We start from the raw sequence: 57671 nt of genomic DNA, 5'->3' as shown, positions 1-57671 counted from the left end.
CCTTTGCTGGCGGCTCCGGCCGGCCAACAGACGCTATTCAACTTTGTCCGACCTGCGGACGTGGTGCAGATAGCCACCCAGGACGCCAGCCTGCCGCAATCCAATGCAGAGCAAACGCCTGAAGGCGAAGTATTGCGTCGTGTGACTTTCAACCCGGTCGCGCAACCAACGCTGCGCCTGACGCCGCAAACCGGAGCGTGGGATTGGTCACAGTCAGGCGTGATGTCCCTGCGGGTGCAGTGCGCGATGAACTGGGCTGTCACCCTGTACGTCAAAATACAGAGCAACGACGGCAAGACCCTGATCAGCCGCGTCGATTTACCGGCCGGCCCGGCACAAACGCTGCTGGTGCCGCTGCAACCGAGCACGCCGTTGAGCCAAGGCATGAAGGCCGGCCCGCCAATGCCGATGAACTTTGAAGGTCAGCGCGTCTTGTTGGCCAGCAGTGCCGGTGAACTTGACCGCAGCCAGGTGGTGTCGGTGAGCTTGTCGATGGATCAGCCTAAAGTGGCCCAGAGCATTTTGCTGGAGCGCTTTGGAGTGCAGGACGGTGAAGCCGTCACCAAAGCAGCTTATGGCGGCCTGGTAGACGCTTACGGCCAGTCGACCCGGGCCAAATGGCCGGAAAAGGTCAGCAGCGACGAGCAACTCAAAGCGGCGGCAAGCAAAGAACAGCAGCAACTGAAAGCCTGGCTCGCCGAGCGTGAGAAAACACCGCTGGACAAGTTTGGAGGCCTGAACAAAGGGCCAGCATTCAAGGCCAGCGGTTTTTTCCGCACCGAGAAACGTGACGGTCGCTGGTACCTGGTAACACCTGAAGGGCACCCGTTCTACTCGCTGGGTGTTAACACCGTCAGCCCGGACGTCAGCCAGACCTACATCGCCGGTCGCGAATGGATGTTCGAATCCTTGCCCAAAGCGGATGAGCCGCTGGCCAGCCACTACGGCGAGGGCGACAACCGTGGCGGTAACGGTGCCGATCAGGGACGAGGGTACAACGCCGGCCGTTGGTACGACTTCTATGGCGCCAATCTGCAGCGCCTCTACGGTGAGCCTTGTGTGCCGTCCAGCGAAACCAAAGCAGGTGTTGCCGAAGCGGCAAAAGCGGATGCGCAAACAGCCGGGCAACCTGCCGTGGCGCCCTGCACCGCACCAGCATTTGATGAAAAACGCTGGGCTACCCAGACCTTGGATCGACTGCAAGCCTGGGGCTTCAACACCATTGGCAACTGGAGCGCGCCGACCTTGGGCGACGCGGACCGTGTGCCTTATACCTTGCCTTTATCGATTGTCGGTGATTACACCAGCATCAGCACCGGCACCGATTGGTGGGGCGGCATGCCCGATCCGTTTGACCCGCGTTTTGCCATGGCCACCGAGCGTGCCGTAGCTATTGCAGCCCGTGATCATCGCGATGACCCTTGGCTTATCGGCTATTACGCCGACAACGAACTGGCGTGGGCCGGGCCGGGAGACGATCCAAAATCCCGCTACGCGCTTGCTTACGGCACCTTGAAAATGACCACCGATGTGCCGGCCAAACGAGCATTTCTCAAGCAGCTGCGGGACAAATATCGCAACCAGGCAGGCCTGTCCAAAGCCTGGGGCATTGATTTGCCAGCGTGGGAGTTGATGGAAGACCCGGGTTTCGTCCCGCCATTGCCGAATCCCGAACACCCCGAAATCGAAGCGGACTTCAAATACTTCCAAAAGGTGTTTGCCGACACTTATTTCAAAACCATTTCCGATTCGCTCAAGTGGCATGCACCGAACCAGTTGTTGCTGGGCGGCCGTTTTGCGATCAGTACCCCGGAAGCCGTTGAGTCCTGCGCCCAGTATTGCGATGTGTTGAGCTTCAACATGTACACGCTGCAACCTCAGGCCGGCTACGATTTCGCCAAGCTGCGCAGCCTCGACAAACCCGTATTGATTACCGAGTTCAATTTCGGCTCTGCAGACCGCGGACCGTTCTGGGGCGGCGTGACGCAACTGGCCAAAGAGGAAGATCGTGGCCCGGCGTACGCCAATTTTCTCAAGCAAGCGATGAACGAGCCGTCCATTGTCGGAGTGCACTGGTTCCAGTATCTGGACCAGCCTGTGACGGGGCGTTTGCTGGATGGTGAGAATGGTCACTTCGGCTTGGTGGGTATCACCGACCTGCCGTTCCAGGGTTTCGTGGACAGCGTGCGCAAGAGCAATCTGGCCGCCGTCGATCAACTCGGCAAAGAAACCGAGAAAGTCAGGACCGAGGCGGATAAAGCCGCTGGTCAGGAGCACGAAACCGAAGGTGGTAGAAAAGGCGACGCAGGCAAAGGCGCGGGGCAGGGCGCTGGCCATGCCGGCGGACACTCCGGTAACGGGCATTAACAGCCCCGATCCTTGAAGTCGAATTTTACCGCCCGGCCCGCACCTGTTCCCAAAACCGTCAATGGCTGGAACAATGCGGGCCACTTTGTAAAGCGTCAATCCGGGGGAGTTGCGGGTGCAGATTCAGGGTCATTACGAACTTAAATTCGAAGCGGTACGCGAGGCTTTCGCGGCGCTGTTCGACGATCCCCAAGAGCGCGGCGCTGCGTTGTGCATCCAGGTTGGCGGCGAAACCGTGGTCGATCTCTGGGCCGGGACTGCGGACAAGGATGGCAGCGAGGCCTGGCACAGCGACACCATCGCCAATCTTTTCTCCTGCACCAAGACCTTCACGGCCGTCACGGCGCTGCAGTTGGTGGCCGAAGGCAAGCTGCAACTGGACGCACCGGTTGCCCGCTACTGGCCCGAGTTCGCCGCTGCCGGTAAAGAATCCGTAACCCTGCGCCACTTGCTCTGCCATCAGGCAGGACTGCCAGCGCTGCGTGAGTTACTGCCGCCGCAAGCACTGTATGAATGGCAAACGATGGTCGATGCGCTTGCCGCCGAAGCACCGTGGTGGACGCCGGGCGAAGGGCACGGTTACGCGGCGATCACTTACGGCTGGCTGGTGGGCGAACTGCTGCGTCGCGCCGATGGTCGTGGGCCGGGCGAGTCGATCGTGGCGCGGGTGGCCAAACCCTTGGGCCTGGATTTTCACGTAGGTCTGGCCGATGAAGAGTTCTACCGCGTAGCACACATTGCGCGCGGCAAAGGCAATATTGGGGATGCTGCGGCCCAGCGGTTGTTGCAGGTCACTCTGCGCGAACCGACGGCCATGACCACTCGCGCTTTCACTAATCCGCCGTCGGTGCTCACCAGCACCAACAAGCCCGAATGGCGGCGCATGCAGCAGCCAGCCGCCAACGGCCACGGTAACGCGCGCAGCCTCGCCGGGTTCTACGCCGGTCTGCTGGATGGCAGCCTGCTGGAAAGCGAGATGCTCAATGAGCTGACCCGTGAACACAGCATTGGCGAAGACAAGACTTTATTGACCCGGACCCGTTTCGGTCTGGGGTGCATGCTCGATCAACCCGATGTCCCTAATGCGACGTATGGCCTCGGCCCACGAGCGTTTGGCCATCCCGGTGCCGGTGGCTCCATCGGTTTTGCTGACCCAGAACACGATGTTGCTTTCGGTTTTGTGACAAATACCTTAGGGCCGTACGTCTTGATGGATCCGCGCGCACAAAAGCTTGTGCGAGTACTGGCCGCTTGTCTGTAAATCTCGCTCGAGGGCTCCAGTGCCGGAACCCGATAGCCTTTTCAGTTTCAAATCGTCTGTTTATGCGGGCCAATCCGGTCATGTTTTTCATTACTTAATGTTGCGGATATCCAATGTCATCCAATAAAACCTTCGCTTTGGCCCTGTGCTTCGCTATTACCGGCTGCGCACAGACTCCTCAAAATGACGCAGATGGCGGCAGCTGGTGGCCGTTTGGTTCTTCTGACAAAGTCGCCGCGAAAGACCCAGCCCAAGCACCGGCACCATTGAAACCTGCTGTCGCCGCGCCAGTCGCCAAGACCGAGAGCGCCAGCCATTGGTATTGGCCGTTCGGCTCTGATGACGCCGCGGACAAAACCGCTGCCAAACCAGAAGTGAAGCCGGCCGCCAAACCGGTAGAAGTTGCGAAGGCTGAAGCCGATGCCGGGGGCAAGTGGTGGTGGCCGTTTGGTGGGAAAGAGCAAAGCACCGCTAAAGCTGTGCCGATGCCTGACCCTAAAGTCACTCAAGCCTGGCTCGACGATTATGAGCCTCGCCTGCGTACCGCAATCAAGGACAGCAACCTGCAACTCGAACGCCGTGACAATGTTTTGGTAGTGATCGCGCCGGTTGAGGGCTCGTTCAACCCGGATCGTCCTGCCATGCTGCTGCCGGTGACCCTGGGGCCGTTCAGCCGCGTTGCGAAAATCCTTGAAGTCGATCCATCGACTGCGGTGTTGGTGCTGGGTCACAGCGACACCTCGGGCGCCGCACCGGCCAACGTGAAACTGAGCCAGGAGCGCGCACAAGCCGTCGCGGCTATCTTCCGCCTCAGCGGTCTGCAACGTGATCGCCTGATGTTGCGCGGCATGGGTGGCGATGCGCCGCGTGCGGCAAATGACAGTGTTGAAGGCCGTGCCTTGAACCGTCGGGTCGAGCTGCTGGTAACCCCGCAAAACACCATGGTTGCGTTACTCAGCAAGTACAACATGCCAGCTCCGGCACCTGTGCGCATGTTGGCCGTGCAAGACGTCAAGCCAGCGGTCGCGCCAGTTACGCCTGCTCCAGCGGTCAAGAAAGCTGCTGCTCCGGCAGCGAAAAAAGCCCCTGTCAAAAAAGCTGCTGCCAAGGCACCCGCCAAAAAGACACCTGCCAAACCAGCAACTCCGGCGAAAAAGACCGTACCGGCCAAAGCGGCAACCCCCGACAAGAAAGTCGTTGCCGCGGACGCTACCAAGCAGTAATTCGTTAACCAAAAGGAATGCGCCATGACCCAGGGCCTGGCTGATATGCGTCGCGATTACACCCGTGATGGTTTGACCGAGGCGCAAGCTCCGGCCGAGCCGTTCGGACTGTTTCACCAGTGGTTTGCCGACGCGGTGAAAACCGAGCAACCGCCGGTGGAGGCTAATGCCATGACCCTGGCGACAGTCGATGACGAAGGTCGGCCGCATTGCCGCATTCTGCTGCTCAAGGGCCTGGACGAGCACGGCTTCACGTTCTTCACCAACTACGAGAGTGCTAAAGGCCAGCACTTGGCCGCGAATCCGTTCGCGGCCATGACCTTCTTCTGGCCAAGCCTGGAGCGTCAGGTGCGTATTGAAGGTCGGGTAGTGAAAGTGACGCCCGAAGAATCAGACGCCTATTATCAAGTGCGTCCGCTGGGCAGCCGCCTCGGTGCCTGGGCTTCACCGCAAAGCCGGGTGATCGCTGACCGTGCAGAACTGGAAGCGTTGTTGAAGGACACTGAGCAACGCTTCAGTGACACCCAACCGCACTGCCCCGATCATTGGGGCGGCTATCGCTTGCTGCCGGAGCGAATCGAGTTCTGGCAGGGCCGTCCGAGCCGGCTGCACGACCGCCTCAACTATCGTTTGCAGGGCGCCAACTGGATTCTTGAACGTCTGGCACCCTGAGTAGTCTACCGACCGGGATAACCTGCCGCAGCGGCTTCCAGCCATTGAGGCAGGTCCCGACGCCTGATTTTCTGTGCTTGAGCGTCGGCCAACTGCTGCAGCATGTAGGCTTTTTTAGGCTCGTCACCTGCCGCTAGTGCCAATGCCAAATCACGGTCCATCCAGCGTTTGATCCGCACGTACAACCACCAATGGAAGTACAAACCGGCGACAGTGGTAACGACAATGATGAAGTAATCCATGAAAATCCTTGGTTAACGGCGCACATCCGCTCATTTGCCGCTACTGTGTGGTGAGTTCGTATTTGCCCCTGTACCGGGCCTGAATCAAACCAATTTTATCCGGGCGATGCCGTGACAGGCGTCAAGCTGCGGAGTTAAATGAATACCTGTCCTTTGGAGTTGATGCTATGCGTAAGTCTGTTCTGCTGGTTGCTTCCTTTTCCACCATGGCGATGTTGCTCACTGGCTGCCAATCGAGTTTGACCGGTGATTCCTACTCCCGTGACGAAGCGCGTCGTGTGCAGACGATTCGCATGGGTACCATCGAATCTCTGCGCCCGGTCAAGATCGAAGGCACCAAAACCCCTATCGGCGGTATCGCCGGTGCTGCGGTTGGTGGTGTCGGCGGCAGCGCCATCGGCGGCGGTCGCGGCAGTATCGTCGCAGCGGTCATCGGCGCCGTTGCTGGCGGCTTGATCGGCTCGGCCACTGAAGAAGGCCTGACCCGTACCCAAGGCGTTGAAATCACCGTTCGCGAAGACGACGGCAGCATGCGCGCCTACGTGCAACAGGTTCAGGAAAACGAAGTATTCCGCGTCGGTGAGCGGGTTCGTATCTCCACCGTTGGTGGCACGAGCCGCGTTTCGCACTAAGCGGAAAAGCGCTTAAAAGAAAACCCCGATCAGGCGACTGGTCGGGGTTTTCTGGTTTTTACGGGCTGCTAAGGATGGGCACGGGCACCCATGAAGTTAGGCCGATTGCAGCACCGTTTTCTTGCGACTTGCCATCGCCGTCACCGCATACCCGATAAGTGCCGCGAATATAGAGCCGGTCAAAATACCCATACGGTCTTCACCGGCGTATTCGCTGACCCCTGGCTCGAAGGCCAGCGAGCCGACAAACAGGCTCATGGTGAAGCCGATGCCGCAGAGGATCGACACGCCCAATACTTGGGGCCAATTGGCGCCTTGTGGCAAAGCGGCGATGCCGGTTTTTACTGCGAGCCAAGTGAGGCCGAACACGCCGACGGTTTTACCCAACAGCAGACCTGCAGCGATTCCCATCGGAACATGGTGGGTGAAGTGTTCCGCAGTCACACCGGTCAGGGACAGGCCGGCGTTGGCGAAGGCAAACAGCGGCAAGATGCCGTAGGCCACCCACGGGTGCAGCGCATGTTCGAGGGTCAGCAGCGGCGAAGGCTCGGCGTTTTTTGTGCGCAAAGGAATGCAAAACGCCAGCGTCACACCGGCCAGTGTCGCGTGCACACCGCTCTTGAGTACGCACACCCAAAGGATCAAGCCGACGACCAGGTACGCCCCGAGCTTGACCACTCCGAGCCTGTTCATCGTGATCAGCGCCACGATACAGGCACCGGCCAGTGCCAGCGCCATGGTCGACAACGCGCCGGAGTAGAAGATGGCAATGACGATGATGGCGCCCAGGTCGTCGATGATCGCGAGGGTCATCAAAAACAGCTTCAGCGACACCGGCACGCGCTTACCTAGCAAAGCCAATACGCCAAGCGCGAAAGCGATGTCGGTAGCCATTGGAATGGCCCAGCCAGCCAATGCTGCGGTGTCATGGCGGTTGATGAACCAGTAGATAAACGCGGGCACCACCATGCCGCCAATCGCGGCTGCGCCTGGCAGAATAATCTGTGATGGTTTCGACAGCTGACCGTCGAGAACTTCGCGTTTCACTTCCAGGCCGATCAGCAGGAAGAATAACGCCATAAGGCCGTCGTTGATCCACAGGAGTGCCGGTTTGGCAATTTGCAGCGCACCTATCTGCGCCACGACGGGGGTCTCCAGGAACGCGTTGTAAAGCCATGAAAGGGGAGAGTTGTTGATAATCAAGGCCAGTACGGCAGCGGCAATCAACAGCAGGCCGCTAGCGGCTTCCAGCTGGAAGAAACGAGTGAAAGTGCTACGCAGAGGCAAGGTCGCTCTCCATCGGATTATCAAAAAGGTGGCACACCCTAACCCGTACCGTTAGTTGTTAAAACAAAAGTTATATTCTTTTTTGTTATATAGGGTTGCCGAGAATATGCCGTGGCTGGAATGCAGCCTAGCAGTTGGTGAGCTTATTGAACCGCAGCTGTACCTGTGCGGGATATAGGATATTTCCTAAGCTTGTGGGCTAAGGCTTTGTAACGAGGCCACACTTGTCCGATCCAACGGGAACATCATCATGAGCGACAACCGACAGTGGGCTCGCGAAGCCATCCGGATCATCGAAGCCGACTTTCAGCGCAGCGCTGATACCCACCTGATCCCCCTGCCTTTGCCGGGGTATCCGGGCGTCGAGTTGTATTTCAAGGATGAGTCCAGTCACCCCACTGGCAGCTTGAAACATCGACTGGCACGCTCGTTGTTTTTGTACGCGCTGTGTAACGGCTGGCTCAAGCCAGGTGCGCCGGTGATCGAGGCGTCCAGTGGTTCGACAGCGATTTCCGAGGCATATTTTGCGCGCCTATTGGGGTTGCCATTCATTGCGGTGATGCCGGCCAGCACCTCCCAGGAAAAGATCGCGCAGATCGCGTTTTACGGTGGCAGGAGTCATCTGGTTGACGATCCGACGCAGATTTACGCCGAGTCCGAGCGCTTGGCGCGTGAACACGACGGTCATTTTATCGACCAGTTCACCTATGCCGAGCGTGCGACCGATTGGCGAGCCAACAACAACATCGCTGAATCGATCTTCCAGCAAATGCGCTTCGAAAAGCACCCAGAGCCGAGTTGGCTGATTTCCAGCCCTGGTACCGGTGGCACGACCGCAACCCTTGGTCGCTACGTGCGTTATCGCCAACATTGCACTCGCGTGCTGTGCGCAGATGCCGAGCGTTCGGTGTTTTTCGACTATTACCAGACCGGCGATGCCAGCCTGCGCCTGAATCATGGTTCGCGCATCGAAGGGATTGGCCGGCCACGCGTTGAAGCGTCATTCCTGCCGAAGGTGATTGATGCGATGGTCAAGGTGCCAGACGCTTTGTCATTGGCGGCCATGCATTACCTGGCTCAGCATTTAGGGCGCAAGGTCGGAGGTTCGAGCGGGACTAATTTGATTGGCGCACTGATGGCTGCGCAGCAAATGGCGGCGCAGGGCGAGGCTGGTTCAATCGTGGCGATTCTGTGCGATGGCGGGGAACGTTACGAAACCAGTTATTACAATCAGGATTGGCTCAAGGCCCAAGGCTACGAATTAAGCGGATTGATGGCGGCCGTTGCTGCCAGCGCAGAACGGGGAGAGCCGCTGCCGACAACTGTACTGCGCGCCAATATCTGACGCAAAGAAGAGCAGATGTGAGAGCGGGCTTGCTCGCGAAAGCGGTAGATCAGTCAGCATTGCTATTGAATGTGACACCGTTTTCGCGAGCAAGCCCGCTACCACAGGCAACTCAGGTCAGGCCTCGAGGCCAAGAATGTCCCGAGCCACTGCCTCGGCAATGCGAATACCATCTACACCCGCCGACAGAATCCCGCCCGCGTAACCTGCGCCTTCACCCGCAGGGAACAAGCCTTTCACGTTCAAACTTTGCATCGACTCGTTGCGGGTAATCCGCAGCGGCGATGAGGTGCGGGTTTCAATTCCGGTCAATACCGCGTCGTGCAGCGAGTAGCCTCGAATCTGTTTCTCGAAGGCGGGCAGGGCTTCGCGAATGGCCTCGATGGCGAACGCTGGCAAGGCCAGCGCAAGATCACCCAATGCAACCCCCGGTTTGTAGGACGGTTCGACACTGCCCAGTTCGGTGGACGGTTTGCCGGCAATGAAATCGCCGACCAGTTGCGCCGGTGCTTCGTAGTTGCTGCCGCCCAGCACAAAGGCGTGGGACTCCAGGCGTTCCTGAAGTTCGATTCCGGCCAGTGGGCCGCCCGGATAATCAACTTCTGGCGTGATGCCAACGACGATGCCGGAGTTGGCGTTACGTTCGTTACGCGAGTACTGGCTCATGCCGTTGGTGACCACGCGGCCCGGTTCGGAAGTCGCCGCTACCACGGTACCGCCCGGGCACATGCAGAAGCTGTAGACCGAACGGCCGTTTTTGGCGTGGTGCACCAGTTTGTAGTCGGCCGCCCCGAGTTTCGGGTGGCCGGCATACTTGCCCAGGCGCGCGCGGTCGATCAGTGACTGCGGATGTTCAATCCGGAAGCCCACCGAGAATGGCTTGGCCTCCATGAACACACCGCGCCCGTGCAGCATGCGGAACGTGTCCCGAGCGCTGTGGCCCAAAGCAAGAATCACGTGCCTGGAATGAATCTGTTCGCCGCCATCGAGTTCGACACCGACCAATTGGCCGTCCTCGATCAACACATCAGTAACCCGCTGCTGGAAGCGCACTTCGCCGCCCAGCGCACTGATTTGCTCGCGCATGTTTTCCACGACGCCGGTCAGACGGAACGTACCGATGTGCGGTTTGCTGACGTAGAGGATTTCATCCGGCGCACCGGCCTTCACAAACTCGTGCAGTACTTTTCGACCGATGAATTTCGGGTCTTTGATCTGGCTGTAAAGCTTGCCGTCAGAGAACGTCCCCGCACCACCTTCGCCGAACTGCACGTTGGATTCCGGATTGAGTACGCTTTTGCGCCACAGGCCCCACGTGTCTTTGGTGCGCTGGCGCACTTCGGTGCCGCGCTCGAGGATGATCGGTTTGAACCCCATCTGCGCCAGCAACAATCCGGCGAAAATGCCGCACGGACCAAAACCGACTACAACCGGCCGTTGCGCCAAGTCGGCTGGCGCCTGGCCCACCACTTTGTAGCTGACGTCTGGTGCGACGTTGACGTTACGGTCATCGGCGAACTTGTGCAGCACCGACGGCTCATCGCGCAGCGCGAGGTCGATGGTGTAGATAAAGCACAATTCAGAGGATTTCTTGCGCGCATCGTAGCTGCGCTTGAACAAGGTGAAATCGAGCAGGTCATCACTGGCGATGCCCAAGCGCTGCACGATGGCAGGGCGCAGGTCTTCTTCGGGATGGTCGATCGGCAGCTTGAGTTCGGTGATTCGTAACATGACGGGATCCGGTTCGCGGGGCGCACAACTGCGCCAGGGCGTGTGTAACCGGTGATTATAAGCCCCAAAGAACGAATTCCGTGAGGCTAAAACGATCAGTCGTCGCGCGAGCCGCCGAAATACCCGCAACCGCGCTGAACCTGGCCGTTGATGCGTAACTCCGCGCTCATGTGCTGCACGCTGCCGTTGGAGCTGTCGACGCAACGTTGCGGCGCGACCCACAATTCAATGCGCTGATTATTAGCTTCGGTGCTGAGATTGAAGCGTCCGTCGCCCAGTTGCTCTTCAACATAAGGTACGGCGAGGGGCGGCTGACCGTCACGTTCGATGACCATGCCCTTGCCGCTGACTTTGACGTTCCACTCCGGGCCATGGCCGGCAGCACGCAGTATCAGCTGTTTGAAGTTTTGATCATCACAGGCTGTGCCCGAACGCTCGACTCGGTAAAGCTGTTCCAGATCGAGGCGGCTTTCGGCGCCACTGGTCACAATACGCCCGCGAACATCGGCAAACAGCTTGCCCTGATCGTCGGCAAGCGTGGCGGCCTCTTGCAGGACGCTGGTGCCCCCCGTGTCGTTGACGACGAAACTGCGCTGTTCATTGCATGGCTGAAACAGCAACTTGCCGTCTGCTGCGGTCAATTGGCCCTGCATGCGGGTTTGACCCACGTGCGAGGCGCTTTGACGTGGGCCATCGAGTAACTGGCAGGCGGCGAACAGCGGAAGCAGGGCAACAAGAATCAGGGAGCGGGCAGCACGCATCGTTGGGTCTCCAGACAAGTGCCGCCACGTTACGCAGCCTGACCGCTCATCACAAGGGCTCAGCCCACATGAAAGGTCTGGCCAGTTTGCAAGCCTTCGACACTTTTGGCGTAGGCCAATGCCACATCCGCTGCGGGAACTGGCTTGTAGCCACGGAAGTACGGCGCGTAGCTGCCCATGGCCTCGAGCAGCACGGTGGGGCTGATCGAGTTAACGCGCAGACCGCGAGGCAATTCGATAGCCGCTGCACGGACGAAGCTGTCCAGTGCGCCGTTAACCAGTGCCGCCGACGCACCGGTGCGAATCGGGTCGTGGCTGAGTACACCGGTGGTGAAGGTGAAAGACGCACCGTCGTTGGCAAACTCGCGGCCGATCAGCAGCAAATTGACCTGCCCCATCAGCTTGTCTTTCAAGCCTAGCGCGAAGCTGTCTTCGGTCATTTCCGGCAGCGGCGCGAAGGTCACGTTACCCGCAGCGCAGACCAGCGCATCGAATTTTCCGGTTTGCTCGAACAGCTTGCGAATCGATGCACTGTCGCTGATATCCACGTGAAAATCACCGCTGGTGCGGCCGATACGAATGACCTCGTGACGCTGGGATAGCTCTTTATCCACAGCCAAACCGATGGTGCCGCCTGCGCCTATCAACAGAATTTTCATGATGTTTGATCTCGAAGTGGTTTGAACGAGGCCTCAGTTTAAAGTGGTTTTTTCTGTTGATAAGCGCACTAATAGGCAACCTTTGGTTTTCAAATGGAAACAATCCATGAGCGAAATGGATGATCTGGCAGCGTTTGCGGTGTTGATCGAAGCCGGGAGTTTTACCTTGGCGGCGCAGCAACTGGGTTGCAGCAAGGGCCAGTTGTCCAAGCGCATCAGCCTCTTGGAATCGCGGTTTTCAGTGATCTTGCTGCAACGCACCACCCGCCGTTTGAGTTTGACGGCCGCGGGTGCGGCACTGCTGCCACAAGCACAGGCGCTTGTCGTCCAAGTGGAGAGGGCGCGTCAGGCGTTGGCGCGTCTGAAGGACGATATGGCTGGACCGATTCGTATGACGGTTCCGGTATCGCTGGGGGAAACCTTTTTCGATGGATTGCTGTTGGAGTTCTCCCAAAAGTACCCGCAGGTGCAGATCGAGTTAGACCTCAACAACAACTATCATGACTTGTCCCGCGATGGGTTCGACTTGGCGATTCGCTCTGACGCAGCCGTTGACCAACGACTGGTGGCCCGCCCGTTGTTGGCGTGGCATGAGATGACCTGCGCCAGTGCAGCGTATCTCGAGCAGTACGGTGAGCCGCTGACGCCGCACGCCTTGGCCGAGCACCGCTGCTTGCTGAACAGTCACTACAGTGGCCGTGAAGAATGGCTTTATCACCAGCAACACGAATTGATGCGAGTGCGGGTGTCGGGGCCGTTCGCCAGCAATCATTACAGCCTGCTGAAAAAAGCCGCATTGGCCGGCGCCGGTATTGCGCGTTTGCCGTCCTATTTGCTGCAGTCGGATTTGGCCGAGGGACGTTTGCGCTGGATATTGCGCGAATACCAGACACGCAGCATGCCGATGTACCTGGTGCATCCGTATCAGGGCGGCTTGCCCAAGCGCACGCAAGTGCTGGCGGATTATTTGATTGGCTGGTTCAAGCGCAGCGGCGAGGCGCTGGATCGCCTATAGGACGTTCACTTCTACACGCGGATTTTGTTGTCGAGAGGTTTATGGCGAGCATAAAAAAACGGCCCGAAGGCCGTTTTTCTTTACCGCAGCGTCTCAACCACCCAGATACGCTTCGCGCACTTTCGGGTCAGTCAGCAGCGCTTCACCGGTGCCTTGCATCACTACGCGGCCGTTCTCCAGCACGTAGGCACGGTCAGCGATTTTCAGCGCCTGGTTAGCGTTTTGCTCGACCAGGAACACCGTTACACCATCCTTGCGCAGCTGTTCGATGATGTCGAAAATCTGCTGGATGATGATCGGCGCCAAACCCAGCGACGGCTCATCGAGCAGCAGCAGCTTGGGTTTGCTCATCAGCGCACGACCGATGGCAAGCATTTGCTGTTCACCGCCAGACATGGTGCCGCCGCGCTGGGCGAAACGCTCTTTCAGGCGTGGGAAAAGTCCGAGAACCTTGTCCATCTGTTCCTGATAATCGCCCTTGTCAGTAAAGAACCCGCCCATGGCCAGGTTCTCTTCCACGGTCAGGCGGGCAAACACCCGGCGACCTTCCGGAACCACCGCGATGCTCTTGCGCATGATGTCGGCCGAGGACTGACCTACAAGCTCTTCACCCATGTAGCGGATGCTGCCGCTGTGGGCTTGCGGCGAACCGCAGAGCGTCATCAGCAGCGTGGATTTGCCTGCACCGTTGGCGCCGATCAGCGTCACGATTTCACCCTGACGGATTTCGACGTTGACGCTGTGCAGGGCCTGGATCTTGCCGTAGAAGGTGGAAACGTTTTCAAATTGCAGCATTTACGCTTCCCCCAGGTAGGCTTTGATCACTTCAGGATTGTCGCGGATCTGTTCCGGCGTACCGTCAGCCAGAGGCGTGCCCTGATTGATCACGACGATGTGGTCGGAAATGCTCATGACCAGTTTCATGTCATGTTCGATCAGCAGCACGGTGACGTTGTGCTCCTCGCGCAACATGCCGATCAGTGCCTTCAGGTCCTCGGTTTCCTTTGGGTTGAGGCCGGCGGCCGGTTCGTCGAGCATCAGGATCCGCGGGCGGGTCATCATGCAACGGGCGATTTCCAGACGACGTTGCTGACCGTACGCCAAGGTGCCGGCGGTACGGTTGGCGAACTCCTTGAGGTTGACCTTGTCCAGCCAGTATTCGGCGAACTCCATGGCTTCGCGCTCGCTTTTGCGGAACGCCGGGGTCTTGAACAAACCCGCCAGAAAGTTAGTGTTCAAGTGACGGTGCTGCGCAATCAGCAGGTTCTCAACGGCCGTCATGTCCTTGAACAACCGCACGTTCTGGAAGGTGCGAACCACGCCTTTGAGGGCGATCTTATGGCCGGGCAAGCCTTCGATCGGTTCGCCGTCCAGCAGGATGCTGCCGCCGCTCGGTTTATAGAAACCGGTGAGGCAGTTGAATACGGTGGTTTTGCCGGCACCGTTCGGGCCGATCAGCGCCACAACCTGTTTTTCCTTCACGGTCAGGGCCACGCCGTTGACCGCCAGCAAGCCGCCGAAGCGCATGCTCAGATTTTCGACTTTAAGGATCTCGCGGCTCATTTGCGCAGCTCCATGTGAGGACGTTGCATGGGCAGCAGGCCTTGTGGTCGCCAGATCATCATCAGCACCATCAAGGCGCCGAACATCAACATGCGGTACTCACTGAACTCACGCATCATTTCAGGCAACAGGATCATCACCACGGCCGCCAGGATGACGCCCAACTGCGAGCCCATGCCACCCAATACGACGATCGCAAGAATGATCGCCGACTCGATGAAGGTGAAGGACTCCGGTGTCACCAGACCCTGACGGGCGGCGAAGAAGCTGCCGGCGAAACCGGCGAAGCTGGCACCCAGGGTGAAGGCCGAAAGCTTGATCACCGTAGGATTAAGACCCAACGCCCGGCAGGCGATTTCGTCTTCACGCAGCGCTTCCCACGCACGGCCGATGGGCATGCGCAGCAAACGGTTGATGACGAACAGCGCGCCGAGGGCCAGCAGCAACGCAACCAGGTAGAGGAAAATCACCTTGTTGATCGAGTTGTATTCCAGGCCAAAATATTCGTGGAAGGTCTGCATGCCTTCGGCCGCTTTACGTTCGAAGGTCAGGCCGAAGAACGTTGGCTTCTCGATGTTGCTGATGCCGTTCGGACCCCCCGTGATACTGGTCAGGTTACGCAGGAACAGACGGATGATTTCACCGAAGCCCAAGGTCACGATCGCCAGGTAGTCACCGCGCAAGCGCAGGACCGGGAAGCCGAGCAGGAAGCCGAAAGTGGCCGCCATCAGACCAGCAATCGGCAGGCAAACCCAAAAGCTCCAGCCGAGGTAGTGCGACAACAGCGCATAGCTGTAGGCGCCGACGGCGTAGAAACCCACGTAACCCAGATCGAGCAAACCCGCCAGGCCGACCACGATGTTCAGGCCTAGACCGAGCATCACGTAGATCAGGATCAGGGTCGCGATGTCCACCGCGCCACGAGAGCCGAAGAACGGCCACACGAGCGCACCAACGATCAACGCGATGATGATCCAGCGTTGAGTGGTCGGCAGGGTCAGGAAGTTGGTGGCCTTGGCTGGAATCAACGGCATGTTTGGCGAGGATTTCCACGCCTTGCTGATCGGGTCGTTGAACAGTACCCGCAGGAACATCAGTACCGAGCAGATCGCAATGATCGCCAGGGTCATGTCGCTGGTGCCGTGAACTTCCAGATTGATGCCGACGATGGTCAGTTTCAGACCGAGTACCGGGAAGGCTACAGCCCATACCAGCAGGGCGCTGAACAGCGCCTGTTTAAGATTCCTAGTCATACTTTTTCAACCTCCGGACGGCCCAGAATGCCGGTCGGCCGGAACAACAGCACCAGAACCAACAAGCCGAAAGCCACGACGTCCTTGTACTGGTCACCGAAGATATCGGCACCAAAGGCTTCCGCCACCCCAAGCACCAGCCCGCCGAGCATCGCTCCGGGAATGCTGCCGATACCACCCAATACCGCAGCGGTGAAGGCCTTGAGGCCAACGAGGAAACCGGCGTTCGGGTTGATCACGCCGTATTGCATGCTCAACAGCACGGCCGCGACAGCCGCCAGAGCGGCACCGATGACGAAGGTCAGAGCAATGATGTTGTTGGTGTTGATACCCAGCAGGTTGGCCATCTTGATGTCTTCCGCACAGGCGCGGCAGGCGCGACCCAGGCGAGAGCGGGAGATGAACAGCGTAAGGCCGAGCATGGCGATCAGCGTCACCACGAACACCACGATTTGCATGTAGGAAATCAGCACTTCTTGTGCGCCACCTGGCCCGAAGGAAAGATTGCCGGGGATCAGGTTGGGAATGGACTTGTCCTTGGAGTCTTGCGCCAGCAGAACGGTGTTCTGCAGGAAAATCGACATGCCGATGGCCGAGATCAGCGGAATCAGACGGTTACTGCCACGCAATGGGCGGTATGCAATCCGTTCGATACTGTAGCCGTAGGCACTACAAACGACGATGCTCGCGATGAAACCTGCGGTCATCAAGAGTGGGACACTGTCGAGTCCCATCATTGTCAGGCCCGCGATGGCGATGAACGCCACGTAGGAGCCAATCATGTACACCTCGCCGTGGGCGAAGTTGATCATTCCAATGATGCCGTAAACCATCGTATAGCCGATGGCGATCAGGGCATATGTGCTGCCAACGGTCAGACCGTTAACCAGCTGCTGGAAGAAGTGATAGATGTCAGGCATTACAGCGCTCCTAAAAACCTGATACGCATTTCACTGGTGGAGTCATTTTCCCGCTCGAGCCCCATGGATCTTCATCCACTTCGAATTCGAGGTTTGCCAGCGAACCGCTGATGACGGTTTTGAGATTTTCAGGTGGGGAGACTTGCGGATCACGCAAGCGCGGCCCAGTACGTTCGTAAAACAAAGCCCACGGCACGCCGTGGGCTTTATTGTCAGCTCAGTCTGGCAATGCCTTACTGAGGCGAAGCTTCAGTTTTAGGCTTGCCGAAGTGCCACTCGTAAACCACAAATTTGAAGTCTTTCAGGTCGCCCTTGGCGTCGAAGCTCAGGTCGCCAGTCGGGGTTTTGAAAGTGCCTGCGTGGATGGCAGCGGCCACTTTTGCAGGGTCTTCGCTCTTGGCAGCAGTGATGGCGCCGGCGATGACTTCAACAGCGGAGTAGGACGGGAACACGAACGGACCGCTCGGATCTTCTTTCTTCGCTTTGAATGCGTCAGCCAGGGCGATGTTGGCTGGATCCTGGTCGAAAGATTTCGGCAGGGTGACCAACAGGCCTTCGGAAGCATCCTTGGCAATCTGGGAGATCGAGTCGTTACCCACGCCTTCTGGACCCATGAACTTGGCTTTCAGGCCTTTTTCCTGTGCTTGACGCAGGATCAGACCCAGTTCCGGGTGGTAGCCGCCGTAGTAGACGAAGTCGACGTTGGCTTGCTTCAGCTTGGAGATGATCGAGGAGAAATCCTTGTCGCCGGCGTTGATGCCTTCGAACACGGCGACTTTCACGCCATCTTTCTCGAGGGTTTGTTTAACGGCGGTGGCAATGCCTTCACCGTATTGCTGCTTGTCGTGCAGGACAGCAACGACTTTCGGTTTGACGAACTTGGCGATGTAGTTACCGGCTGCAGGGCCTTGGGCGCTGTCGAGACCGATGGTGCGGAAGATCATCTTGTAACCACGGGAGGTGATTTCCGGGCTGGTGGCAGCCGGGGTAATCATGATCACGCCTTCGTCTTCGTAGATGTCCGAAGCCGGTTGAGTGGAGCTGGAGCACAGGTGGCCGACCACGAACTTGACGCCGTCGTTGACGACTTTGTTCGCTACAGCAACGGCTTGTTTCGGATCACAGGCGTCATCGTATTCAACGGCTTCGAGCTTCTTGCCGTCTACGCCACCTTTGGCGTTGATTTGTTCGATGGCCATTTTGGCGCCACTGAACTGCATGTCGCCGTATTGAGCTACAGGGCCGGTTTTAGGGCCGGCAATACCGATCTTGATGGTGTCGGCTGCGAACGAATGGCTGGCAACCCCGGCCAGAACCATAGCGGCAAACAGTTTGGAAATCTGCTTAGTAGCCTTAGTCATAGTGCTCCACTCTTACTGTTGTAGTTTTTATAGTCCTGGCGCCGTAGCGGCAGAACCGGATCGGATATCTGCGATATCTTCCGGTAAATGCCCCCGGCAACTGTACCGGTACAGTGTAGAGCGCCGATTGTTCGCCTGGGAAGGCAGCGCCATGGGGCAAAACCAGAGGATGTCGCGTATTTGAAAGAAAAATACAGAATGGCGGCGGGATGTTAGCTGGCTAATAGCTTGATTCACCTGCAATCCTTGGCTTTCCTGCGGTTTTCAATCGATGACTCAATTGCATCCGGGTTTTTCTGCCAGACCACCGACGTTATCATTCGCGTCGATTTCTTTTCCGGACAGGACCCATGACTCAAGAACCTAGCACCCTCTATGCCAAGCTGCTTGGTGAAACCGCATCTATTACCTGGAAAGAGCTGGAACCGTTCTTCGCCAAGGGTGCCCTGTTATGGGTCGACCCTGATCTGGATTTGATCGTGGCCGCTGAGGCAGTGGCGACCGATGAAGGGGAGAAAGTGGCTGCCTGGCTGGCCGCCGACAAACTCGCCAAGCTCTCTGAAACGCGGGCGCTGGATCTTTTCGAACGTGATCCGGTGCTGTGGGCCGTGGTCGTTTCGCCCTGGATTTTGATCCAGGAGAGGGCGACGTCTTAAACGTTTGCACGGTATTGGTGCGTCGGTTTGAGTGCCGAAAGTGTGTAGCGGAGTAGCGTGATGGCATGTTGCCGTAGAGAAAGGCCACAGAAGAGTCTTGGCGAGGGTGACGGGCACGTAATGGGAACAGTTTTATGAGCAGCCTGAGGGCTGCTTAATTGTTTCTGGATGTTGGGAATTCTGGTGAATTTAAGACAGCCATCGCGAGCAGGCTCGCTCCTACATTTGATCGCATTCATCTGAAAGAACACGGTCCCCTGTGGGAACGAGCCTGCTCGCGATTGGCCGCGACGCCAATTACGCGGTTTTACCGGTGTGGTTATTAAGGGAAATAACCTTGGTCTTGCCAATGCGGTGACGGTAAATCTCGCGCAAGTACTTGATTGCCTTCTTTACGCAATCGCGCGACAAGCGAATGTCATTGATCGAGACGAATTTGTCCTTGTCGTTGATCAACTCGCGGTACTTCTTCTCGTACATCGGTTTAATCGCGTACCAGTTGGTGTCGAGGATCTTCGCCGGGTTTTCGAATTCGTTGAGCAAATCGTCGATCCGGTCTTCGTCGAAGTCTTCATTGATAATGAAGTCGAGGATCGAGTTATCCAGCGTGTCATCAAAGCGGTACGGGTTTTTCGCGAAGCAGCGCTTGATGAATGCCACGATCAGCGTCAGGAAGTCATCCGACAGGCACGGGCTCTTGGCGATCAATGTGGTCAGTGACAAGTTGGCCGAAGCGCCGATAACCAGCGCGTAGCGCTTGAGCGTGGTGTTCGGGAACAGGCTGTTGAGGTGAGTCTTCAACCGGTTCAGGTCCATGTAGGACAACTTGTAATCCTTGGGCAGCGAAACAATCGATACCACCGATGAGCAGTTCTTGAAGAAGTGCAAATCATGCAGTGCCGCCGCGTCATAGCCGGAATTCTTGTACTGCTCCAACGAGGCGCGATAGCGCTTGGACTCGATCGGTAACAGGCTGATGCCTTCGATGGCCTGGGTCACTTTGTTGAAATGCGGCAGGTCGATCGAGCGGAAAAACAGATCGTCGATGTTCAGGCGCTGTGGTTCTTTCTCGAACACTTTGAACTTGTCGCTGCTCGGCGGCGGTGTTTCTGGCACCACGGATTCGGCGTAGGCAATCGCGACCGGCCCGGCCAGGCTCATGAACAGGTCGTTGGCGTCCAGGCGAATGGTTTCACCGATGTCGATGCCGGCACGACGGAAGTAGTTCTGGTCGTAGTCGGTCGTCACTGCCTGCGCGGTCAGAATATTGAAAATCTGTTGCGAGATGTATTGGTTGGCGTGTTTTTCCATCGCATTGACATCAATGTTCTGGATGTTGCCGTCATCGCTCTCTTCGGCGTAACGCATGATGTCGTTGGAGATCAGCATCATCGCGTTCCATGGGCGAATACGGCCCATGACACTGGCTTCGCTGCTGTCTTCATTGGCGAAGTTGTAGGAAAAGTCCCATTCCTCCGACAGGTATTTGCACAGCAGTCGGCCGGCGTTGATGTGCAGTGCCTCGGACATTTCGCTGCGGTGATCGGAGATGTTCGGCAGTACGCAGATGCCGCTGGTGAAGATGGGTTCAAAGACAAACGAATGGCCGCTTTTGCCGTCGTGCTCATCCATCGGTTTGGTGTCGAACGTCTTGTTCATGTACGAGTGTTGCTGGGCCAGGCCAAACTCCGAGGCCATGCCCGAACCCGTACCGCCACCGGCACTGAATATCGAAAAATACAGGCGCGACTGGTTGGCTTTGATGCCGCAACTGTCGATCAGGTACGAGTGGATCATTTTCCAGTCAGGGCTGGAAAAACGCTGGGTGTCCTTGTTCAGGATGATCTTGGCCAGGTATTGACCGAGGATCGGTGCGTTACCGGCGCCACCGGCGTGGACTTCCGACAGGTCCATGATTTTCATTTTGCTGTAGTCGCGCAGGAAACCGCTTTTTTCGCCTTTGCGCGAGAAGCGGATCCGGCCGGCGATGTCTTTGTCCAGGTCGCCGAGCATCACCAGCGGTTCAACCAGGAACACTGGTTTGCTGGCCTTGCTCGAACCCAGGCGCAAATTGTTGCGAATCCACTGGGCCGGGCTGTAACCCTTGTCGGCGTAACGCTTGTCCGCCGAAGGACGGTCTTCGTTGTTGAATTCGTTGAGGTAGAACTTGCGGGCGTTGTACACCAGTTCTGCAACATCCAGCGCAATGTTCGAACCGCAGCGACCAAGGCCTATCAGGCACACCGAGGGGAATTCCTGATCGCTATGGTGTTCGCTGTCGGCTTCCACGTGGGGCGGGCGCGGAAACACCATGTCGCGCAAGCCGTCGAGGTTGTCGAGGATGCGGTCGGTATTGGTTTCGGTGAAGTACAGGTATTGCTGAGTTCCCAGCGGGCGCGACGGCGGCAAGGGCCTGGCGGGTACGGGGCTGTTCGCAGCAGGGCTGAGCGTCAAATCGGATATCGCAGTAGCCGGATTGTTTTTGGAAGTCATTGTGCGCCATGTACCTGGACTGGTTGGCTGGGCGACAAAATGTCGTCAACCATCACGGAATGGAATCACGCGTCTTTTTGCGCGTATTTGGCCCCGGCCTCAGCGCATTGGCGTGAGCATTTCTCGGGGGGAATCCTTTCCTAAGTCATGTTGAATCGGCCAATATTCGGCGATCTTTAATCAAAAGGAGGCCAGATGATGGCTACGTCACCTTCACTTGCGTTTGCCGGAATTGGTCTGATGGGCTTGCCGATGTGCCAGCGCTTGCTGGCTGCGGGTTATTCACTGACGGTGTGGAATCGCAATCCAGACAAGTGCGCGCCTTTGGTCGACGCCGGCGCACGGCAGGTCGAAACCCCCGCCGAGTTGTGCCAACACGCCGACGTGGTGATGTTGTGCCTGGCCGACACGGCGGTCGTGCGGGAGGTGGTTTTTGGCGCGTCGGGCATCGCAGAAGGTGCGAAAAAAGGTCAACTGCTGGTGGATTTTTCCAGCCTGGAACCGACCGCGACGCGAGAGATGGCGACAGCGCTTGCCAGCCAAACCGGCATGAGCTGGCTGGATACGCCGGTGTCCGGTGGTGTGGCTGGCGCCGAAGCTGGCAGCCTGGCGATTATGGTCGGCGGTGAGGTTGCAGACCTTGAACGTGTCAGGCCTGTGTTGCGCAGCCTGGGTGCCCGGGTAACCCACATGGGTGCTGTCGGCGCAGGCCAGGTAACCAAGGCCTGCAATCAGATGATCGTCGCTTGCAACGCATTGGTGATTGCAGAAGTGGTGGCGTTGGCCGAACGCTCCGGGGTTGATGCCAGTCGGATTGCCGAAGCGCTGGCCGGTGGTTTCGCCGATTCAAAACCGTTGCAGTTCCTGGCACCGCAAATGGCCGAGAGTCATTTCGAACCGGTGAAATGGCATGTGCGCACGCTGCTCAAGGACCTGGACGCAGCCGTCAAATTTTCTCGTGAACAGGGGGCGTCGACACCTATCAGCGGGCTGGCCGCACAATTGATGCGATTGCATGGGGGGCAGGGTTTCCTGGAAAAAGATCCGTCGACGCTAGTACAGATGTACCGCGAACCGAGCTTAAAGGGCTGACGTTGCGTGAATGTTTGCGCTGGTTGATTTCGTTCAGTACAGGGCGTAATTCTTCCAGCGGGACAGGCCGACTGAGCAGGTATCCCTGGACGAAATCGCAGCCGTAGCGCTCCAGGAATTCGTACTGCTCGACGGTTTCAACCCCTTCGGTCACTACCTGCAAGTGCAGGGTATGGGCCATGACGATAATGGCCTGGACGATTTCCATGTCTTGGGTTGACCTGGGAATATCGAGAATGAACGACCGGTCGATTTTCAGCGTATTCAGCGGTAGACGCTTGAGGTAGGCAAGGGAGGAGTAACCGGTGCCAAAATCATCGATCGACAGTGAAACCCCTAGCGCACGAATCTGGCGCAACAACACCAGCGTATTGGCGATATTGCCCATCAACGCATTCTCGGTGACCTCCAGTTCCAACCGTTGTGGTGCTACGCCGGAAACGCGCAGCGCGTGGGCAATCTCATCGGCCAGCTCTTCGCGAGCCAGGTTCAGCGGGGAGCAATTCACCGCAATCTTCAGCTCTTCACAACCTTGGCGTGACAACTCTCCCAGGTCTTCACAGGCTTTGCGCAACACCCAGTTGTCCAGTTCGGCGATCAGGTCGTTGGCTTCTGCAATGGCGATGAAGCGATCTGGTGCGAGCAGCCCATGCACCGGATGTTGCCAACGAATCAATGCTTCCAGCTTGCTGACCTGGCCGGATTTAAGGTCGTATATCGGCTGGTAGTACAGCATCAAACCGGCTTCTTCACGCAGGGCGTGGCGCAGTTCCTCTTCCAGTTGCAACTCCAGGGTGGCGCGGTTTTTCATCGTGGGGTTGAAAAAATTCAGGCCGTTGCGACCGCCACCCTTGGATTGATACAGCGCGAGGTCGGCGTGTTTCAGTAACTCCTCACACGTTTGTCCATCCTCGGGAAACAAACTGATGCCGATGCTGGTGGTCATGACCATGCGGCGTCCAGCGAGCTCAATGGGGTCTTTCATTTTCAACATGATGCGCTGCGCCATGTGTCGCGCTTCTTCGCGATCATGCAGGCCGATAAGGATGCAGAACTCGTCTCCACCAAAACGTGCGACCACGTCATCATGACCGCGCACTGCGGCCCTGATGTGGCCGGCGATGACCTTCAGCAACTCGTCGCCCGCATCATGCCCCAGGCTGTCGTTGATACGTTTGAAATGGTCAATGTCGAGAAACAGCACTGCCAGCATCCCGCCTTCGTGGGTTTTCTGAGTGAGTTTCTCGGCAAAGATCTGATTGAAGCCACGGCGATTGACCAGGTTCGTCAGCGCGTCGTAATGCGCCACTTGTTGCAGCGATACCCGAGCCTGGTCGAGCTGGCTGAGCAAGGCATTGACCCTTTGCAGGTCGCGCTCCTTGTTTTGCAGCTTCTTGTCCGCCAGCGCTGCACTGATGCAACTGCCCATGATCAGCAGCATGATCGCGGCGATCATCAAGCCCAGTTGCAGGTGATTGTTTTCGGCAGGCAGAGACAGGGGCGTGCCGGCGGGCAATACCAGGTCAAACGCGGCCATGCCGGTGAAGTGCATGCTCACAATGCCGGCGCCCAATATGAGGCTGGCACTGAACTTCATGACTTGATGAAACAGGCCGCTGCCGTTGCGCAAATGGTTGGCCAGTAATAAAGCGGTCAGCGCGGCGCCAATGGCAACCACAATCGACAAGCTGAAAATGAACGGGTTGTAGTAAGGCAGCGCTTCGGAGTGCAGGGCGGTCATGCCGACGTAATGCATGGTCGCGATGCCAAGACCGATGCAGATAGATGCCTGCGTGTACTGGCGAATGTTCAGTTTAGGGCGGCTGAGGGCATACATCGCAAGTGATGAGGCGATCATGGCGATTGCCAAGGACACCAAGGTGACAGGCAGTTGGTAATGCACCTGAATGGGTGCATCGAAGGCCAGCATGCCGATGAAATGCATCGCCCATATGCCGCCGGCCAGGCATCCGGTGCCCATCCAGCACCATAGTCGACGCGCCGCCGCTTTTTCTACGTGACCGATGCGCTCAACCATGTCCAAGGTCGCGAAGCCGGCGGCACAAGCCACCAGGAAGGCGATCAGCACCAAAACAGGGTCGTGGGTGCAATTGAGAATGACCTGACCGCTATTTGGCAACTCGGTAACGAAATGCAGACCAAGCCACTCCATAGCGCGCCCTCGTCCTTATCATCTGGCCAGCGATGCGCGCTGGCGAATGCAGTGGAGTATAGGTGCCTCACCCATAGCGCAAGCGGTGGTGGCATTTTAGTTCCAATATTTTTGGAATGTCCTTTAGAACGTTTGGAAATAATTTGTTGCAAGCGCCGTGCTGGCCACCATGGATCGGTATCAGTCTTGCGAATGATTACAGACAGCGACCGGTCGCATGACTAGATTGCAGACTCCGGGGGCAGTGAAGCCTCATAACAATAAAAGAGACGGACCCATGCAGAACTCGACCCAAGCGAAGAATGCCTGGCGCATTCTGTTCCTGCTGTTTCTGGCCAACCTGTTCAACTTTTTTGACCGCACCATTCCCGCCATCATCATTGAGCCAATCCGCATGGAATGGCATCTCAGCGACTTTCAGCTGGGCATCATCGGCACTGCATTCACCATCGTTTACGCGCTCGCGGGCCTGCCGCTGGGCCGGATGGCCGATACCGGGTCGCGCAGCAAATTGATGGGCTGGGGCTTGGCGGTGTGGAGCGGGCTGACAGCGGTCAATGGCTTGGCGGGGAGTTTCTGGAGTTTCCTGATTGTGCGCATGGGCATCGGCATCGGTGAAGCCAGCTATGCGCCGGCCGCCAATTCGCTGATCGGCGACTTGTTTCCGGCGCACCGACGGGCCCGTGCGATGGGTATCTTCATGCTCGGCCTGCCCTTGGGCTTGTTGCTGGCTTTCTTCACCATCGGCTGGATGGTCAAGACTTTCGACAGCTGGCGTGCACCGTTTTTCATCGCGGCTGTGCCGGGGCTGATCCTGGCGATTTTCATGTTTTTCATCAAGGAGCCTAAACGCGGCGCAGCAGAAAGCGTGCAGGTCTCCCAGGAGAGAGTTGACCGGCCGATCCGCCGGGTACTGTCGGTGCCGACTTTCCTGTGGCTGGTGATGGCAGGGCTGTGCTTCAACTTTGCGACCTATGCCTGTAACTCGTTTCTGGTGCCGATGCTGCAGCGATATTTCCTGATGCCATTGCAGGAGGCGGCGGTCGCGACGGGCGTGATCGTTGGCGTTACCGGGTTATTCGGCTTGACCCTTGGCGGCTGGGTGGCGGACAAGATTCATCAGCGGGTGGCCAATGGTCGGCTGTTGTTTGCCGCGTTCAGCCTGATTATCTCAACCGTGTGCACCGCGTGGGCGCTGCATTCGGGACGCATTGAAATAGGGGTATTCGTGGCGGTATTCAGTGTGGGTTGGTTGTTTGCCTACAACTTTTATACCTGTGTTTACACGGCGATTCAGGACGTGGTCGAACCCCGCTTGCGGGCCACGGCAATGGCGCTGTTTTTTGCCGGGCTGTATTTGCTGGGCGGCGGTTTGGGCCCGGTAGTGGTGGGCGGTTTGTCGGATCACTTTGCACACTCGGCAATGCTGGCGGCGGGCGCTGCGCAGATGACTGAAGCGTTCAAGGCTGTCGGCCTGCATGATGCGATGTACCTGATCCCGGTGGCGCTGTTCTTCACCATGGTGTTTTTGTTCATGGCGTCGCGGTGTTTTGTACGCGATGCGAAGCGGATGAAGGATGGGTTGGTGGCGGTGGTTGAGCCTGGAGTTGCTGCGGCGACTGCATGATTGATATCGCTAGCAGGCTAGCTCCCACAGGGATCTTGGTTCCATTGAGGTCCATTGTGGTAGCTCCCACAGGGATCTTGTTAGCACTGGAGATCCAGTGTGGGTAACTCCCACAGGGATCTTGGTTGCATTGAGGTCCATTGTTGGAAGCTCCCACAGGGATCCTGGTTCCATTGAGGTTCATTGTGGGAACCTCCCACAGGGATCTTGTTAGCACTGGAGATCCAGTGTGGGTAACTCCCACAGGGGTCTTGGTTGCATTGAGGTTCATTGTGGGAAGCTCCCACAGTGATCTTGTTAGCACTGGAGATCCATTGTGGGTAACTCCCACAGGGATCTTGTTAGCACTGGAGATCCAGTGTGGGAACCTCCCACAGGGATTTTGTTAACACTGGAGACCCATTGTGAGTAACTCCTACATAGACCTTGTTAGCACTGGAGATCCATTGTGGGTAACTCCCACAGGGATCTTGGTTGCATTGAGGTCCATTGTTGGAAGCTCCCACAGGGATCTTGGTTGCATTGAGGTCCATTGTGGTAGCTCCCACAGGGATCTTGGTTGCATTGAGGTCCATTGTGGGAAGCTCCCACAGGGATCTTGTTAGCACTGGAGATCCAGTGTGGAAGCTCCCACAGGGTTTTGTTAACACTGGAGACCCATTGTGAGTAACTCCCACAGGGATTTTGTTAGCACTGGAGATCCATTGTGGGAGCTAGCCTGCTAGCGATGAGGCCATCAGCAGCACTGCAAAATTCACCATAAACAAAAAGGCCCGCATCGCTGCGGGCCTTTTTGTTTTAGCGGTGTAACAGGGGACTTAACCCGCTACCAGCACCCGAATCGCTTCCAGACGCAAAGCAGCCTTGTCGAGCATGGCCAGGCCTTGCTCGCGCTGGTTGCGCAAGGCGACCAGTTCGCTGTCGCGCACGGTCGGGTTGACCGCTTGCAACGCGGTCAGGCGCGCCAGTTCTTCATCGGTATCGGCTGCCAGGCGACGTTGCGCCTCGGCCACGCGTTCGGCGTGGCGCGGGTAGATTTTCTCTTCACCGGCGTTGATCCGTGGCGTCAGCTGATCGCGCTGAGCCTGGATGAACTTGTTGGCGCTGGCGCGAGGCACGCTTTCCAGTTGATCGTTCAGGGTTTCGAACGCCACGCGTGCCGACAAGTCGTTGCCATTGGCATCGAGCAGGCAACGCAACGCGGCCGGTGGCAGGTAGCGGCCCAATTGCAGCGAGCGCGGGGCAACCACTTCGCTGACGTACAACAGTTCCAGCAACACGGTGCCTGGTTTCAACGCCTTGTTCTTGATCAGCGCCACGGCGGTGTTGCCCATGGAACCGGACAACACCAGGTCCATACCGCCCTGAACCATCGGATGTTCCCAGGTGATGAACTGCATGTCTTCGCGAGACAGCGCCTGGTTGCGATCGTAAGTGATGGTCACGCCTTCGTCGTCGCCCAGCGGGAAACTGGCGTCGAGCATTTTTTCGCTTGGCTTGAGGATCAGCGCGTTTTCCGAATGATCTTCACTGTCGATGCCGAACGCGTCGAAAAGGGTTTCCATATAGATCGGCAGGGTGAATTGATCGTCCTGCTCAAGGATGGCTTCGACCAGAGCATCACCTTCGCCAGCGCCGCCGGAGTTGAGCTCCAGCAAGCGGTCGCGGCCGGTGTGCAACTCGGCTTCAAGACGTTCGCGCTCGGCACGTGCTTCGTCGATCAGCGCTTGCCATTCACCGTCATCGGCGTTTTCCAGCAGCGGCAGCAGACGCGGGCCGAACTGATGCTGCAAGGCGTTGCCGGTCGGGCAGGTGTTAAGGAACGCATTCAATGCTTCGTGGTACCACTGGAACAAGCGCTCTTGCGGACTGGTTTCCAGATACGGCACGTGCAATTCGATGATGTGCTTCTGGCCGATCCGGTCCAGACGGCCGATACGTTGCTCCAGCAGATCCGGGTGCGCCGGCAGATCGAACAGCACCAGGTGATGCGAGAACTGGAAGTTGCGACCTTCACTGCCGATTTCCGAGCAGATCAGCACTTGCGCGCCAAATTCTTCGTCGGCGAAGTAAGCGGCGGCGCGGTCACGCTCGAGGATGTTCATACCCTCGTGGAACACCGTGGCCGGAATGCCGGAACGCACGCGCAACGCGTCTTCCAGGTCCATGGCGGTTTCAGCATGGGCGCAGATCACCAGCACTTTGGTGCGCTTGAGCATCTTCAGCGTATCGATCAACCACTCGACACGCGGGTCGAATTTCCACCAGCGCTCTTCTTCATTGGCGTCCGGTTGAGCCTGGAAGCTGACTTCCGGGTACAGCTCGGCATGATCGCCCAATGGCAATTCAAGGTATTCATCGGGGCTTGGCAGCGGGTACGCATGCAGTTTGCGCTCCGGAAAACCTTGCACGGCGGCGCGGGTATTACGGAACAGCACGCGACCTGTGCCGTGGCGGTCCAGCAGTTCACGCACCAAACGCGCGCTGGCTTCGGTATCGCCATCATTCACAGCGGTCAGCAGGGCTTCGCCTTCGTTGCCGAGGAAACCGTGAATGGTCTTGTGCGCTTCAGGCGACAGGCGCCCCTGGTCCAACAGCTCCTGAACGGCTTCGGCCACCGGGCGATAGTTTTCGCTCTCGGCGCGGAAGGCGTGCAGGTCATGGAAACGGTTCGGGTCGAGCAGGCGCAGGCGAGCGAAGTGGCTGTCCTGACCCAATTGTTCCGGGGTCGCGGTCAGCAGCAATACGCCAGGAATGACTTCGGCCAGTTGTTCGACCAGCGAGTATTGAGGGCTGGCCTTGTCTTCGTGCCACACCAGGTGGTGCGCTTCATCGACCACCAGCAAATCCCAACCGGCAGCGAACAGCGCGTCCTGGGCCTTTTCGTCATCTACCAGCCATTCGAGAGCGACCAATGCGAGTTGGGTATCTTCAAACGGGTTGGTGGCATCGCTTTCAATAAAGCGTTCTTCGTCGAACAGTGCCACTTGCAGATTGAAGCGGCGGCGCATCTCGACCAGCCATTGGTGCTGCAGGTTTTCCGGTACCAGGATCAGCACGCGATTGGCGCGGCCCGAGAGCAATTGGCGGTGAATCACCAGACCTGCTTCGATGGTTTTACCCAAGCCCACTTCGTCGGCCAGCAGCACCCGCGGTGCAATCCGGTCAGCCACTTCGCGGGCGATGTGCAGTTGGTGCGCGATCGGTTGCGCACGCACGCCGCCCAAGCCCCACAGGGAGGACTGCAATTGACGACTGGTGTGTTCCAGCGTGTGGTAACGCAGCGAGAACCAGGCGAGCGGATCGATCTGGCCCGCAAACAAACGGTCGCTTGCCAGACGGAATTGAATGAAATTCGAGAGTTGGGTTTCCGGGAGCGTAACCACTTCATTGTGTGCATTGAGGCCGTGGTAGACCAACAGGCCATCGACGTCGTCGACTTCTTGTACGGTCAGTTTCCAGCCTTCGAAGTGAGTGATCGAGTCCCCCGGCGAGAACCGCACGCGAGTGAGGGGCGCATTCCGTAGCGCGTACTGGCGAGTGTCGCCAGTGGCCGGATAGAGCACGGTCAACAAGCGGCCGTCCTGTGCCAGAACGGTGCCCAAACCCAGCTCGGCTTCGCTGTCACTAATCCAGCGTTGCCCCGGTTGATACTGCTGCGCCATGCTGCCTGACTCCCACCTTGAAAAAGCGGGCTATCTTAACGGAATGAGGGCCTGAGGCCAAAGGATTACGCACCTGCAAGCTGCCTTCGCCCTCAGGCTTTGGCAACTCTTGCCTGTGCGCCAGGTCACAGTTTACGACCAATGGCTCAAGTCGCTATCCGCGCAGCCGACATCCTGCTGACAGGAGACTAATAATTATGCTGCAGCCCATGCTTCCCCTGAGTGCGGTGCCGATCACTTCACAGCAGGACCCGATTCGCCAGCGGCCGGATGTTGCGCCGGTTGCACCGGTGCAGGAAACGTCCAAGGAAACCACGATCGACCTGCAGCAGCGCGATCCTGAAGAGGCCGCGTTCCAGTTGCGCGAGGAACAGCGCCGGCAGCAGGATCGTGAAAAGCGCCGGCGTGAAGCCGACGAAGATCCCGAGGAGCACCTCGCGGTTCCCGGTGATGAGCTGAACGCCGACAACACGGTGCCCGTCGTACCGTTGATTGAAGATCAGCCGCGTCAGGGTTTGTGGGTCGATATTCAGATTTAATCAGGCCGGACTCACACAGCCCTGGAGCGCACCGCCACTGTATTTGTTAACCGCTCGTTACACGCACGACTGGTCAGCGCTGGCGCCAGACTGCATTATTGACTCAATCCTGCCGCGCGATGCGGCAACTGAGTTCAAATTCAAGTGATGCGCTGAACGCCATGAGCCAAGACGACAAGTTGATTGACCTGAATGCCGAACGCGCCAAGCGTGTGCATGACCTTAACGACAAGCGCCTGAACGAAGTGCGTCAGGCGTTTGAGCAGGCGTTGCCATTGGGCAAGGCGAAGAAAAAGCCGAAAAACAAACCGAAAAAACGTTAAACCCCCCAGCATTTATTGATGCAGGTCAGTTTCATCCCCTCCTTTACGCCCAGTCGTGGGCGACATTGATCCCGGTCAATTTTCTCTTCTGCCTGATTGGTTAACTTAGCCCTATCGCAACAGGGCAAGTGCAGGAGGGCAGTCATGTTTTTCGACAACGTGGTGATCGCCGGAGTGCTGACTGTCAGCCTCATGGTTCTGTTTTTTGCAGGGTTTGGATTTTTCATCTGGAAGGATTCGCACAAGCGGCGCAAACCGTAGGTCTTTCTGGGGCAATGAGCACGCAAGGCATTTTGGGCAACTTCGGTTGCCCTTTTTTTTGCCCACGATTTGCCGGCCCTGCATCCAGGTAGTAACCCAGGCATGAAAAAGGCGCGAACCTTTCGGAGCGCGCCTTTTTCGTTGCAGCTATGTATATCAGCTGCCGAGTGCCTTCGATGCCAGCCAGAACAGGCCGGCAGACAGGGCAACCGTCGCTGGCAGGGTCAGGACCCAGGCCAGCAGGATGGTTCTCACGGTGCCGCCCTGCAGGCCGCTTTTGTTGGCGACCATGGTACCGGCCACGCCCGAAGAAAGGACGTGTGTAGTGGATACCGGCAGGCTGAAGATGTTTGCCAGGCCGATCATGCAAGCAGTGGTGATCTGCGCCGACATACCTTGTGCGTAGGTCATGCCTTGCTTGCCGATCTTCTCGCCGATGGTCAATACCACACGCTTCCAGCCCACCATGGTGCCCAGGCCAAGGGCCAGTGCGACCGCCAGAATCACCCAGAACGGGGCGTATTCGGTGGTGGTGGTCAGGTCTTTGCGGAGCTTGTCCAAGTCGGCTTTTTCACGAGCGTCGAGCCCCGGCAGCTTGCCGACTTTTTTCGCCGTGTCGTCCAGGCACAGCAAATAGCGACGTACTTCAATGCGGTTTTCAGGCGGCAGCGAATGGTAGTCGGCTACACCTTTGAGGGTGCCAAGCAGGGCAGTGATGGTCGGTTCGGTCTGTTGCGGGTTGCAACGGAATTTCTCCGGCAAGTCACCTTCCACGCTTTTGCCCAGCGCCAGGTATTCACCCAGGGTGTCAGCATTGCGCTTGTAGAACTGGCTGAGGTGCAAGGTCGCATCGCGAGTACGTTCGATCTGGTATGTAGTGCTGCTCAGGTCCAGTACGAACTGCGCCGGTACGATACCGATCAGTACCAACATGATCAGGCCGATACCTTTCTGCCCGTCGTTGGAGCCGTGCACGAAGCTGACCGCCATCGCCGAGATCACCAGTACCAGGCGATTCCAGAACGGCGGATGCTTCTTGTCATCAAGCTTGCGGCGCTGGTCCGGTGTCTTGTGCATCTTCGACAGGGGACGCCACCATTTAAGGCCGATCAACACCAATGCCGCGACGATGAAGCCGGCCATTGGCGAGAACACCAGTGATGCGCCGATATCGATCGCTTTCTGCCAGTTCACGCCATCGGCCAACGGAATATCGTTGATCAATGCGTTGGCCAGGCCGACACCGAGAATCGAACCGATCAGCGTGTGCGAACTGGAGGCCGGGATACCGAAGTACCAGGTGCCCAGGTTCCAGGTGATGGCAGCGGCAAGCAACGAGAACACCATGGCCAACCCGTGACCGGTGTTCACGTTGATCAGCAGTTCTACCGGCAGCAAGTGGACAATGGCATACGCCACGCCCACACCACCCAGCAGCACGCCAAGAAAGTTGAACACACCTGAAAAGAACACGGCCAGATGAGGCGGCATCGCTTTGGTGTAGATAACGGTGGCCACCGCGTTAGCAGTGTCATGAAAGCCGTTGATGAACTCGAATGCGAGGACAAAGGCCAGGGCGAGCAAGAGGCTCACAAGCACCCAAGCATCAAGTCCGCTGAATAAATCGATCATGAAGGTTTTCTGACCCGGTCATAAGGGGGCGCGATTATGCCAGAAAAGACGGGTAATCGATGCACTAGCTGCTCATCGGTAACATTCTTCAACGAATTAGTTTGAGGCCCCAGCCTGAGCCCCAACTTTTTAGCGGGTTTTGCAACTCGTTGATTTTTATATAAAACTATGCTCGCGCAAACGCTTCTCTCGATGAGGCGAGAGGCTGAAAGGCTTGTGTGAAATATCTGAGAAGAGGGTCGGACATGCGCCATTTGCCTCTTTCGGTAGCCGAGGCAGCCGTTGCCTGCTGGTAGCGGGCGCGAATGGCAACATCCATGCACCCCGCTTTTAACGGGTGCATGCACAGACCCTGAAAAGGATTCAAACCGGAGCAGTCAAGGCTCTTCGGCTTTAAGTTCCTTTTCCATCTTCTGCAATTCCTGGGTGAAAGCCTGATCTTGAACGGTGGCGCGTTTACGCCATGGTTTGCGTTCCGGTTCGGGCTGAGCGGCGTAGGTGGTGACTTCCCCGCCGTAAACTTCCTTGTAACGTTGTTCCTGGCGCTCAAGTTCCGCGCGCAGTTCGTCTTTCGTCACAGTGCTACCTGATTGAGTTGAGATAAATTCTGGTGAAACGCGCTGCTTCAAATGTATGGATTACGCTCGCCAACAGCACAAAGCGGCAAAGCTTCATACGTAAGGCATCGCAATCAATACTTCCATGTTGCAGGCGGCTACCGCACCAGAGATAAACAGCTGACGTAGCATCAGTATCCTGTTTCAGCCAGCGCGTTGGCGGAACATGTTGAATGAGTGTCAGGCGCTTGCTGGGGCAGCGACAATGGAACATCGCGCTACCGGATGACGGAATCGGCAAGTAAAAGACCGAGTCGCCATTGAATTGCATTATAGCGGTCGAATCGAAGAACACTACTGTCCACGAGTTAAAAGTAGATGCCCATCAGCAATTGGTTTTGTTAGTCGCCGACTTGACCTGGAACTAAAGCGGTCGATTAACCTTGTGCGTTGTCTTTCTGGCGCCATTAACCCGAATAAGTTCAGATACCACGGCCGTTCTTGAATACTTCTTCAAATACCATTGCGTCGCTGGCAGTGAAGAATCTGTTGCAAAGGCGTTGCGAGTCTGGCTGCTGCGAATTGCGATTATCGGGCGCCAGTCCGATAATCGCCCATTGATGGCTGTCTACGGCTTGTGCGCCGTTTCGCAGCCGCTTGTAATAGCCGCCGATTCATTTCGAAAAAGGACCTGATATGAACGATCAACTGCGCAATTCCTTCGCTTCAGTGGCGCCGCCGATCGTCGCTTCGCCCGCCAAGCGAATTCAGGCCCTGACCGGTGACCCGGATTTCATGACCTCTCTGGCCCGTGGCCTGGCGGTAGTGCAGGCGTTCCAGGAACGCAAACGCCACCTGACGATCGCCCAGATCAGTCACCGCACTGAAATTCCTCGCGCCGCGGTCCGGCGCTGCCTGCACACCTTGATCAAACTGGGCTACGCCACTACCGATGGCCGCACCTATTCATTGCTGCCCAAAGTGCTGACCCTCGGTCACGCCTACGTGTCATCGACGCCATTGGCGGTTTCTGCGCAACCCTATCTGGACCGCATGAGCGAGCAACTCCACGAGGCTTGCAACATGGCGACACTGGAGGGTGATGACATTTTGTACATCGCACGCTCGGCGACCACCCAGCGGCTGATTTCGGTGGATTTGTCCGTGGGTGGGAGGCTGCCGGCGTATTGCACCTCCATGGGCCGGATCCTGCTTGCCGCGTTGGATGACACTTCGTTGGGCGAGTACCTGGACCATGCGGAACTGCAGGCAAAAACCAGCCGCACACTGCACACCCCCGAAGCGTTGTTGCAGTGCTTGCAAGAAGTGCGGCAACAAGGCTGGTGCATCGTCGATCAGGAGCTGGAACAAGGCCTGCGCTCGATTGCCGTTCCGGTTTACGACGCTTCCGGGCAAGTGGTGGCAGCCTTGAACGTCAGCACCCACGCCGGTCGTGTCAGCCGCAACGAACTGGAACAACGTTTCCTGCCGGGCCTGTTGAGCGCCAGTCGCGACCTCAGTGCACAGCTGTTTGCCTGATTCATCCACGACCTAAGCTGTTCGATAATCGCCCAGAGTCGCGTTTGTCGAATTGAGCTCCTTCCACAAGATCATTAATGTCGCGGCAGCGTCAGCCATGGCTGACTCCTGTCCGACTGCGTTCTTGCGTGGAATAAAAATAATGAACCAGCCTCAGTCTGCTGTAGGTAACTGCCTGGATGTGCAGTCCTTCATCAATGCCCAACCCATTTCGCGCTACCAATGGCGAGTGGTGATTCTGTGTTTCCTGATTGTCTTCCTCGATGGCCTCGACACCGCAGCCATGGGGTTCATTGCGCCAGCATTGTCCCAGGATTGGGGCATCGACCGCGCCAGCCTTGGGCCGGTGATGAGCGCCGCGCTGATCGGCATGGTCTTCGGCGCGTTGGGCTCCGGCCCGCTGGCCGACCGTTTCGGGCGAAAAGTTGTGCTGGTCGGCGCGGTGTTGGTCTTCGGCGCTTTCAGTCTCGCGTCGGCTTACAGCAGTAACGTCGATCAATTGCTGGTGCTGCGCTTCCTGACCGGTTTGGGGCTGGGGGCCGGCATGCCGAACGCCACGACGTTGCTGTCGGAATACACCCCGGAGCGCAAGAAATCGCTGCTGGTGACCAGCATGTTCTGCGGTTTCAACCTCGGCATGGCGGGCGGTGGGTTTATCTCGGCCAAATTGATTCCCATGTTTGGCTGGCACAGCCTGCTATTGATTGGCGGGATTCTGCCGTTGATCCTCGCCTTGGTGTTGTTGTTCTGGCTGCCGGAATCGGCACGTTACCTGGTGGTACGCAATCGCGGCACCGACAAAGTGCGCAAGACGTTGTCACCCATCGACCCCAAAACCGTGGCGCAGGCTTCCAGTTTCAGCGTGCCGGAACAGAAGACCGTCAAGGCGCGCAATGTGTTCGCGGTCATCTTTTCCGGCACCTACAGCGCCGGCACATTGTTGCTGTGGCTGACGTACTTCATGGGGCTGGTGATCGTTTACCTGTTGACGAGCTGGCTGCCAACGCTGATGCGCGACAGCGGCGCGAGCATGGAGCAAGCCGCATTCATCGGCGCGTTGTTCCAGTTTGGCGGGGTGTTGAGCGCAGTCGGCGTGGGCTGGGCGATGGACCGGTTCAACCCGCACAAGGTCATCGGCACTTTTTACCTGTTGGCCGGGGTGTTTGCCTACGCGGTAGGGCAGAGCCTGGGCAACATCACGCTGTTGGCGACGCTGGTGTTGGTGGCCGGCATGTGCGTGAACGGTGCGCAATCAGCGATGCCGTCTCTGGCGGCGCGGTTTTATCCGACTCAAGGACGGGCGACCGGGGTGTCGTGGATGCTCGGCATCGGTCGTTTCGGCGCGATCCTGGGTGCCTGGATGGGCGCCACGTTGCTGGGGCTCGGCTGGAACTTCGAACAAGTGCTGACGGCACTGGTGATTCCGGCAGCCCTGGCCACAACGGCGGTGGTGATCAAGGGCATGGTCAGCCATGCGGATGCGACCTGACGGCGGATGATTGTTCCCACGTTCTGCGTGGGAACGTTCCGCGCAGTAATCGATAGCGAGACAACAATCTGTTCGATAAACGAACACTCAGTCGATTATCGGATTGTTTGGCGATTTCCCCAGGCTTACTCTTCAGTCACTGCGGCGCAACCATCGCGCCTTTTTTATCCACCGTCGGTTCATAACAAAACGGGAGCCTGTCCCATGGCTGAAATCCTTTCGCTGCACGACGCGGTGAAGCAATTCGTAAACGATGGCGATACCGTCGCGCTCGAAGGCTTTACTCACTTGATCCCTACGGCCGCGGGTCACGAAATCATTCGCCAGGGCAAGAAAGACCTGACGCTGGTGCGGATGACGCCTGACTTGATCTACGACCAGTTGATCGGTGCCGGTTGCGCGCGCAAGTTGATTTTTTCCTGGGGCGGCAATCCGGGTGTGGGTTCGTTGCATCGTCTGCGTGATGCGGTCGAGAAGCAGTGGCCACACCCGCTGGAAATCGAAGAACACAGCCACGCCGACCTGGCCAATGCCTACGTCGCCGGTGCTTCCGGACTACCGTTTGCGGTGCTGCGTGCCTACGCCGGTTCCGACTTGCCGAAGGTCAATCCGCTGATCAAAACCGTTACCTGCCCGTTCACCGGCGAAGTGTTGGCGGCGGTGCCTTCGGTCCGCCCGGACATCACCGTGATTCATGCGCAAAAGGCTGACCGCAAAGGCAACGTTCTGCTCTGGGGCATCCTCGGCGTGCAGAAAGAAGCTGCGCTGGCCGCTAAACGCTGCATCGTTACCGTTGAAGAAATCGTTGATGACCTGAACGCACCGATGAACTCCTGTGTGCTGCCAACCTGGGCGTTGAGTGCTGTGTGCCACGTGCCTGGCGGTGCGCACCCGTCTTATGCGCATGGCTATAACGAACGCGATAACCGTTTTTACCAGGCTTGGGACCCGATTGCCCGCGACCGTGACACCTTCACCGCGTGGATCAACGAGTACATCCATGGCTGCGCTGACTTCAGCGAGTTCCAGGCCAAGCTGGCCGCTGCTTCGCAGGTGACAAAATGACTTACACCACCAATGAAATGATGACCGTTGCCGCCGCCCGCCGTCTGAAGAACGGTTCGGTGTGCTTCGTGGGGATCGGCCTGCCGTCGAAAGCGGCCAACCTGGCGCGCCTGACGTCCTCACCCGACGTGGTACTGATTTACGAGTCGGGCCCGATTGGTGCCAAGCCCAGCGTATTGCCGCTGTCGATTGGTGACGGCGAACTGGCGGAAACCGCTGACACCGTCGTCCCGACCGGTGAGATTTTTCGTTACTGGCTGCAGGGTGGACGCATCGATGTCGGCTTCCTCGGCGCTGCGCAAGTCGACCGTTTTGGCAACATCAACACCACGGTCGTGGGCGACTATCACCACCCGAAAGTGCGTCTGCCGGGCGCCGGTGGTGCACCAGAAATTGCCGGCTCGGCCAAGAGCGTGTTGATCATCCTCAAGCAATCGGCGCGTTCGTTTGTCGACAAACTCGATTTCATCACCTCCGTTGGCCACGGCGAGGGCGGTGACTCTCGCAAGCGTCTTGGCCTTCCAGGCGCTGGCCCGGTAGGCATCATTACTGACTTGTGCATCATGGAACCCGAGGCCGGTACCCACGAGTTTGTGGTCACCGCGCTGCACCCAGGCGTTACCCGTGAACAAGTGGTTGCGGCCACCGGTTGGGCGATTCGTTTCGCCGACACGGTTGAACACACCGCCGAGCCGACCGAGGTTGAACTTCAGGCGCTGCGGGATCTGGAAGCCCGCACCGCTGCGGCTCACGGCCAAGCACCCGGAGAAGCCTGATGCGTGACGTTTATATCTGTGACGCTATTCGTACCCCCATCGGCCGTTTTGGCGGTGGTTTGTCGACGGTTCGCGCCGACGACCTGGCCGCTGTGCCGATCAAGGCCCTGATGGAGCGTAATCCGTCGGTGGACTGGACTGCCGTGGACGAGGTGTTTTTCGGTTGTGCCAACCAGGCCGGCGAAGACAACCGTAACGTGGCGCGCATGGCGCTGCTGTTGGCGGGCCTGCCGGAAACCATTCCGGGCGTGACCCTCAATCGCCTGTGCGCCTCGGGTATGGATGCCATCGGCACCGCGTTCCGGGCGATTGCCAGTGGCGAGATGGAATTGGCGATTGCCGGTGGCGTCGAGTCGATGTCCCGCGCACCGTTCGTGATGGGCAAGGCTGACGCGGCGTTCTCACGCAACATGAAGCTGGAAGACACCACCATTGGCTGGCGCTTCATCAACCCGCTGATGAAAGCTCAATACGGCGTCGACGCGATGCCGCAGACCGCTGATAACGTGGCAGATGATTACAACGTGTCGCGCGGCGATCAGGACGCTTTCGCACTGCGCAGCCAGCAGCGCACTGCTGCCGCGCAGGCCGCAGGTTTTTTCGCCGAAGAAATCGTTGAAGTCCGAATTGCTCACAAGAAGGGCGAAACCGTGGTCAGCCAGGATGAACATCCTCGCGCCGATACCACCCTGGAAACCCTGGCCAAACTGAAACCGGTCAACGGTCCCGACAAAACCGTCACGGCGGGCAATGCGTCTGGGGTAAACGATGGCGCCGCGGCATTGATTCTGGCGTCTGGCGAAGCTGTGAAGAAGCATGGTTTGACGGCCCGGGCGAAAGTGCTGGGCATGGCGAGCGCCGGTGTAGCGCCTCGGGTGATGGGCATCGGTCCGGTGCCAGCGGTGCGCAAATTGACCGAGCGCCTGGGCCTGGCGGTCAGTGATTTTGACGTGATCGAACTCAACGAAGCTTTCGCCAGCCAAGGCTTGGCCGTGTTGCGTGAACTCGGATTGGCGGACGACGCCGCGCAGGTTAACCCGAACGGCGGCGCCATTGCCTTGGGTCATCCGTTGGGCATGAGCGGTGCGCGTCTGGTGCTGACTGCCTTGCATCAGCTGGAAAAAACCGGTGGCAAAAAGGGTCTGGCGACCATGTGTGTCGGCGTCGGTCAAGGTTTGGCCTTGGCGATCGAGCGTGTCTGACACGCAGCGTCTGACTAATAAGAACTGAGGAAAGCTACATGACTGACAAGCCTGGTTATCGTCGCCCGCAAGAAGGTACCCAGCCGGAATACCTGCATCCGGCCTATCAATCCACCAACCTTCGCTCGCCGTCCAAGCCGTTGGTTTTTTTGCCGCATTCGCTGTCGGAAATTACCGGCCCGACCATTGGTGCCGAACGCATCAAAGAGCAGGACAACGACCTGACCGCGCAGCACGAGGGCGAACCACAGGGCGAGCGGATCATCATCCACGGCCGTGTGCTGGATGAAAACGGTTTGCCGGTGCCGGGGATTCTGCTGGAAATCTGGCAGGCCAACGCCGCTGGCCGCTACAACCACGACCGTGACGTGCACGACGCGCCACTGGACCCGAACTTCACCGGCACCGGCCGCACCGTGACCGATGCCGATGGCTGGTATCAGTTCCAGACCATCAAACCCGGCGCTTATCCATGGGGCAACCACCACAATGCCTGGCGTCCGGCGCACATCCATTTTTCGCTGTTCGGGCCAAGCATCCTGACGCGCCTGGTAACCCAGATGTATTTCCCGGGTGACCCGTTGCTGGCGTATGACCCGATCTACAACTGCGTACCGGATACGAGTGCCAAAGAGCGCTTGATCGCCAGTTTTGACCTGGAAAAAACCATCCCTTCCTATGCCCTCGGTTATCGCTGGGACATCGTTTTGCGCGGCCGTGAAGCCACGCCGATGGAGAAATAAAATGAAGCTGAATGCGACCACGTCCCACACCGTCGGGCCGTATTACCACATTGGCTTGACCTGGCTGAACCGCGAAAACCTGACCGTTGAACAGACCCTCGGCGAGCGCGTGGCGATCACCGGCCAAGTGGTCGATGGCAATGGCGACGTGGTCAACGACGCGATGCTGGAAGTCTGGCAAGCCAACGCTGCTGGCAAGTATGACCATCGCGAAGATGAGCAAGACAAGCCACTGGACCCCCACTTCGAAGGTTTCGGGCGCGTGCCGGTGGATGCGCAAGGGCGTTTTCGTTTTACCACCATCAAGCCTGGAACCGTCGAGGGCTTGAACGGCACGACTCAAGCGCCGCACCTGGTGGTCCTGGTGTTTGCTCGCGGCCTGGTGAAGCACTTGCTGACGCGCATTTATTTTGAAGGCGAACCGGCCAATGTCTCGGACCCACTGCTGGAGTGCGTGCCTGCCGAGCGTCGCGCAACATTGCTGGCGAAGCAGGATGAGGCGGGGGTTTACCAGTGGAACGTGATTTTGCAGGGGACTGACGCCGAGACCGTGTTCTTCGATTACTGAAAGAACATCACCAAACCCACAGGAGAAATGTGTTGCTGATCTATCTGTGGAACAGGACTGTTGCGAAGTATGTCTAGACTGTCACTGTCCCCAAAGAGTGAAAACCAATGACAACACCCACGGCTACTCCCGTTCATTACACCGGTGAAGAGCGCAGCAAGAGGATCTTTGCGATTGTCGGCGCCTCGTCCGGCAACCTCGTCGAATGGTTCGATTTCTACGTTTATGCCTTTTGCGCCATCTACTTCGCACCGGCGTTTTTCCCCTCCGATAACCCCACGGTGCAGTTGGTAAACACCGCCGGCGTTTTCGCGGCCGGGTTCCTGATGCGTCCTATCGGTGGCTGGATTTTTGGACGTGTGGCGGATAAGCACGGGCGCAAGAATTCGATGATGATTTCGGTGCTGATGATGTGCTTCGGTTCGTTGCTCATCGCCTGCCTGCCGACCTACAAGGACATTGGCGTCTGGGCGCCAATCCTGCTGCTGTTCGCCCGTTTGCTTCAAGGTTTGTCGGTGGGTGGCGAGTACGGCACCACTGCGACCTACATGAGTGAAATCGCCCTCAAGGGCCAGCGTGGGTTTTTTGCCTCCTTCCAGTACGTGACGCTGATCGGTGGGCAACTGCTGGCGGTGTTGCTGGTGGTGATCCTGCAACAGTTCCTGTCGGAAGATGAATTACGCGCTTACGGCTGGCGTATCCCGTTTGTGGTCGGTGCCGCAGCGGCGGTCATTTCGTTGCTGTTGCGTCGCTCGCTGAAGGAAACCACGAGCAAGGAAATGCGCGAAAACAAAGACGCCGGCAGCATCCGTGCGTTGTTCCGCGATCACAAGGCTGCCTTCATCACCGTGCTCGGCTACACCGCCGGCGGTTCGCTGATTTTCTACACGTTCACCACGTACATGCAGAAATACCTGGTGAACACCGCAGGCATGCACGCCAAGACCGCCAGCTACATCATGACCGGCGCGCTGTTCCTGTACATGTGCATGCAACCGTTGTTCGGCATGTTGGCGGACAAGATCGGTCGTCGTAACTCGATGCTGTGGTTTGGTGCGTTGGGGACGTTGTTCACCGTGCCGATCCTGCTGAGCCTGAAAAGCGTCAGCAGTCCGTTCCTGGCCTTTGTGCTGATCACCGTTGCACTGGCGATTGTGAGTTTCTACACCTCCATCAGCGGTCTGGTGAAAGCCGAAATGTTTCCGCCAGAGGTACGCGCATTGGGCGTCGGCCTGGCATACGCCGTGGCAAACGCAATCTTCGGCGGTTCGGCAGAATACGTTGCGCTGAGCCTCAAAGCGGTGGGCATGGAAAACTCCTTCTACTGGTACGTGACGGTGATGATGGCGGTGGCTTTCCTGTTCAGCCTGCGCCTGCCCAAACAAGCGGCGTATTTGCATCACGACCTTTGACCTTCACGCGTGGGCCTTGCCGGCCCACGCCTCCAGGAACTGTTTATGACCGAGCGAGCGGGCAATCAATTGTTCGATGCCTATTTCACTGCCCGCGACATGCGTGAAGTGTTTTGCGATCAAGGCCGGGTTCAGGCCATGCTGGATTTCGAAGCTGCACTGGCGCGGGCGCAAGCGCAGGTCGGGTTGATCCCGCAGACTGCTGTGGCGCCCATCGAATCTGCCTGCCTGGCTGCGCATTACGACTTTGCGGCGCTCGGTGAGGCCATTGCCACGGCGGGCAACTCGGCGATCCCGCTGGTCAAGGCACTGGGCAAGCGGATCGCGGCCAGCGATGCCGAAGCCGAGCGTTATGTGCACCTGGGTGCTACCAGCCAGGATGTGATGGACACCGGCCTGGTGTTGCAATTGCGGCGTGCACTGCACCTGATCGACAGCGACCTGGCGCTACTGGGAGACACGCTGGCGGCTCAAGCCCAGCGTTACGTGGCCACACCGTTGGCTGGCCGGACGTGGCTGCAGCATGCGACGCCGGTTACCCTGGGCATGAAAATCGCCGGTTGGTTGGGCGCGGTCAGCCGCAGCCGACAACGTCTGCAACAACTCAAGCCACGATTGCTGGTGCTGCAATTCGGTGGGGCTTCCGGGACGCTTGCCGCCCTCGGTCAACACGCCATGCCCGTCGCCGAAGCGCTTGCTGCAGAACTGCAACTGACAGTGCCGGATCAGCCCTGGCACACACAACGTGACCGGTTGGTGGAGTTCGGCGCGGTGCTGGGCCTGATCGCTGGCAGCCTAGGCAAACTGGGCCGCGACATCAGTCTGCTGATGCAAACCGAAGCCGGCGAAGTATTCGAGCCTTCTGCGCCGGGCAAGGGTGGTTCTTCGACGATGCCGCACAAACGCAACCCGGTGGGTGCTGCGGTGTTGATCAGTGCCGCGACCCGGGTGCCGGGCTTGCTCTCGACCTTGTTCAGCGCAATGCCTCAAGAACACGAACGCAGCCTTGGACTGTGGCATGCCGAGTGGGAGACCCTGCCGGAAATCTGCTGCCTGGTGTCGGGCAGCCTCAAGCAAGCGCTGCTGGTGGCGCAAGGGCTGGAGGTGGATGCCGAGCGCATGGCCCATAACCTCGACCTGACTCAGGGTTTGGTACTCGCCGAAGCGGTGAGCATCGTCCTCGCGCAACGGGTCGGGCGCGATACCGCGCACCATTTGTTGGAGCAATGCTGCAAGCGTGCGATAGCCCAACAGCGTCATCTGCGTGCTGTGCTTGGTGACGAACCGCAAGTGACCGCCGAGCTGTCGGCAACCGAACTCGATCATCTGTTGGATCCCGCCCATTACCTCGGCCAGGCACATACCTGGGTCGAGCGAGCGGTGGCTGAACATTCTGCGTTGACTGCCTGAAGGAGATTGCTGTGGCTTTTGTACAACTCGCCGAGGGCGAACTGAATTACCAATTGGAAGGCCCCGTTGATGCGCCAGTGCTGGTGCTGTCGAACTCGTTGGGCACGGACCTGCAGATGTGGGACGCGCAAATCGCCGCGTTCACCCAGCATTTCCGGGTGCTGCGATTTGATACACGTGGCCATGGCAAATCGCTGGTGACACCAGGCTTTTATACCATCGAGCAACTGGGGCACGACGTGCTGGCGCTGCTGGATGCGCTGCACATCGAGCGCGCGCATTTCTGTGGCCTGTCGATGGGCGGTTTGATCGGCCAGTGGCTGGGCATCAACGCTGGCCAGCGTTTGCATAAGCTGGTGGTGTGCAACACCGCCGCGAAGATCGGCGACCCGTCGATCTGGGATCCGCGCATCGAGATGGTATTGCGAGACGGTCGTGCGGCGATGGTTGCACTGCGTGATGCATCGATTGCACGCTGGTTTACCCCGGACTTCGCTGAAGCCAACCCTGCGGCAGCGCAGCGCATCACCGATATGCTCGCGGCGACTTCGCCTGAAGGCTATGCGGCCAATTGTGCGGCGGTGCGTGACGCAGATTTCCGCGATCAGTTGTCCGCAATCAAGGTGCCGTTGCTGGTGATTGCCGGCACCGAAGATGCGGTCACGCCGCCGTCCGGTGGGCATTTTATTCAGGAACACGTGCAGGGCGCCGAGTACGCCGAATTCTACGCCGCGCACTTGTCCAACGTTCAGGCCGGCGACGCGTTCAGCGAGCGTGTGCTGGCTTTCCTGTTGGCGCACTGAGGAACATCCTGTGGACGAGAAACAACGTTACGACGAGGGCCTGAACGTGCGTCGCGCAGTGCTGGGTGATGCTCACGTCGACCGTAGCCTGAACGCACTGACCGAGTTCAATTCGGAATTCCAGGAAATGATCACCCGCCACGCGTGGGGTGATATCTGGACTCGACCGGGCCTGGCGCGTCATACCCGCAGCCTGATCACCATCGCCATGCTGATCGGCATGAACCGCAACGAAGAGTTGAAACTGCACTTGCGTGCCGCCGCCAACAACGGCGTGACCCGTGGCGAGATCAAGGAAGTGATCATGCAGAGCGCGATCTACTGCGGCATTCCGGCAGCCAATGCGACGTTCCACCTCGCGGAGTCGGTGTGGGATGAGTTGGGGGTGGAATCCCGGGAGTAATGTTCTAGGTGCGAGCTTGCTCGCGAGGGGGCAGGGCTGCACAACAGCTATTTCGCAGGCAACAAAAAGCCCACCAAAAGGTGGGCTTCGTGTTTACAGCGCTATCAGAACAACTTCAGCGACGGCGCTTCTTCTTTCAACGGCTCGTTTTTCGCGGTCTGGGCATTCCAGCCACCACCGAGTGCCTTGTACAGATTGACCGCGCTGACCAGTTGCGCCAAGCGGTCGGTGATCAGTACTTGTTGGGCACTGAATAGCTGACGCTGGGCATCGAGGAAGGTCAGGTTGCTGTCGACACCAATGCGGTAACGACGCTCGGCCAGACGGTAGTAGTCCTGGTTGGCGGCGACGAAATCACGCTGAGCTTGCAACTGTTCGGTGTAGGTCTGGCGGGCAGCCAGGCCATCGGCAACTTCCTGGAAGGCCGTTTGAATGGACTTCTCGTAGTTTGCAACACCGATGTCTTTCTGGATTTTCGAGTAATCCAGGCTGGCACGCAGGCTGCCGGCGTTGAAGATCGGCAGGTTGATCTGCGGCGAGAACAACCAGGTGCCTGAACCCCCCTTGAACAGGCCGGACAAGTCCGGGCTCAGGGTGCCGGCATTGGCCGTCAGGCTGATGCTGGGGAAGAACGCAGCACGCGCCGCGCCGATGTTGGCGTTGGCAGCCTTCAGGTTGTATTCGGCCTGCAGGATGTCTGGGCGACGCTGCAACAGGTCAGACGGCAAACCGGGCGGTACATCGCTCAGCAGGTTGTCAGACAGCGGCTTTGCCGCTTGCAGGTTGACCGGGATTCCCGTGCCTAGCAGCAGTACCAGGCTGTTTTCATCCTGGGCGACCTGACGGGTGTACTTCGCCAATTGCGCACGGGCGTTTTCCACCGAGGTGCGCGATTGAGCGAGGTCCAGCGCCGAGGCCACACCCACTTCGTTGCTGCGGGCGGTGAGCTTCAGGCTCTCCTGGAACGCGCCGAGGGTGTCTTGCGTCACCTTCAGTAGTTCCTTGTCGGCCTGCCAGGTCAGGTAGGCGTTGGCGACGTTGGCCACCAGGCTGAGCTGGGTGCTGCGGCGTCCTTCTTCAGTGGCGAAGTATTGCTGCAGCGCTTCTTCGCTCAGGCTGCGAACCCGCCCGAACAGGTCAAGTTCATACGCGCTGATGCCAACCGTGGCCGAATAGGAGCTGACAATGCCAGCCTTGCCGGTTTGCGAGGCATCCGCCGGAACCCGCTGGCGGCTGCCCGTGCCATTGGCCGAAACCGCCGGGAACAGGTCGGCGCGCTGGATGCGGTACTGGGCCGCAAAGGCGTCGATGTTCAGCGCCGCAACCCGCAGGTCACGGTTGTTTTCCAGGGCAACCTGGATCAGTTGTTGCAGCGCAGGGTCATGGAAAAATTGCTTCCAGCCCTGTTCGGCTGCGGCCTGGTTAGGCGCCTGGGCCGGCGAGTACGCCGGGCCTTGCGGGTATTGCGCCGCCACCGGAGCGGCGGGCTGCTGATAATCAGGTATCAGCGAGCAGCCACCGAGCACGAATGCGGCGACCGCTAGGGAGAGTAGCGACTTGCTCATTGGCCAGCCTCTTTAGGAGTTTCAGGTGCATCATCCTGGTCAACTTTCTTACGCTGGCCAATGGACGATACGGTAACGAAAAACAGCGGAACCCAGAAGATCGCCAGAATCGTGGCGGTGAGCATACCGCCAATCACACCTGTACCGATCGCATGTTGGCTACCCGAGCCTGCGCCCGTCGATATAGCCAGTGGTACCACACCCAGCACGAAGGCCAGCGAAGTCATGATGATCGGTCGCAAACGCATGCGGCAGGCTTCAATAGCCGCGTCGCGCAAACTTCGTCCCTGTTCATGCAATTCCTTGGCAAACTCGACGATCAGAATGGCGTTTTTTGCCGCCAGACCGATGGTCGTCAACAGTCCCACTTGGAAGTACACGTCGTTGGACAGACCGCGCAGGCTGGTCGCCATCAATGCACCGATGATCCCCAGGGGCACCACCAGCATCACCGCAATCGGGATCGACCAGCTTTCATAAAGCGCTGCCAGGCACAGGAACACCATCAGCAGCGACAGCGCATACAGCGCGGGGGCCTGCGAGCCGGACAGGCGTTCTTCGTACGACAGGCCGGTCCAGGAAATACCGACACCTTTGGGCAACTTCGCGGCGATGGCTTCGACCTCGGCCATGGCTTCACCGGTGGAATACCCGGGCGCCGGAGCACCGAGGATTTCCATCGCTTCTACACCGTTGTAACGCGACAGCTTCGGTGCACCGTAGATCCACTCGCCCTTGGCGAACGCGGAGAAGGGCACCATGGTTCCGCTGGCGTTGCGCACGTACCACTTCTTGATGTCTTCGGGGCTCATTCGAGCGCCAGCCTGGCCTTGCACGTACACCTTCTTCACTCGACCACGGTCGATGAAGTCGTTGACGTATCCACTCCCCAAGGCAATCGACAGCGTGCTGTTGATGTCAGACAACGTCAGGCCGAGGGCGCTGGCTTTTTCGTCGTCGATTTCCAGTTGGTATTGCGGTTCGTCGTTCAGGCCGTTCGGACGCACCTGATACAGCACCTTGCTCTGTGCCGCCATGCCCAGGAACTGGTTGCGCGCGGCCATCAACTTGTCGTGACCGATACCGGCACGGTCTTGCAGGAACACGTCGAAACCGGTGGCGTTACCCAATTCCAGTACCGCCGGTGGCGCGAAGGCGAACACCATGGCGTCGCGGAAGGAGAAGAAGTGCTGTTGGGCCCGTGCCGCCAAGGCAAACACGCTGTTGTCAGCGTCACGCTCGCCCCATGGCTTGAGCATGATGAACGCCAGACCGGAGCTTTGACCACGGCCGGCGAAGTTAAAACCGTTCACGGTAAACACCGAGGCCACTGCGCCAGACTCTTTCTCCAGCAAGTAAGCGCGCATCTCATCGACCACCACCTGAGTTCGCTCGGCGCTGGAACCTGCCGGTGTCTGCACCTGGGCGAACAGTACGCCTTGGTCTTCTTCCGGTAGAAACGCTGAAGGAATTCGGGTGAACAGCCAGATCATGCCGACCACGATGATCACGTAAGCCAGCAGGTACGGTGCCTTGTGCGTAAGCATGTTGCCCACGCCGCGCTCGTAGCTTCTTACACCACGGTCGAAGCTGCGGTTGAACCAGCCGAAGAAGCCACGTTTAGGGGTGCCGTGCTCGCCTTTCGGAATGGCCTTGAGCATGGTGGCGCACAGTGCCGGGGTGAAGATCAGCGCGACCATCACAGACAGCGCCATGGCCGAAACGATGGTGATCGAGAACTGCTTGTAGATCACACCGGTAGAGCCGCTGAAGAATGCCATCGGCAGCAATACAGCCGACAGCACCAGCGCGATGCCGACCAGTGCACCCTGGATTTGCCCCATCGATTTCTTGGTGGCCTCCTTGGGTGACAGTCCTTCTTCGCTCATTACCCGTTCGACGTTTTCCACCACGACAATGGCGTCATCCACCAGCAACCCGATGGCCAACACCATGCCGAACATGGTCAGGGTGTTGATGCTGAACCCGAAGGCCGCGAGGATCCCGAACGTACCCAGCAGTACCACGGGCACAGTCATCGTGGTGATGATGGTGGCGCGGAAGTTCTGCAAGAACAGGAACATCACCAGGAACACCAGCACTACCGCTTCGACCAGGGTTTCAACCACACCCTTGATCGATTCGGTGACCACTGGCGTAGTGTCGTACGGGAACACCACTTCCATGCCTTCCGGGAAGAACGGTTTCAGGTCGGCGATGGTTTTGCGCAGTGCTTTGGCGGTATCAAGGGCGTTGGCGCCGTTGGCCAGTTTCACAGCCAGGCCGGACGCCGGTTTGCCGTTGAACTGGGCGCTGATGCTGTAGTTCTCACCACCCAGCGCCACATCGGCCACGTCACCGACGCGCACTTGCGAGCCATCCTTGTTGACCTTCAGCAGAATCGCCTTGAACTGCTCGGCCGTTTGCAAACGGGTCTTGCCGATGATCGTGGCGTTCAGTTGTTGGCCAGGCAATGCCGGCAAACCACCAATTTGACCCGAGGACACTTGAACGTTCTGCGCCGAGATAGCGGCGGTCACGTCAGACGGTGTCAGGGCGAAATTGTTGAGTTTGGCCGGGTCGAGCCAGATCCGCATCGCGTACTGGGCACCGAAGACCTGGAAGTCACCCACACCGGCGGTCCGCGAGATGGGGTCCTGCATGTTCGACACGATGTAGTTGGACAAGTCGTCCTTGGACATGCTGCCGTCTTGCGAGACCACACCGATGACCATCAGGAAGTTTTTCACGGCCTTGGTCACGCGGATACCCTGTTGCTGCACTTCTTGCGGCAGCAGCGGGGTGGCCAGGTTCAGTTTGTTCTGGACCTGAACCTGCGCGGTGTCAGAGTTGGTGCCCTGCTCGAAGGTAGCGGTAATGGTCATGCTGCCGTCGGAGTTACTTTCCGACGATACATAACGCAGGTTGTCGATACCGTTGAGCTGTTGCTCGATGACCTGTACCACGGTGTCCTGCACGGTTTGTGCGGACGCGCCTGGGTAGGTTACCGAGATCGCAATGGCCGGAGGCGCAATGCTCGGGTATTGGTTGATCGGGAGTTTGAGGATCGATAGTGCCCCGACCAGCATGATCACGAGGGCAATTACCCAGGCGAAAATCGGACGGTCGATAAAAAATTTCGACATGGGTTACTCCCCTTTGCCGCTGGAAGCCTTATCAGCTGCCTGTGCGGGGGCCGGGTTCTTGGTGCCGACGTTAGTGGCTTCGGTTGGCTTGACTTCAATGCCAGGCTTGACGAACTGCAGGCCTTCGGTGATCAGTCGATCGCCCGCCTTCAGGCCATCTTCGATCAGCCACTGGCTGCCGACCGTGCGGCTGGCTTTCAGTTGACGCAACTCGACCTTGTTATCCGGGCCTACAACCAGCGCTGTCGGCGTGCCTTTGAGGTCACGGGTGACACCTTGTTGAGGGGCCAGGATCGCGGCCGCGTTGACACCAGCCTGCAACTGGGCGTGAACGAACATGCCAGGCAACAGGGTGTGATCAGGGTTCGGGAACACGGCGCGCAGTGTCACCGAACCGGTGGTCTGGTCTACCGAGACTTCGGAAAACTCAAGTTTACCGTCCAGTTTGTACTGGCTACCGTCTTCCAGCGTCAACTTGACCGCGGCCGAGTTGTCGCCGGCCTTTTGCAGGCGACCACTCTCCAGTTCGCGGCGCAGTTCAAGCAGCTCTACGGAGGACTGAGTGACGTCAACGTAGATCGGATCGAGTTGCTGGATCACTGCCATAGGATCGGCCTGACCGCTGGTGACCAGAGCGCCCTCGGTAACGTTCGAGCGACCGATACGACCGGTGAGCGGTGCGTAGACCTTGGTGTAGCGCACATTGATCTGGGCGGTTTGCAGCGCGGCTTCGGATACCATCCGGTTGGCCACGGCGGTGTCGTATTCCTGACGGCTTACGGCTTGCTCGTCGACCAGTTGTTTGTAGCGATCAGAGATCGACTTGGTCTGGCGCAGGTTGGCTTCAGCGCTTTTCAACGTCGCTTCATAAACCGACGGATCGATCTGGTACAGCTGCTGGCCAAGTTTGACGTCGCCGCCCTCCTTGAACAGACGCTTGAGAATGATGCCGTTGACCTGAGGGCGAACTTCGGCGATTCGGTACGCGCTGGTGCGGCCCGGCAGCTCGGAAGTCAGTGTGAAGGATTGAGTTTGCAGGGTGACAACGCCGACCTGAGGAGGTGGTGCGGCCGGTGCCGCCTCTTCCTTTTTACATCCGCTGAGAAGCGATGCCAGGGCGACGGCAGTGACCAGAGCGGTAACAGCTGGCTTGAATTGCATGAAGATCCTCGGGTCATGCGCGCAAAAAGCGCACTCGAAATATGGAAAGGTAAAAAATCGGCGCTGAGTGGATAAGTAGCTTGCTAAGGAATATACTTACGTTCATGGTTGTTTGTAAATACCTTGGCTGCGTACCCACACTGTTACAGACGTCGGTCAAAGACATGAATTGTAGGCCGGGGACGACACCCAAGAGCGCTCGCCCCATTTTTATTCAGCGGATATTCAGACATCGCTGAAGCATCCTGATTGAGGTTTTACTGCCATGGTCCGTCGTACCAAAGAGGAAGCTCAAGAAACCCGAAGCCAGATACTCGAAGCGGCAGAAAAAGCCTTTTATGAACGGGGCGTGGCTCGCACGACGCTGGCTGACATCGCGACCTTGGCCGGCGTCACTCGTGGGGCCATCTACTGGCATTTCAGCAACAAGGCCGATCTGGTGCAGGCCATGCTGGATACGTTGCATGAGCCGCTGGATGAAATGGCCAAAGCCAGTGAAAGCGAAGATGAGCTTGACCCATTGGGCTGCATGCGCAAGCTGCTGGTTCATTTGTTTCATCAAGTTGCACTGGACCCGAAAACCCGACGCATTAATGAGATTCTTTTCCATAAGTGCGAATTCACCGATGAAATGTGCGACCTGCGCCAGCAGCGCCGAGCGGTCAGCCTGGATTGCAATGTGCGAATCGCGCTGGCCCTGAGTAACGCTGTGAATCGTGGGCAGTTGCCGGCAAACCTCGACACTGCCCGTGCAGCCATCAGCCTGCACGCTTACATCGATGGCATCCTGTATCAGTGGCTGTTGGCCCCGGACAGTTTTGAGCTGCACATCGAGGCTGAACGCTGGGTTGATACCGGGTTGGATATGCTCCGCTTGAGCACAAGCTTGCGTAAATGAAACAAAATGCGTAATCGGATGCTGTTGTGTCAACAGTTGCAGTGAGTACGGCTCAATTATTGACTCACTTTGTTGCAACGGGCTGCTTTTATATACGCGTGTCCGTCAAGTTGACAGCCAGCGAGTGGCGTATTTTGTAGGAAATTTGTGTCGTCCACGGGATCGGCTGTAAACAGCCAGGCGTGTTGTCTGTTTAATGGTCCACTATTGATTACCCGGTACACCCAAGAATAACAAAGCCCCGGCTCTTTCGAGTCGGGGCTTTTTTCGTTGCGAGTATCGCCAGTTACATCACCGGATAGTCGATGTAACCGACCGGGCCTTTGGCATAGAACAGTTCCGGACGCGCTTCGTTAAGCGGTGCGTCGGCCTTCAGGCGTGCCGGCAGATCGGGGTTGGCAATGAACGGCACGCCGAAGGCGACCGCATCAGCCTTGCCGCTGGCCAGCCAGGCGTTGGCGCTGTCCTTGGTGAAACGCTCGTTGGCAATGTACGCGCCGCCGAACGCTTCTTTGAGTTGTGGGCCAAGGCTGTCGCCCGCTTCTTTTTCCCGGGAGCAAATGAACGCGATACCGCGCTTGCCCAGTTCGCGAGCCACATAGGTGAAGGTTTCAGACAGATTGTCATCGCCCATGTCATGAGAGTCAGCGCGCGGTGCCAGGTGCACGCCTACGCGGCCGGCGCCCCAGACTTCAATCGCCGCGTCGGTCACTTCCAGCAGCAGGCGAGCGCGATTTTCCAGCGAACCACCGTAATGGTCGGTGCGCTGGTTGGTGTGGCTTTGCAGGAACTGGTCGAGCAGGTAACCGTTGGCGCCATGAATCTCCACGCCGTCAAAGCCTGCGGCCTTGGCGTTTTCTGCGCCTACGCGGTAAGCGTCGACGATTTCGGCGATTTCAGCGGTTTCCAGCGCACGCGGGGTTGGGTAGTCGGCCAGCGGGCGAACCAGGCTGACGTGGCCTTTTGGCGCGATGGCGCTTGGGGCCACCGGGGCTTCACCGTTCAGGTACGAGGGGTGCGACACCCGGCCAACGTGCCACAGCTGCAGGACGATTTTGCCGCCGGCACCATGAACGGCTTTGGTGATGTTGGTCCAGCCGCGCACCTGGTCGTTGGACCAGATGCCCGGAGTGTCCGGGTAACCGACGCCCATCGGCGTTACCGACGTGGCTTCGCTGAGGATCAGGCCGGCCGAGGCGCGTTGTACGTAGTACTCGGCCATCAGCGCGTTTGGCACTCGGCCTTCGTCAGCGCGGCAGCGGGTCAGTGGCGCCATGATGATGCGGTTGGCCAGCTCGATGTCGCCCAGTTTGATCGGATCAAAAATTGTCGTCATGAAATGCACCCTCGTGAGGTATCAGTAAGTTAATCAGTTGGTAGCAGGCGCCAGATCGGGGTTATCGCTCTGGCGGAAAGTAATCAGGGTTACCAGCAGCGCGAGTACCGCCAATGCGGCCGCCGCCAGTGGCACGCTGGTCAGGCCGAAGCCGTGGGCGATAACGCTGCCGCCGACCCAGGCACCCAGTGCGTTGCCGATGTTGAAAGCGCCGATGTTCAGGGTCGACACCAGGTTGGGTGCTGCCTTGCCGTAGGTCACGACGTTGATCTGCAGCGCAGGCACGGCGGCGAACGAAGCGGTGGCCCAGAGGAACAGGGTGATTTCGGTCGGAATTACCGCGACGCTGGTCCAGGTCAGTACGGTGGAGATCACGGCCATGGAGATGAAGACGCCGATCAGCGTGGCCGCCAGGCGTTTGTCCGCCAACTTGCCGCCAATGATGTTGCCCACCGTCAGGCCCAGGCCGATCAGCAGCAACGTCCAGGTCACGCCTTTGGGCGAGACACCCGTGACATCGCCAAGCAGTGGGGCGACATAGGTGAACAGCGTGAACATGGACGCGGCAAACAATGCAGTCATGCTTAGCGATAACCAGATACCGGCGCCTTTGAGGGCACGGAGTTCGGCGCGCATGTCGAGTTTTTCTTCATCACGCTTGGCCGGCAGGAAGCGGATCAGACCGATCAGGGCGATCACGCCGATAACGGTTACAGCCCAGAACGTCGAACGCCAACCTGCTTCCTGGCCGAGCGCGGTACCCAACGGCACGCCGAGCACGTTGGCCAGCGTCAGGCCGGTGAACATCAAGGCCACGGCCGAAGCGCGTTTGTTGGCAGGCACCAGGCCTGCGGCAACGACCGAGCCGATACCGAAGAAAGCGCCGTGGCAAAGCGCCGTCACCACACGTGCAAACATCAGCACGTTGTAGTCAGTCGCCATTGCACAGAGCAGGTTGCCGATGATGAAAATCCCCATCAGTGCGACCAATGCAGCCTTGCGCGGTAACTTGGCGGTGGCCAGTGCCATGAATGGCGCACCGATGGCCACGCCCAAGGCATAGCCGGTCACCAGCCAGCCAGCGCCAGGAATCGACACCCCGAGGTCGGCCGCCACATCGGGCAGCAAGCCCATGATGACGAACTCCGTGGTGCCGATGGCGAAGGCGCTCAAGGCCAGAATGAGTAGCGAGAGGGGCATTGTTGATTCCTTATCGGCGGACTGACGTGAAGGGTCAGAGCTCTTTGCTGAAGGTGCTGAGGAACGCCTGGATGGTGTCCTCGTTACGTTTGAAAAAATGCCATTGGCCCACCTTGCGACTGCTGATCAGGCCGGCGCGCTGCAGGGTCGCCAGATGGGCGGACACCGTCGACTGCGACAAACCGCACCGCTGATCGATCTGCCCGGCGCAAACGCCGTGCTCGTTGCTGTGGCTCTGGTCGGGAAATTCAACGGTCGGGTCTTTCAGCCAGTGCAGGATTTCTCGCCGTACTGGGTGTGCCAGGGCTTTTATTATTTCGTCGAGATTGAGGGTCATGGTCGGGGCTCGTGATGAGTAAAACGCTATATCGCGATGAGGCGAACTTTAAATCGTTGCATTGCGATATACCAATATGATTTTGATCTGATGATCTCCTGATTCGGTATATCGAGTTATAACGATATGAATGCCGCAGTGCTAAGCTGCGGGCATGAACTATCTCGCACATTTACACCTCGGTGGCCAACGGCCCGGTCAATTGCTTGGCAGCCTGTACGGCGATTTCGTCAAAGGGCGGCTGCAAGGGCAATACGCACCGGATATCGAAGCCGCTATCCAGTTGCATCGCAGCATTGATGTGTTTACCGACCGTCATCCGTTGGTCGATGCCGCGTTGTCGCGTTTTTCCATGACCCGCAGGCGCTATGCGGGCATCGTCCTGGATGTTTTTTTCGACCACTGCCTGGCGCGGGACTGGCAGCTTTACGCCGACCAGCCGTTAAGCCTCTTCACCTCGGATGTGTACCGGGTGCTGTCGGCGCAGGCGCAGTTGCCGGAACGTCTTGCGCGCATCGCGCCGCACATGGTGGCGCATGACTGGTTGGGTTCGTATCAGGACTTCGAGGTGCTTGCGCAGGTATTGCGTGGGATTTCGCGGCGATTGACGCGCCCCGAGGAACTGGCTGCGGCGATGCACGAACTGCGGATTTTGTATGAGCCGCTGAGCGAAGACTTCCGGCTGTTCTACCCGCAGTTGCAGGCGTTCGCCCTAACGAAGCAGATCTAAAGTGGGGGCGGGCGTGCTCGAGAATGCGGTGTGTCAGTCAACATCAATGTCGAATGGCACACCGCATTCGCGAGCACGCCCGCTCCCACAGGGGGCAGTTTTCAAGCAGCGATAGCCGGGCGCATCGGCGCTTGCCGTCCTTGTGGGATCGTCCCGAACAACGCTTTCTGCACGGCCTGTTGGGCGTCGAACGCCAGTGCTGCACGTTCACGGCCTGCGCAGGCGATCGGTTTCAGCAGATGAATTTCCACGTCGCCCCGGTCATTGGCAAACAAGCGCATCAAGTGCGACAGCAAATCATCGTCGCCGATAAACGGCGCCAGCGAGTCGAGTTCGCCGTTGCGTACATACCGAATCGCTATCGGCTGCAGGTCCACTTCGCAATCAATCGCTGCCGACAACAAACGGCCGTGAAACGTGCGCAACGAACGACCGTCAGTGGTGGTGCCCTCCGGAAACATCAATAGCGGATGCGCTTGCTCCAGATGACGGGTCATCTGTTTACGGATCAGTTGGCTGTCGCCCGAGCCGCGACGAATGAACAGGCTGCCAGCCTTCGCTGCCAACCAGCCTGCTACCGGCCAGGTGCGTACTTCCGCCTTGGACAGGAACGACATCGGCGTCAGCATCCCCAGCAGTGGAATGTCGGTCCAGGACACGTGGTTGCTGACCCACAACATGGGCTGCTTTGGCAGCTCACCGTGCACGGTCACGCGAAAGGGCAGGGCATTGGCCAGGCGCGCCATGAAGAACCGCGACCAACGCTGGCGGCGAACCATCGAATGGGCGATGCCAAGGCGCTCGAATACTCCAAATACCGCTGCCATGCTCAATCCCAGCGCGACCACCACCAGCACTCGCGCAATTCGCGCGTACACCCGCAAGCGGCCCATCACATGGCCGCCTTGAAGTGCTTGGCGTAGCGCGGGCAGAGTTCGTCGCGCTTGAGCAGAATGAACACGTCGGCCACCTGGAAGTCTTCGTCCCAGCAAGGCTCGCCGCAGATCTTCGCGCCGAGGCGCATGTAAGCTTTAAGCAGCGGTGGCATTTCGGCGATCACGTTCGAGGGGATGTCCAGCGTCGGCAACGGCTTTTTCGGCTCGGCGCGCAGGTGTTCGGTGCACAGGTAACGTTCGCGCAAGCGCTGCATGATCGCGTGGGCCTGAATGCCGCCGTCCTGCATCGGGATGCTCGCGCAACCCATCAAATAGCTGTAGCCGCCCTGGTTCAATACTTCAGCCAGTTCGCCCCAGAGCACTGCGATGGTGCCGCCGTTGCGGTAGGCCGGATCAACGCAGGTGCGGCCGATTTCCAGAATAGGACCTTGCAGATGAATCAGGCCGTGCAGGCTGAATTCTTCTTCGCTGTAAAATTTGCCCAGGCTGCTGGCAGCGGTGTGGTCAAGTAAACGCGTGGTCGCCACCAGGCGCCCGGTGTTCAGGTCGCGCACACCGATGTGGGCGCAGTGAACGTCGTAGTCGTCCATGTCCAGACCCAGTTCTGCGCCCTTCAGCTTGGCGTTGAACTCGCCGCTGAACACGTTGAAACGCAAGGCCTGGGCCTCTTGCAAGGCCTCGGCGCCGACCAGGCGTTCGGCTTGCAGGCGGCGTTCGTTGGCGGTGTCGCTGATGCGGGCGATCTGAGTCATTGCGAATCTCCGTGCGGGCCGTTCCCCCGTCTTGGGTTGCAGCCGATCGACTTTCTTTATGCGGCCGTGTTGTGCAAAGTCAGGCTATGTAGCCCCGGTGTCATCGCCATGAAGCTTTGGTGATGCTTATATGACAGCCCACGAGGAGTCCTTCATGCCTTGGCAAACCCTGTTGAATCGTTACGAACGCCTGCCCGCAAGCGCGGACCTTGCCGAGGGTTTCGCGACCCTGTTGCACCAATTGGGGCCTGTTACACCGTTCGAATTGGCGGTGGTCGGGGGACGCCTGATGTCGACGCCGGGGTTGGCGTTTCTGGTGGGTTACCAGGCTGCATTGCGCATGTTGTGGCCGAGCGCGCCACTGAGTCTCGGCGCGTTGTGCGCAACGGAACATCGCAGCCTGCGCGCCGCCGACATGCAGACCCGGCTCACGGATTTGCGCTTGAATGGACGCAAAGACTTCGTCACGGCGGGCGATGCGGCGGACTGGTTGCTGATTGCCGCCCGCAGTGAAGAAACCGGTGAGGCGCCGCGCCTGAGCCTGGCGGTGGTCTATCCCGGCGAGCCCGGTGTGCGCCTGGAAAAGCTGCCGGCCATTGCACTGATGCCGGACATCAGCCATGGCCGGTTGTTTCTCGACAACGCGATGTGTGAGTTGCTGGCAGGCGATGGCTGGGATGCCTACATCAAGCCGTTCCGCACGCTGGAAGATATCTACGTGTTGAGCGCAATGACGGCGTGGTTGTATGGCATCGGCCAGGACAACAACTGGCCGCAAGCTTTGCACCTGCGCTTGCTGGCGCTGATGGCCGGGTGCGCGGAGGCCAGCCGGCAACCGCCAAACAACCCGGCCGGGCACGTGCTGTTGGGCGGGTTGTTTGCGCAGTTCGATGGGCTCAAGGCCGAGATCCAGCAAGCGTTGGCGCAAGG

At 58.5% G+C, this 57671-nt stretch carries 50 protein-coding genes (2 of these 50 only partly in view); 27 read left to right on the top strand and 23 right to left on the bottom strand.

What is annotated here, in order from left to right:
* The 4 genes from ACQR3R_RS14245 to pdxH all read left to right on the top strand — a co-directional run.
* A protein-coding gene (locus ACQR3R_RS14245; protein ID WP_428272938.1) for a beta-galactosidase crosses the window boundary here: on the top strand, nucleotides 1–2367 show its 3' portion. It extends 48 nt beyond the left edge of the window; 2367 of the gene's 2415 nt are visible here — the last part of the coding sequence; its start codon lies off the left edge, out of view; its stop codon occupies nucleotides 2365–2367.
* A gap of 115 nt (nucleotides 2368–2482) precedes the next feature.
* On the top strand, nucleotides 2483–3628 hold the full coding sequence (locus ACQR3R_RS14240; RefSeq protein WP_428272937.1) for a serine hydrolase: 1146 nt from the start codon (nucleotides 2483–2485) through the stop codon (nucleotides 3626–3628).
* A gap of 113 nt (nucleotides 3629–3741) precedes the next feature.
* Nucleotides 3742–4851, top strand: a complete 1110-nt coding sequence (locus tag ACQR3R_RS14235; protein WP_428272936.1) for an OmpA family protein — start codon at nucleotides 3742–3744, stop codon at nucleotides 4849–4851.
* A 24-nt stretch (nucleotides 4852–4875) separates the two neighbouring features.
* Nucleotides 4876–5523, top strand: a complete 648-nt coding sequence (pdxH, locus tag ACQR3R_RS14230; protein WP_428272935.1) for a pyridoxamine 5'-phosphate oxidase — start codon at nucleotides 4876–4878, stop codon at nucleotides 5521–5523.
* A 5-nt stretch (nucleotides 5524–5528) separates the two neighbouring features.
* On the opposite strand, the gene ACQR3R_RS14225 is transcribed toward pdxH, so the two are convergent.
* On the bottom strand, nucleotides 5529–5765 hold the full coding sequence (locus ACQR3R_RS14225) for a hypothetical protein (protein ID WP_428272934.1): 237 nt from the start codon (nucleotides 5763–5765) through the stop codon (nucleotides 5529–5531).
* A gap of 167 nt (nucleotides 5766–5932) precedes the next feature.
* Here ACQR3R_RS14225 and ACQR3R_RS14220 point away from each other — a divergent pair, with 167 nt between their 5' ends.
* Nucleotides 5933–6397, top strand: a complete 465-nt coding sequence (locus tag ACQR3R_RS14220; protein WP_213937447.1) for an outer membrane lipoprotein — start codon at nucleotides 5933–5935, stop codon at nucleotides 6395–6397.
* A gap of 96 nt (nucleotides 6398–6493) precedes the next feature.
* Here the strand turns inward: ACQR3R_RS14220 and nhaA are convergent, their stop codons facing one another.
* Nucleotides 6494–7684 carry a Na+/H+ antiporter NhaA gene (nhaA, locus tag ACQR3R_RS14215; RefSeq protein WP_428272933.1) on the bottom strand — a complete coding sequence of 397 codons (1191 nt, stop codon included), beginning with the start codon at nucleotides 7682–7684 and terminating at the stop codon, nucleotides 6494–6496.
* A 250-nt stretch (nucleotides 7685–7934) separates the two neighbouring features.
* Between nhaA and ACQR3R_RS14210 the strand changes: the two genes are divergently transcribed.
* Entirely contained in the window at nucleotides 7935–9029 is a 1095-nt protein-coding gene (locus tag ACQR3R_RS14210) for a pyridoxal-phosphate dependent enzyme (RefSeq protein WP_428272932.1), read from the top strand.
* Nucleotides 9030–9146: 117 nt separating this feature from the next.
* Here ACQR3R_RS14210 and ACQR3R_RS14205 read toward each other — a convergent pair whose 3' ends face one another.
* The 3 genes from ACQR3R_RS14205 to ACQR3R_RS14195 all read right to left on the bottom strand — a co-directional run bounded on the left by ACQR3R_RS14205 (nucleotide 9147) and on the right by ACQR3R_RS14195 (nucleotide 12180).
* Complete coding sequence (locus ACQR3R_RS14205; protein ID WP_428272931.1) at nucleotides 9147–10760, bottom strand: FAD-dependent protein; 1614 nt, start codon at nucleotides 10758–10760, stop codon at nucleotides 9147–9149.
* 95 nt (nucleotides 10761–10855) lie between these two features.
* Nucleotides 10856–11521, bottom strand: coding sequence for a COG3650 family protein (locus ACQR3R_RS14200; protein ID WP_428272930.1), 666 nt, complete (start codon nucleotides 11519–11521; stop codon nucleotides 10856–10858).
* Nucleotides 11522–11580: 59 nt separating this feature from the next.
* Entirely contained in the window at nucleotides 11581–12180 is a 600-nt protein-coding gene (locus tag ACQR3R_RS14195; protein ID WP_428272929.1) for a short chain dehydrogenase, read from the bottom strand.
* Nucleotides 12181–12286: 106 nt separating this feature from the next.
* Between ACQR3R_RS14195 and ACQR3R_RS14190 the strand changes: the two genes are divergently transcribed.
* The gene (locus tag ACQR3R_RS14190; protein ID WP_428272928.1) at nucleotides 12287–13195 is read left to right on the top strand and encodes a LysR substrate-binding domain-containing protein; all 909 of its coding nucleotides are present in this window, start codon (nucleotides 12287–12289) and stop codon (nucleotides 13193–13195) included.
* 93 nt (nucleotides 13196–13288) lie between these two features.
* Here the strand turns inward: ACQR3R_RS14190 and ACQR3R_RS14185 are convergent, their stop codons facing one another.
* From ACQR3R_RS14185 to ACQR3R_RS14165, 5 genes are all read right to left on the bottom strand, one after another.
* On the bottom strand, nucleotides 13289–13990 hold the full coding sequence (locus ACQR3R_RS14185) for an ATP-binding cassette domain-containing protein (RefSeq protein WP_428272927.1): 702 nt from the start codon (nucleotides 13988–13990) through the stop codon (nucleotides 13289–13291).
* Nucleotides 13991–14758, bottom strand: coding sequence for a high-affinity branched-chain amino acid ABC transporter ATP-binding protein LivG (gene livG / locus ACQR3R_RS14180; protein ID WP_428272926.1), 768 nt, complete (start codon nucleotides 14756–14758; stop codon nucleotides 13991–13993).
* A complete protein-coding gene (locus tag ACQR3R_RS14175) occupies nucleotides 14755–16011 on the bottom strand; it encodes a high-affinity branched-chain amino acid ABC transporter permease LivM (RefSeq protein ID WP_428272925.1) in 1257 nt (418 codons plus the stop codon). Before ACQR3R_RS14175 ends, livG begins: the two co-directional genes overlap by 4 nt.
* On the bottom strand, nucleotides 16008–16931 hold the full coding sequence (gene livH / locus ACQR3R_RS14170) for a high-affinity branched-chain amino acid ABC transporter permease LivH (RefSeq protein ID WP_428272924.1): 924 nt from the start codon (nucleotides 16929–16931) through the stop codon (nucleotides 16008–16010). The genes ACQR3R_RS14175 and livH overlap by 4 nt, the downstream gene beginning before the upstream one ends.
* A 233-nt stretch (nucleotides 16932–17164) precedes the next feature.
* Complete coding sequence (locus tag ACQR3R_RS14165; RefSeq protein WP_428272923.1) at nucleotides 17165–18292, bottom strand: high-affinity branched-chain amino acid ABC transporter substrate-binding protein; 1128 nt, start codon at nucleotides 18290–18292, stop codon at nucleotides 17165–17167.
* A gap of 350 nt (nucleotides 18293–18642) precedes the next feature.
* Here ACQR3R_RS14165 and ACQR3R_RS14160 point away from each other — a divergent pair, with 350 nt between their 5' ends.
* Nucleotides 18643–18948, top strand: a complete 306-nt coding sequence (locus tag ACQR3R_RS14160; protein WP_428272922.1) for a DUF2288 family protein — start codon at nucleotides 18643–18645, stop codon at nucleotides 18946–18948.
* Between the two features lie 297 nt (nucleotides 18949–19245).
* On the opposite strand, the gene ACQR3R_RS14155 is transcribed toward ACQR3R_RS14160, so the two are convergent.
* Complete coding sequence (locus ACQR3R_RS14155) at nucleotides 19246–21441, bottom strand: hypothetical protein (protein WP_428272921.1); 2196 nt, start codon at nucleotides 21439–21441, stop codon at nucleotides 19246–19248.
* A 198-nt stretch (nucleotides 21442–21639) separates the two neighbouring features.
* Between ACQR3R_RS14155 and ACQR3R_RS14150 the strand changes: the two genes are divergently transcribed.
* Nucleotides 21640–22533: an NAD(P)-binding domain-containing protein gene (locus ACQR3R_RS14150; protein WP_428272920.1), complete on the top strand. Its 894-nt coding sequence runs from the start codon at nucleotides 21640–21642 to the stop codon at nucleotides 22531–22533.
* Here ACQR3R_RS14150 and ACQR3R_RS14145 read toward each other — a convergent pair.
* Nucleotides 22424–24706 (bottom strand): EAL domain-containing protein, encoded by a 2283-nt coding sequence (locus ACQR3R_RS14145; protein WP_428272919.1) that lies wholly within the window; start codon nucleotides 24704–24706, stop codon nucleotides 22424–22426. The two genes, ACQR3R_RS14150 and ACQR3R_RS14145, sit on opposite strands and share 110 nt — an antisense overlap.
* Before the next feature lie 277 nt (nucleotides 24707–24983).
* Here ACQR3R_RS14145 and ACQR3R_RS14140 point away from each other — a divergent pair, with 277 nt between their 5' ends.
* On the top strand, nucleotides 24984–26333 hold the full coding sequence (locus ACQR3R_RS14140; protein WP_428272918.1) for an MFS transporter: 1350 nt from the start codon (nucleotides 24984–24986) through the stop codon (nucleotides 26331–26333).
* An 818-nt stretch (nucleotides 26334–27151) separates the two neighbouring features.
* Here ACQR3R_RS14140 and rapA read toward each other — a convergent pair.
* Nucleotides 27152–29998, bottom strand: coding sequence for an RNA polymerase-associated protein RapA (gene rapA, locus ACQR3R_RS14135; RefSeq protein WP_428272917.1), 2847 nt, complete (start codon nucleotides 29996–29998; stop codon nucleotides 27152–27154).
* Between the two features lie 197 nt (nucleotides 29999–30195).
* On the opposite strand from rapA, the gene ACQR3R_RS14130 reads away from it, so the two are divergent.
* The 3 genes from ACQR3R_RS14130 (at nucleotide 30196) to ccoM (ending at nucleotide 31121) form a co-directional block, all read left to right on the top strand.
* On the top strand, nucleotides 30196–30537 hold the full coding sequence (locus ACQR3R_RS14130) for a hypothetical protein (RefSeq protein ID WP_428272916.1): 342 nt from the start codon (nucleotides 30196–30198) through the stop codon (nucleotides 30535–30537).
* A gap of 161 nt (nucleotides 30538–30698) precedes the next feature.
* A complete protein-coding gene (locus tag ACQR3R_RS14125; RefSeq protein WP_428272915.1) occupies nucleotides 30699–30860 on the top strand; it encodes a hypothetical protein in 162 nt (53 codons plus the stop codon).
* 144 nt (nucleotides 30861–31004) lie between these two features.
* Nucleotides 31005–31121 (top strand): cytochrome c oxidase subunit CcoM, encoded by a 117-nt coding sequence (ccoM, locus tag ACQR3R_RS14120; RefSeq protein WP_428272914.1) that lies wholly within the window; start codon nucleotides 31005–31007, stop codon nucleotides 31119–31121.
* A gap of 156 nt (nucleotides 31122–31277) precedes the next feature.
* Here ccoM and ACQR3R_RS14115 read toward each other — a convergent pair whose 3' ends face one another.
* Nucleotides 31278–32753, bottom strand: coding sequence for an inorganic phosphate transporter (locus ACQR3R_RS14115; RefSeq protein WP_428272913.1), 1476 nt, complete (start codon nucleotides 32751–32753; stop codon nucleotides 31278–31280).
* Nucleotides 32754–33130: 377 nt separating this feature from the next.
* Complete coding sequence (locus tag ACQR3R_RS14110) at nucleotides 33131–33331, bottom strand: hypothetical protein (protein ID WP_007935837.1); 201 nt, start codon at nucleotides 33329–33331, stop codon at nucleotides 33131–33133.
* 675 nt (nucleotides 33332–34006) lie between these two features.
* Here ACQR3R_RS14110 and pcaR point away from each other — a divergent pair.
* The 11 genes from pcaR to pcaC all read left to right on the top strand — a co-directional run bounded on the left by pcaR (nucleotide 34007) and on the right by pcaC (nucleotide 44720).
* A complete protein-coding gene (gene pcaR, locus ACQR3R_RS14105) occupies nucleotides 34007–34849 on the top strand; it encodes a pca regulon transcriptional regulator PcaR (protein WP_428272912.1) in 843 nt (280 codons plus the stop codon).
* 142 nt (nucleotides 34850–34991) lie between these two features.
* On the top strand, nucleotides 34992–36338 hold the full coding sequence (locus ACQR3R_RS14100) for a 4-hydroxybenzoate transporter PcaK (protein WP_428272911.1): 1347 nt from the start codon (nucleotides 34992–34994) through the stop codon (nucleotides 36336–36338).
* Nucleotides 36339–36542: 204 nt separating this feature from the next.
* Nucleotides 36543–37403, top strand: coding sequence for a CoA-transferase (locus tag ACQR3R_RS14095; protein WP_428272910.1), 861 nt, complete (start codon nucleotides 36543–36545; stop codon nucleotides 37401–37403).
* Entirely contained in the window at nucleotides 37400–38179 is a 780-nt protein-coding gene (locus ACQR3R_RS14090) for a CoA-transferase (RefSeq protein ID WP_428272909.1), read from the top strand. Before ACQR3R_RS14095 ends, ACQR3R_RS14090 begins: the two co-directional genes overlap by 4 nt.
* On the top strand, nucleotides 38179–39381 hold the full coding sequence (gene pcaF / locus ACQR3R_RS14085; RefSeq protein WP_428272908.1) for a 3-oxoadipyl-CoA thiolase: 1203 nt from the start codon (nucleotides 38179–38181) through the stop codon (nucleotides 39379–39381). Before ACQR3R_RS14090 ends, pcaF begins: the two co-directional genes overlap by 1 nt.
* Nucleotides 39382–39419: 38 nt before the next feature.
* Complete coding sequence (pcaH, locus tag ACQR3R_RS14080; RefSeq protein ID WP_428272907.1) at nucleotides 39420–40124, top strand: protocatechuate 3,4-dioxygenase subunit beta; 705 nt, start codon at nucleotides 39420–39422, stop codon at nucleotides 40122–40124.
* 1 nt (nucleotide 40125) lies between these two features.
* Nucleotides 40126–40692 (top strand): protocatechuate 3,4-dioxygenase subunit alpha, encoded by a 567-nt coding sequence (gene pcaG, locus ACQR3R_RS14075; RefSeq protein WP_428272906.1) that lies wholly within the window; start codon nucleotides 40126–40128, stop codon nucleotides 40690–40692.
* Between the two features lie 107 nt (nucleotides 40693–40799).
* The gene (locus tag ACQR3R_RS14070) at nucleotides 40800–42104 is read left to right on the top strand and encodes an MFS family transporter (RefSeq protein WP_428272905.1); all 1305 of its coding nucleotides are present in this window, start codon (nucleotides 40800–40802) and stop codon (nucleotides 42102–42104) included.
* A gap of 45 nt (nucleotides 42105–42149) precedes the next feature.
* Nucleotides 42150–43514, top strand: coding sequence for a 3-carboxy-cis,cis-muconate cycloisomerase (locus ACQR3R_RS14065; RefSeq protein WP_428272904.1), 1365 nt, complete (start codon nucleotides 42150–42152; stop codon nucleotides 43512–43514).
* Between the two features lie 11 nt (nucleotides 43515–43525).
* Complete coding sequence (gene pcaD, locus ACQR3R_RS14060) at nucleotides 43526–44317, top strand: 3-oxoadipate enol-lactonase (RefSeq protein WP_428272903.1); 792 nt, start codon at nucleotides 43526–43528, stop codon at nucleotides 44315–44317.
* A gap of 10 nt (nucleotides 44318–44327) precedes the next feature.
* Nucleotides 44328–44720, top strand: coding sequence for a 4-carboxymuconolactone decarboxylase (gene pcaC, locus ACQR3R_RS14055; protein ID WP_428272902.1), 393 nt, complete (start codon nucleotides 44328–44330; stop codon nucleotides 44718–44720).
* Nucleotides 44721–44824: 104 nt separating this feature from the next.
* On the opposite strand, the gene emhC is transcribed toward pcaC, so the two are convergent.
* The 3 genes from emhC to emhA are packed head-to-tail and all read right to left on the bottom strand — an operon-like array spanning nucleotide 44825 to nucleotide 50592.
* Nucleotides 44825–46285, bottom strand: coding sequence for an efflux RND transporter outer membrane subunit EmhC (emhC, locus tag ACQR3R_RS14050; protein ID WP_428272901.1), 1461 nt, complete (start codon nucleotides 46283–46285; stop codon nucleotides 44825–44827).
* The gene (emhB, locus tag ACQR3R_RS14045; protein ID WP_428272900.1) at nucleotides 46282–49431 is read right to left on the bottom strand and encodes an efflux RND transporter permease subunit EmhB; all 3150 of its coding nucleotides are present in this window, start codon (nucleotides 49429–49431) and stop codon (nucleotides 46282–46284) included. The genes emhC and emhB overlap by 4 nt, the downstream gene beginning before the upstream one ends.
* Before the next feature lie 3 nt (nucleotides 49432–49434).
* The gene (gene emhA / locus ACQR3R_RS14040; RefSeq protein ID WP_428272899.1) at nucleotides 49435–50592 is read right to left on the bottom strand and encodes an efflux RND transporter periplasmic adaptor subunit EmhA; all 1158 of its coding nucleotides are present in this window, start codon (nucleotides 50590–50592) and stop codon (nucleotides 49435–49437) included.
* A 265-nt stretch (nucleotides 50593–50857) separates the two neighbouring features.
* Here emhA and emhR point away from each other — a divergent pair, with 265 nt between their 5' ends.
* Complete coding sequence (gene emhR / locus ACQR3R_RS14035) at nucleotides 50858–51490, top strand: efflux system transcriptional repressor EmhR (protein WP_428272898.1); 633 nt, start codon at nucleotides 50858–50860, stop codon at nucleotides 51488–51490.
* Between the two features lie 286 nt (nucleotides 51491–51776).
* Here the strand turns inward: emhR and ACQR3R_RS14030 are convergent, their stop codons facing one another.
* The 3 genes from ACQR3R_RS14030 to ACQR3R_RS14020 are packed head-to-tail and all read right to left on the bottom strand — an operon-like array spanning nucleotide 51777 to nucleotide 54363.
* Entirely contained in the window at nucleotides 51777–52826 is a 1050-nt protein-coding gene (locus ACQR3R_RS14030) for an oxidoreductase (RefSeq protein WP_428272897.1), read from the bottom strand.
* Nucleotides 52827–52859: 33 nt separating this feature from the next.
* Nucleotides 52860–54026 (bottom strand): MFS transporter, encoded by a 1167-nt coding sequence (locus tag ACQR3R_RS14025; RefSeq protein ID WP_428272896.1) that lies wholly within the window; start codon nucleotides 54024–54026, stop codon nucleotides 52860–52862.
* A 34-nt stretch (nucleotides 54027–54060) separates the two neighbouring features.
* A complete protein-coding gene (locus tag ACQR3R_RS14020; RefSeq protein WP_428272895.1) occupies nucleotides 54061–54363 on the bottom strand; it encodes a helix-turn-helix domain-containing protein in 303 nt (100 codons plus the stop codon).
* 154 nt (nucleotides 54364–54517) lie between these two features.
* Here ACQR3R_RS14020 and ACQR3R_RS14015 point away from each other — a divergent pair, with 154 nt between their 5' ends.
* Complete coding sequence (locus ACQR3R_RS14015; protein ID WP_428272894.1) at nucleotides 54518–55093, top strand: ACP phosphodiesterase; 576 nt, start codon at nucleotides 54518–54520, stop codon at nucleotides 55091–55093.
* Nucleotides 55094–55194: 101 nt separating this feature from the next.
* Here the strand turns inward: ACQR3R_RS14015 and ACQR3R_RS14010 are convergent, their stop codons facing one another.
* Nucleotides 55195–55986 (bottom strand): 1-acyl-sn-glycerol-3-phosphate acyltransferase, encoded by a 792-nt coding sequence (locus ACQR3R_RS14010; protein ID WP_428272893.1) that lies wholly within the window; start codon nucleotides 55984–55986, stop codon nucleotides 55195–55197.
* On the bottom strand, nucleotides 55986–56741 hold the full coding sequence (olsB, locus tag ACQR3R_RS14005) for an L-ornithine N(alpha)-acyltransferase (protein WP_428272892.1): 756 nt from the start codon (nucleotides 56739–56741) through the stop codon (nucleotides 55986–55988). Before olsB ends, ACQR3R_RS14010 begins: the two co-directional genes overlap by 1 nt.
* A gap of 154 nt (nucleotides 56742–56895) precedes the next feature.
* Between olsB and ACQR3R_RS14000 the strand changes: the two genes are divergently transcribed.
* A protein-coding gene (locus tag ACQR3R_RS14000) for a hypothetical protein (RefSeq protein WP_428272891.1) crosses the window boundary here: on the top strand, nucleotides 56896–57671 show its 5' portion. 112 nt of this gene lie beyond the right edge of the window; 776 of the gene's 888 nt are visible here — the first part of the coding sequence; its start codon is at nucleotides 56896–56898; the stop codon falls past the right edge of the window.

Source organism: Gordonia sp. IEGM753 (assembly GCF_050321825.1).
In the GTDB taxonomy this organism is placed as follows: domain Bacteria; phylum Pseudomonadota; class Gammaproteobacteria; order Pseudomonadales; family Pseudomonadaceae; genus Aquipseudomonas.
The sequence above is the reverse complement of the archived record's forward strand: the minus strand, read 5'-3'. Positions and strand labels throughout refer to the sequence as shown.

Bases quoted from the DNA above. Each gene is read 5' to 3' on its own strand.
- ACQR3R_RS14235 (WP_428272936.1), top strand. From the start codon at position 3,742: ATGTCATCCAATAAAACCTTCGCTTTGGCCCTGTGCTTCGCTATTACC.
- pdxH (WP_428272935.1), top strand. From the start codon at position 4,876: ATGACCCAGGGCCTGGCTGATATGCGTCGCGATTACACCCGTGATGGT.
- ACQR3R_RS14225 (WP_428272934.1), bottom strand. From the start codon at position 5,765: ATGGATTACTTCATCATTGTCGTTACCACTGTCGCCGGTTTGTACTTC.
- ACQR3R_RS14220 (WP_213937447.1), top strand. From the start codon at position 5,933: ATGCGTAAGTCTGTTCTGCTGGTTGCTTCCTTTTCCACCATGGCGATG.
- ACQR3R_RS14210 (WP_428272932.1), top strand. From the start codon at position 7,935: ATGAGCGACAACCGACAGTGGGCTCGCGAAGCCATCCGGATCATCGAA.
- ACQR3R_RS14205 (WP_428272931.1), bottom strand. From the start codon at position 10,760: ATGTTACGAATCACCGAACTCAAGCTGCCGATCGACCATCCCGAAGAA.
- ACQR3R_RS14200 (WP_428272930.1), bottom strand. From the start codon at position 11,521: ATGCGTGCTGCCCGCTCCCTGATTCTTGTTGCCCTGCTTCCGCTGTTC.
- ACQR3R_RS14195 (WP_428272929.1), bottom strand. From the start codon at position 12,180: ATGAAAATTCTGTTGATAGGCGCAGGCGGCACCATCGGTTTGGCTGTG.
- ACQR3R_RS14190 (WP_428272928.1), top strand. From the start codon at position 12,287: ATGAGCGAAATGGATGATCTGGCAGCGTTTGCGGTGTTGATCGAAGCC.
- ACQR3R_RS14185 (WP_428272927.1), bottom strand. From the start codon at position 13,990: ATGCTGCAATTTGAAAACGTTTCCACCTTCTACGGCAAGATCCAGGCC.
- livG (WP_428272926.1), bottom strand. From the start codon at position 14,758: ATGAGCCGCGAGATCCTTAAAGTCGAAAATCTGAGCATGCGCTTCGGC.
- ACQR3R_RS14175 (WP_428272925.1), bottom strand. From the start codon at position 16,011: ATGACTAGGAATCTTAAACAGGCGCTGTTCAGCGCCCTGCTGGTATGG.
- livH (WP_428272924.1), bottom strand. From the start codon at position 16,931: ATGCCTGACATCTATCACTTCTTCCAGCAGCTGGTTAACGGTCTGACC.
- ACQR3R_RS14165 (WP_428272923.1), bottom strand. From the start codon at position 18,292: ATGACTAAGGCTACTAAGCAGATTTCCAAACTGTTTGCCGCTATGGTT.
- ACQR3R_RS14160 (WP_428272922.1), top strand. From the start codon at position 18,643: ATGACTCAAGAACCTAGCACCCTCTATGCCAAGCTGCTTGGTGAAACC.
- ACQR3R_RS14155 (WP_428272921.1), bottom strand. From the start codon at position 21,441: ATGACTTCCAAAAACAATCCGGCTACTGCGATATCCGATTTGACGCTC.
- ACQR3R_RS14150 (WP_428272920.1), top strand. From the start codon at position 21,640: ATGGCTACGTCACCTTCACTTGCGTTTGCCGGAATTGGTCTGATGGGC.
- ACQR3R_RS14145 (WP_428272919.1), bottom strand. From the start codon at position 24,706: ATGGAGTGGCTTGGTCTGCATTTCGTTACCGAGTTGCCAAATAGCGGT.
- ACQR3R_RS14140 (WP_428272918.1), top strand. From the start codon at position 24,984: ATGCAGAACTCGACCCAAGCGAAGAATGCCTGGCGCATTCTGTTCCTG.
- rapA (WP_428272917.1), bottom strand. From the start codon at position 29,998: ATGGCGCAGCAGTATCAACCGGGGCAACGCTGGATTAGTGACAGCGAA.
- ACQR3R_RS14130 (WP_428272916.1), top strand. From the start codon at position 30,196: ATGCTGCAGCCCATGCTTCCCCTGAGTGCGGTGCCGATCACTTCACAG.
- ACQR3R_RS14125 (WP_428272915.1), top strand. From the start codon at position 30,699: ATGAGCCAAGACGACAAGTTGATTGACCTGAATGCCGAACGCGCCAAG.
- ccoM (WP_428272914.1), top strand. From the start codon at position 31,005: ATGTTTTTCGACAACGTGGTGATCGCCGGAGTGCTGACTGTCAGCCTC.
- ACQR3R_RS14115 (WP_428272913.1), bottom strand. From the start codon at position 32,753: ATGATCGATTTATTCAGCGGACTTGATGCTTGGGTGCTTGTGAGCCTC.
- pcaR (WP_428272912.1), top strand. From the start codon at position 34,007: ATGAACGATCAACTGCGCAATTCCTTCGCTTCAGTGGCGCCGCCGATC.
- ACQR3R_RS14100 (WP_428272911.1), top strand. From the start codon at position 34,992: ATGAACCAGCCTCAGTCTGCTGTAGGTAACTGCCTGGATGTGCAGTCC.
- ACQR3R_RS14095 (WP_428272910.1), top strand. From the start codon at position 36,543: ATGGCTGAAATCCTTTCGCTGCACGACGCGGTGAAGCAATTCGTAAAC.
- ACQR3R_RS14090 (WP_428272909.1), top strand. From the start codon at position 37,400: ATGACTTACACCACCAATGAAATGATGACCGTTGCCGCCGCCCGCCGT.
- pcaF (WP_428272908.1), top strand. From the start codon at position 38,179: ATGCGTGACGTTTATATCTGTGACGCTATTCGTACCCCCATCGGCCGT.
- pcaH (WP_428272907.1), top strand. From the start codon at position 39,420: ATGACTGACAAGCCTGGTTATCGTCGCCCGCAAGAAGGTACCCAGCCG.
- pcaG (WP_428272906.1), top strand. From the start codon at position 40,126: ATGAAGCTGAATGCGACCACGTCCCACACCGTCGGGCCGTATTACCAC.
- ACQR3R_RS14070 (WP_428272905.1), top strand. From the start codon at position 40,800: ATGACAACACCCACGGCTACTCCCGTTCATTACACCGGTGAAGAGCGC.
- ACQR3R_RS14065 (WP_428272904.1), top strand. From the start codon at position 42,150: ATGACCGAGCGAGCGGGCAATCAATTGTTCGATGCCTATTTCACTGCC.
- emhC (WP_428272901.1), bottom strand. From the start codon at position 46,285: ATGAGCAAGTCGCTACTCTCCCTAGCGGTCGCCGCATTCGTGCTCGGT.
- emhB (WP_428272900.1), bottom strand. From the start codon at position 49,431: ATGTCGAAATTTTTTATCGACCGTCCGATTTTCGCCTGGGTAATTGCC.
- emhA (WP_428272899.1), bottom strand. From the start codon at position 50,592: ATGCAATTCAAGCCAGCTGTTACCGCTCTGGTCACTGCCGTCGCCCTG.
- emhR (WP_428272898.1), top strand. From the start codon at position 50,858: ATGGTCCGTCGTACCAAAGAGGAAGCTCAAGAAACCCGAAGCCAGATA.
- ACQR3R_RS14030 (WP_428272897.1), bottom strand. From the start codon at position 52,826: ATGACGACAATTTTTGATCCGATCAAACTGGGCGACATCGAGCTGGCC.
- ACQR3R_RS14025 (WP_428272896.1), bottom strand. From the start codon at position 54,026: ATGCCCCTCTCGCTACTCATTCTGGCCTTGAGCGCCTTCGCCATCGGC.
- ACQR3R_RS14020 (WP_428272895.1), bottom strand. From the start codon at position 54,363: ATGACCCTCAATCTCGACGAAATAATAAAAGCCCTGGCACACCCAGTA.
- ACQR3R_RS14015 (WP_428272894.1), top strand. From the start codon at position 54,518: ATGAACTATCTCGCACATTTACACCTCGGTGGCCAACGGCCCGGTCAA.
- ACQR3R_RS14010 (WP_428272893.1), bottom strand. From the start codon at position 55,986: ATGGGCCGCTTGCGGGTGTACGCGCGAATTGCGCGAGTGCTGGTGGTG.
- olsB (WP_428272892.1), bottom strand. From the start codon at position 56,741: ATGACTCAGATCGCCCGCATCAGCGACACCGCCAACGAACGCCGCCTG.